At 39.0% G+C, this 57,671-nt stretch carries 47 protein-coding genes, 1 tRNA gene and 2 pseudogenes (1 of these 50 running past the window's edge); 27 read left to right on the forward strand and 23 right to left on the reverse strand.

The features are described from left to right. Positions 1-212: pseudogene (locus tag EZ437_RS21720) on the forward strand (hypothetical protein); the annotation flags it as partial. A gap of 532 nt (positions 213-744) precedes the next feature. Further along, positions 745-1,977: a TCR/Tet family MFS transporter gene (locus EZ437_RS08375; protein ID WP_131595250.1), complete on the forward strand. Its 1,233-nt coding sequence runs from the start codon at positions 745-747 to the stop codon at positions 1,975-1,977. On the opposite strand, the gene obgE is transcribed toward EZ437_RS08375, so the two are convergent. The 4 genes from obgE to EZ437_RS08395 all read right to left on the reverse strand — a co-directional run bounded on the left by obgE (position 1,974) and on the right by EZ437_RS08395 (position 7,668). Continuing rightward, on the reverse strand, positions 1,974-2,978 hold the full coding sequence (obgE, locus tag EZ437_RS08380; protein WP_131595252.1) for a GTPase ObgE: 1,005 nt from the start codon (positions 2,976-2,978) through the stop codon (positions 1,974-1,976). The genes EZ437_RS08375 and obgE overlap by 4 nt on opposite strands. 7 nt (positions 2,979-2,985) lie before the next feature. Beyond that, positions 2,986-3,555 (reverse strand): adenylate kinase, encoded by a 570-nt coding sequence (locus EZ437_RS08385; protein WP_131595254.1) that lies wholly within the window; start codon positions 3,553-3,555, stop codon positions 2,986-2,988. 109 nt (positions 3,556-3,664) lie between these two features. Then, a complete protein-coding gene (locus EZ437_RS08390) occupies positions 3,665-4,861 on the reverse strand; it encodes an SGNH/GDSL hydrolase family protein (RefSeq protein ID WP_205942671.1) in 1,197 nt (398 codons plus the stop codon). 20 nt (positions 4,862-4,881) lie between these two features. Beyond that, positions 4,882-7,668 carry a glycoside hydrolase family 78 protein gene (locus tag EZ437_RS08395; RefSeq protein WP_131595256.1) on the reverse strand — a complete coding sequence of 929 codons (2,787 nt, stop codon included), beginning with the start codon at positions 7,666-7,668 and terminating at the stop codon, positions 4,882-4,884. Between the two features lie 356 nt (positions 7,669-8,024). Between EZ437_RS08395 and EZ437_RS08400 the strand changes: the two genes are divergently transcribed. Further along, the gene (locus tag EZ437_RS08400; RefSeq protein ID WP_131595258.1) at positions 8,025-10,010 is read left to right on the forward strand and encodes a glycoside hydrolase family 97 protein; all 1,986 of its coding nucleotides are present in this window, start codon (positions 8,025-8,027) and stop codon (positions 10,008-10,010) included. A gap of 62 nt (positions 10,011-10,072) precedes the next feature. Further along, complete coding sequence (locus tag EZ437_RS08405; protein ID WP_131595260.1) at positions 10,073-12,766, forward strand: family 78 glycoside hydrolase catalytic domain; 2,694 nt, start codon at positions 10,073-10,075, stop codon at positions 12,764-12,766. Between the two features lie 110 nt (positions 12,767-12,876). Here the strand turns inward: EZ437_RS08405 and EZ437_RS08410 are convergent. From EZ437_RS08410 to EZ437_RS08420, 3 genes are all read right to left on the reverse strand, one after another. Then, positions 12,877-12,950: transfer RNA gene (locus tag EZ437_RS08410), tRNA-Arg, on the reverse strand. 89 nt (positions 12,951-13,039) lie between these two features. Next, complete coding sequence (locus EZ437_RS08415) at positions 13,040-13,471, reverse strand: SRPBCC family protein (protein ID WP_131595262.1); 432 nt, start codon at positions 13,469-13,471, stop codon at positions 13,040-13,042. 32 nt (positions 13,472-13,503) lie between these two features. Beyond that, on the reverse strand, positions 13,504-13,821 hold the full coding sequence (locus tag EZ437_RS08420) for an ArsR/SmtB family transcription factor (protein WP_131595264.1): 318 nt from the start codon (positions 13,819-13,821) through the stop codon (positions 13,504-13,506). Between the two features lie 266 nt (positions 13,822-14,087). Between EZ437_RS08420 and EZ437_RS08425 the strand changes: the two genes are divergently transcribed. Then, positions 14,088-14,945 (forward strand): sigma-70 family RNA polymerase sigma factor, encoded by an 858-nt coding sequence (locus EZ437_RS08425; protein ID WP_131595266.1) that lies wholly within the window; start codon positions 14,088-14,090, stop codon positions 14,943-14,945. On the opposite strand, the gene EZ437_RS08430 is transcribed toward EZ437_RS08425, so the two are convergent. The 10 genes and pseudogenes from EZ437_RS08430 to EZ437_RS22055 all read right to left on the reverse strand — a co-directional run. Further along, a complete protein-coding gene (locus EZ437_RS08430; RefSeq protein ID WP_131595268.1) occupies positions 14,940-15,494 on the reverse strand; it encodes a WcaF family extracellular polysaccharide biosynthesis acetyltransferase in 555 nt (184 codons plus the stop codon). The two genes, EZ437_RS08425 and EZ437_RS08430, sit on opposite strands and share 6 nt — an antisense overlap. Next, positions 15,495-16,883, reverse strand: coding sequence for an exosortase Y (gene xrtY / locus EZ437_RS08435; RefSeq protein ID WP_131595270.1), 1,389 nt, complete (start codon positions 16,881-16,883; stop codon positions 15,495-15,497). Beyond that, the gene (locus tag EZ437_RS08440) at positions 16,880-18,028 is read right to left on the reverse strand and encodes an XrtY-associated glycosyltransferase XYAG1 (RefSeq protein WP_131595272.1); all 1,149 of its coding nucleotides are present in this window, start codon (positions 18,026-18,028) and stop codon (positions 16,880-16,882) included. Before EZ437_RS08440 ends, xrtY begins: the two co-directional genes overlap by 4 nt. Next, positions 17,997-19,436 carry an exosortase Y-associated Wzy-like protein gene (locus tag EZ437_RS22050; RefSeq protein ID WP_394343165.1) on the reverse strand — a complete coding sequence of 480 codons (1,440 nt, stop codon included), beginning with the start codon at positions 19,434-19,436 and terminating at the stop codon, positions 17,997-17,999. Before EZ437_RS22050 ends, EZ437_RS08440 begins: the two co-directional genes overlap by 32 nt. Before the next feature lie 12 nt (positions 19,437-19,448). Next, positions 19,449-20,531, reverse strand: a complete 1,083-nt coding sequence (locus EZ437_RS08450; protein ID WP_131595276.1) for a glycosyltransferase family 4 protein — start codon at positions 20,529-20,531, stop codon at positions 19,449-19,451. A gap of 3 nt (positions 20,532-20,534) precedes the next feature. Next, positions 20,535-21,272 (reverse strand): ABC transporter ATP-binding protein, encoded by a 738-nt coding sequence (locus tag EZ437_RS08455; RefSeq protein ID WP_131595278.1) that lies wholly within the window; start codon positions 21,270-21,272, stop codon positions 20,535-20,537. Between the two features lie 16 nt (positions 21,273-21,288). Continuing rightward, a complete protein-coding gene (locus EZ437_RS08460; RefSeq protein ID WP_131595279.1) occupies positions 21,289-22,128 on the reverse strand; it encodes an ABC transporter permease in 840 nt (279 codons plus the stop codon). Beyond that, the gene (locus tag EZ437_RS08465) at positions 22,121-23,167 is read right to left on the reverse strand and encodes a glycosyltransferase family 4 protein (protein WP_131595280.1); all 1,047 of its coding nucleotides are present in this window, start codon (positions 23,165-23,167) and stop codon (positions 22,121-22,123) included. Before EZ437_RS08465 ends, EZ437_RS08460 begins: the two co-directional genes overlap by 8 nt. 64 nt (positions 23,168-23,231) lie before the next feature. Continuing rightward, positions 23,232-24,764, reverse strand: coding sequence for a polysaccharide biosynthesis tyrosine autokinase (locus EZ437_RS21835; RefSeq protein WP_225869583.1), 1,533 nt, complete (start codon positions 24,762-24,764; stop codon positions 23,232-23,234). Between the two features lie 519 nt (positions 24,765-25,283). Then, positions 25,284-25,595 (reverse strand): annotated as a pseudogene (locus EZ437_RS22055) (Wzz/FepE/Etk N-terminal domain-containing protein); the annotation flags it as partial. Positions 25,596-25,735: 140 nt separating this feature from the next. Between EZ437_RS22055 and EZ437_RS08475 the strand changes: the two are divergent. The 18 genes from EZ437_RS08475 to EZ437_RS08560 all read left to right on the forward strand — a co-directional run bounded on the left by EZ437_RS08475 (position 25,736) and on the right by EZ437_RS08560 (position 46,777). Further along, a complete protein-coding gene (locus EZ437_RS08475; RefSeq protein ID WP_131595282.1) occupies positions 25,736-26,482 on the forward strand; it encodes a glycosyltransferase family 2 protein in 747 nt (248 codons plus the stop codon). A gap of 107 nt (positions 26,483-26,589) precedes the next feature. Then, positions 26,590-27,585 carry a type I glyceraldehyde-3-phosphate dehydrogenase gene (gene gap / locus EZ437_RS08480; RefSeq protein WP_131595284.1) on the forward strand — a complete coding sequence of 332 codons (996 nt, stop codon included), beginning with the start codon at positions 26,590-26,592 and terminating at the stop codon, positions 27,583-27,585. Between the two features lie 253 nt (positions 27,586-27,838). Then, positions 27,839-29,032 (forward strand): phosphoglycerate kinase, encoded by a 1,194-nt coding sequence (locus tag EZ437_RS08485; protein ID WP_131595286.1) that lies wholly within the window; start codon positions 27,839-27,841, stop codon positions 29,030-29,032. Positions 29,033-29,243: 211 nt separating this feature from the next. Continuing rightward, complete coding sequence (gene mraZ, locus EZ437_RS08490) at positions 29,244-29,717, forward strand: division/cell wall cluster transcriptional repressor MraZ (RefSeq protein WP_131595288.1); 474 nt, start codon at positions 29,244-29,246, stop codon at positions 29,715-29,717. Then, positions 29,707-30,612, forward strand: coding sequence for a 16S rRNA (cytosine(1402)-N(4))-methyltransferase RsmH (rsmH, locus tag EZ437_RS08495; RefSeq protein WP_131596593.1), 906 nt, complete (start codon positions 29,707-29,709; stop codon positions 30,610-30,612). The genes mraZ and rsmH overlap by 11 nt, the downstream gene beginning before the upstream one ends. After that, on the forward strand, positions 30,609-31,022 hold the full coding sequence (locus tag EZ437_RS08500) for an FtsL-like putative cell division protein (protein ID WP_131595290.1): 414 nt from the start codon (positions 30,609-30,611) through the stop codon (positions 31,020-31,022). The genes rsmH and EZ437_RS08500 overlap by 4 nt, the downstream gene beginning before the upstream one ends. Further along, positions 31,012-33,114, forward strand: coding sequence for a penicillin-binding protein (locus EZ437_RS08505; RefSeq protein WP_131595292.1), 2,103 nt, complete (start codon positions 31,012-31,014; stop codon positions 33,112-33,114). The genes EZ437_RS08500 and EZ437_RS08505 overlap by 11 nt, the downstream gene beginning before the upstream one ends. Position 33,115: 1 nt before the next feature. Further along, entirely contained in the window at positions 33,116-34,573 is a 1,458-nt protein-coding gene (locus EZ437_RS08510; protein ID WP_131595294.1) for a UDP-N-acetylmuramoyl-L-alanyl-D-glutamate--2,6-diaminopimelate ligase, read from the forward strand. Continuing rightward, positions 34,573-35,826, forward strand: coding sequence for a phospho-N-acetylmuramoyl-pentapeptide-transferase (mraY, locus tag EZ437_RS08515; RefSeq protein ID WP_131595296.1), 1,254 nt, complete (start codon positions 34,573-34,575; stop codon positions 35,824-35,826). The genes EZ437_RS08510 and mraY overlap by 1 nt, the downstream gene beginning before the upstream one ends. Continuing rightward, positions 35,826-37,169 (forward strand): UDP-N-acetylmuramoyl-L-alanine--D-glutamate ligase, encoded by a 1,344-nt coding sequence (murD, locus tag EZ437_RS08520; protein ID WP_131595298.1) that lies wholly within the window; start codon positions 35,826-35,828, stop codon positions 37,167-37,169. Before mraY ends, murD begins: the two co-directional genes overlap by 1 nt. 1 nt (position 37,170) lies before the next feature. Beyond that, on the forward strand, positions 37,171-38,340 hold the full coding sequence (locus EZ437_RS08525; protein ID WP_205942672.1) for an FtsW/RodA/SpoVE family cell cycle protein: 1,170 nt from the start codon (positions 37,171-37,173) through the stop codon (positions 38,338-38,340). A 10-nt stretch (positions 38,341-38,350) separates the two neighbouring features. Further along, positions 38,351-39,472 (forward strand): undecaprenyldiphospho-muramoylpentapeptide beta-N-acetylglucosaminyltransferase, encoded by a 1,122-nt coding sequence (murG, locus tag EZ437_RS08530; RefSeq protein WP_131595301.1) that lies wholly within the window; start codon positions 38,351-38,353, stop codon positions 39,470-39,472. Next, positions 39,463-40,815: a UDP-N-acetylmuramate--L-alanine ligase gene (gene murC / locus EZ437_RS08535; RefSeq protein WP_131595303.1), complete on the forward strand. Its 1,353-nt coding sequence runs from the start codon at positions 39,463-39,465 to the stop codon at positions 40,813-40,815. Before murG ends, murC begins: the two co-directional genes overlap by 10 nt. After that, the gene (locus EZ437_RS08540) at positions 40,808-41,794 is read left to right on the forward strand and encodes a cell division protein FtsQ/DivIB (RefSeq protein ID WP_225869532.1); all 987 of its coding nucleotides are present in this window, start codon (positions 40,808-40,810) and stop codon (positions 41,792-41,794) included. The genes murC and EZ437_RS08540 overlap by 8 nt, the downstream gene beginning before the upstream one ends. Before the next feature lie 26 nt (positions 41,795-41,820). After that, positions 41,821-43,179, forward strand: a complete 1,359-nt coding sequence (ftsA, locus tag EZ437_RS08545) for a cell division protein FtsA (RefSeq protein WP_131595305.1) — start codon at positions 41,821-41,823, stop codon at positions 43,177-43,179. A 128-nt stretch (positions 43,180-43,307) separates the two neighbouring features. Then, positions 43,308-44,939 (forward strand): cell division protein FtsZ, encoded by a 1,632-nt coding sequence (ftsZ, locus tag EZ437_RS08550; RefSeq protein ID WP_131595307.1) that lies wholly within the window; start codon positions 43,308-43,310, stop codon positions 44,937-44,939. Between the two features lie 165 nt (positions 44,940-45,104). Further along, complete coding sequence (locus EZ437_RS08555; protein WP_131595309.1) at positions 45,105-46,346, forward strand: aminotransferase class I/II-fold pyridoxal phosphate-dependent enzyme; 1,242 nt, start codon at positions 45,105-45,107, stop codon at positions 46,344-46,346. 254 nt (positions 46,347-46,600) lie between these two features. Further along, a complete protein-coding gene (locus tag EZ437_RS08560) occupies positions 46,601-46,777 on the forward strand; it encodes a histone H1 (RefSeq protein ID WP_131595311.1) in 177 nt (58 codons plus the stop codon). 54 nt (positions 46,778-46,831) lie between these two features. On the opposite strand, the gene dapA is transcribed toward EZ437_RS08560, so the two are convergent. From dapA to EZ437_RS08575, 3 genes are all read right to left on the reverse strand, one after another. After that, entirely contained in the window at positions 46,832-47,710 is an 879-nt protein-coding gene (dapA, locus tag EZ437_RS08565; protein ID WP_131595313.1) for a 4-hydroxy-tetrahydrodipicolinate synthase, read from the reverse strand. A gap of 93 nt (positions 47,711-47,803) precedes the next feature. Further along, on the reverse strand, positions 47,804-49,816 hold the full coding sequence (ligA, locus tag EZ437_RS08570) for an NAD-dependent DNA ligase LigA (protein ID WP_131595315.1): 2,013 nt from the start codon (positions 49,814-49,816) through the stop codon (positions 47,804-47,806). A gap of 22 nt (positions 49,817-49,838) precedes the next feature. Continuing rightward, a complete protein-coding gene (locus EZ437_RS08575) occupies positions 49,839-50,543 on the reverse strand; it encodes an ACP phosphodiesterase (RefSeq protein WP_225869533.1) in 705 nt (234 codons plus the stop codon). A gap of 309 nt (positions 50,544-50,852) precedes the next feature. Here EZ437_RS08575 and tyrS point away from each other — a divergent pair, with 309 nt between their 5' ends. The 3 genes from tyrS (at position 50,853) to EZ437_RS08590 (ending at position 53,162) form a co-directional block, all read left to right on the forward strand. Beyond that, positions 50,853-52,139: a tyrosine--tRNA ligase gene (tyrS, locus tag EZ437_RS08580; RefSeq protein ID WP_131595317.1), complete on the forward strand. Its 1,287-nt coding sequence runs from the start codon at positions 50,853-50,855 to the stop codon at positions 52,137-52,139. Between the two features lie 91 nt (positions 52,140-52,230). Then, complete coding sequence (parS, locus tag EZ437_RS08585; protein WP_225869534.1) at positions 52,231-52,710, forward strand: type II RES/Xre toxin-antitoxin system antitoxin; 480 nt, start codon at positions 52,231-52,233, stop codon at positions 52,708-52,710. After that, entirely contained in the window at positions 52,710-53,162 is a 453-nt protein-coding gene (locus EZ437_RS08590; protein ID WP_131595321.1) for an RES family NAD+ phosphorylase, read from the forward strand. Before parS ends, EZ437_RS08590 begins: the two co-directional genes overlap by 1 nt. A 24-nt stretch (positions 53,163-53,186) precedes the next feature. Here EZ437_RS08590 and EZ437_RS08595 read toward each other — a convergent pair whose 3' ends face one another. Genes EZ437_RS08595 through EZ437_RS08605 form a run of 3 tightly spaced genes read right to left on the reverse strand, consistent with a single transcriptional unit; the run spans position 53,187 to position 56,993 of the window. Next, the gene (locus tag EZ437_RS08595; protein WP_131595323.1) at positions 53,187-54,170 is read right to left on the reverse strand and encodes a LuxE/PaaK family acyltransferase; all 984 of its coding nucleotides are present in this window, start codon (positions 54,168-54,170) and stop codon (positions 53,187-53,189) included. Between the two features lie 28 nt (positions 54,171-54,198). Next, complete coding sequence (locus EZ437_RS08600; RefSeq protein ID WP_131595325.1) at positions 54,199-54,549, reverse strand: hypothetical protein; 351 nt, start codon at positions 54,547-54,549, stop codon at positions 54,199-54,201. Positions 54,550-54,554: 5 nt separating this feature from the next. Further along, entirely contained in the window at positions 54,555-56,993 is a 2,439-nt protein-coding gene (locus tag EZ437_RS08605) for a penicillin acylase family protein (RefSeq protein WP_131595327.1), read from the reverse strand. Between the two features lie 190 nt (positions 56,994-57,183). Here EZ437_RS08605 and EZ437_RS08610 point away from each other — a divergent pair, with 190 nt between their 5' ends. Continuing rightward, on the forward strand, positions 57,184-57,671 hold the beginning of the coding sequence (locus EZ437_RS08610; protein WP_131595329.1) for a TonB-dependent receptor. It continues 2,437 nt past the right edge of the window; 488 of the gene's 2,925 nt are visible here — the first part of the coding sequence; the start codon lies at positions 57,184-57,186; the stop codon falls past the right edge of the window.

Consider the following 57,671-nt stretch of genomic DNA (forward strand, 5'->3'; position numbering starts at 1 on the left):
GCATCTTAAAAACAGAATTTGGCCTGTATCAGACATTCCAATCTTATTCCAAGGCGGTGGGACCGGTCTGCAAGGCAATAGAAAAATATAACAACGTAAGACCCCACATGAGCTGTGAAATGATGACACCCGACAAAAGACACAACCAGGAATTTAGCCAATACCAAAAAAACAGTGTAAGGGCATATCTGTATGATGAAAATTTGATGTAAGGATATATCAGTATATCTTTTTATAATTGTAAGGATTTAACCGTTTAACTATCCGATTTTTGTAAGGACAATTCAGTATAAGACAGTCTATTCCTAATTTGTCTGAGACTGATCTGATACCCTTTCAGCTTCGGACCAGCTTCGGGCCAGCTTCGGCTCAGGTTCGGACCAGGTTCGGAAAAACCCGATTGGGGGCCGTCGCTGGCCCGATGCCAGTCGGTCGCCCGTCCGCAGGCAGGACGTACTCAGATAAAAGACAAATGGAAAGCTGCTTCAGTACAAGGTCAGCCTTTGGTATCCTTGCAGGAGTGTTGTAGTACTAGTAAGGAAGGAAAGCTGTTAAATAGGTAGGTGACAGGTAGGTCTTTTGCCGGAGTTACACCTTACAAGACCGAAGAGACAGCTGCCCAATATGGCGCATGGTGGAAGTTGTATAAACCAGTACTACAAGGTGTATAGTTCTGATGTTCCGCAAATAGTACGAAATTAATCCAAATTCCCTACCTTGCGGCCCTTAAAAATCAAACTATTTATGGCTAAGTCCTCTAAAGCTGCGATAATTTTTATATTCATCACTCTTTTGCTTGATGTGATTGGCCTGGGGCTGATTATCCCTGTATTCCCAAAGTTGATTGAGCAGCTTATCGAAGGTAATCTGAGTGACGCTTCGAAATGGAGCGGCTGGCTTACCTTTGTGTATGCCATTATGCAATTCGTTTGCGCACCTATTATTGGTAATCTAAGTGATAAATATGGCCGAAGGCCAGTATTATTGCTGTCTTTATTAGGCTTTGGAATAGACTATATTTTTCTTGCACTGGCACCTACTATTTGGTGGCTTTTTATTGGAAGAATCATTGCCGGGGTTTTTGGTGCGAGTTTCACTACGGCCACGGCTTATATTGCGGATATCAGTACCAATGAAAACCGTGCGCAAAACTTTGGGATGATCGGAGCAGCCTTCGGGTTGGGCTTTGTAGTAGGCCCATTCTTGGGTGGTGTGCTGGGTGAGTTGGGGCCGAGAGTGCCGTTTATTGCAGCTGCTGGACTCACCCTCTTGAATGTTGCCTATGGCTACTTTGTTTTGCCGGAGTCTTTAGATAAAGAACACAGGCGTCCTTTTGAATGGAAAAGGGCAAATCCGCTTGGATCTTTATTGCAGCTTAAAAAGTACAAGGGACTTGGCGGACTGATCGTTGCACTTGTGCTGGTATATATAGCCGGACATGCTGTACAAAGCACCTGGACATTTGTCAATATTGAAAAATTCAATTGGAGCAGCACTACCATAGGGATTTCTCTTACTGTTGTCGGAATCCTTGTGGCTCTGGTGCAGGGTGTGCTGATCCGTTTTATCAATCCAAAGATTGGCAATGAAAAGAGTATTTATATTGGCCTGATTTTATATGCCATTGGACTTTTCTTATTTGCTTTTGCTACAGAGAGCTGGATGATGTTTGCTTTCCTGATCCCTTATTGTCTGGGGGGTATTGCCGGGCCAGCTTTGCAGTCCATCATGTCTGAAAATGTACCACAAAATGAACAGGGTGAGCTGCAAGGTGCACTGACAAGCCTGATGAGTGCTACTACTATCATTGGGCCATTGTTGATGACTTACCTTTTTGCATGGTTTACAAAGCCGACTGCTGCCGTTAAATTTGCCGGTGCACCATTTCTGGCAGGAGGCGTATTCATGCTGTTAAGTGCTTTGGTGGCTTATAAGGCCATGAAGAAGGATGCTTTTTTAGCCAGAGATAAGGGTTAGGCTTCGGCATTAATGGCCGACCAGAGCATATCTTTAAGCTCTACCATACCTTTTTGCGCTACAGAAGAAATAAAGATCGATGGGATATTGGCGGGAAGTTCTTTCTTCATTTCTGCTACCAGCTCCTCATCCAGCATGTCTGACTTGGTGATGGCCAGCAGATGCGGTTTTTGCATGAGCTCTTCGTTATAATCTTTTAATTCAGCCTTTAAGATATCGTATTCTTCTTTTATGGTTCTTTGGGTATCAGCAGGAATCATAAACAGCAATACAGAATTTCTTTCTATATGGCGTAAGAATCTAAATCCCAGCCCTTTTCCTTTAGAGGCACCCTCAATGATACCGGGAATGTCTGCCATGACAAAAGATTTACTGTCGCGGTAAGATACAATGCCTAGATTGGGAACGATGGTAGTAAATGGGTAATCGGCTATTTCTGGTTTGGCAGCGGAAAGTACGGAGAGTAAGGTAGACTTGCCTGCATTAGGGAAACCTACCAGACCTACATCTGCAAGTACTTTAAGTTCCAGTACCATCCATTCCTCTTTGCCAGCCTCTCCGGGTTGTGCAAATCTTGGGGTCTGAAGGGTAGGTGTCTTAAAATGCCAGTTGCCCAGCCCGCCACGGCCACCCGCGGTTAGGATCTTGGTTTCACCATCCTGGGTTATTTCAAACAAAACCTTTCCAGTTTCGGCATCTCTGGCGATGGTACCTAATGGTACATCCAAAATTTCATCTTTACCGGATTTACCGGTAGAGGTGCCGCTTGAGCCTGGTAATCCATCAGGAGCGATAATATGCTTGCGGTATTTCAGGTGCAGGAGTGTCCAGAATTGTGTATTTCCCCTGAGTATGATATGGCCTCCGCGGCCACCATCACCACCGTCAGGTCCACCCGTAGAGGTACGAATGTCGCGGTGCAAGTGTGCAGAGCCTGCCCCCCCTTTGCCGGAGCGGCAGCATATTTTTACATAATCTACAAAATTGGAACCCTGCGACATATATTATTTAGTATTTATCAATTACGGCACTCAGTTCAGCAAAAATGTCGTCGATTTTGCCGATTCCATTCACTTTACTTAGTTTGCCCTGAGCCTCGTAGTAAGGCAAAACGTGGATTGTTTTGTCAAAGTATTCCGCAATGCGTTTTTGCAGCTTATCTGCCTGGTCATCCACACGTCCGGTTTCCAGCTGGCGCTGTGCGATCCGTTTGGTAAGTTCATCCTGATCTACATCCAGTGCTATGACACCTGCAATATTTCCGTTTTTACTTTCTAAAAAAGCATCTAAAGCCTGTGCCTGAGGTACGGTACGCGGAAATCCGTCAAATATAAAGCCTTTGGCCTGTGGGTTTTTGTCCACTTCTTCTTCCAGCATGGCTATCGTGATCTCATCAGGAACCAGTTGTCCTTCAGCAATTAGTTCGCTTACTCGCTGACCTAAAGGAGATTGATTTTTGATGTGCGCCCTAAACAAGTCGCCGGTAGATATGTGGATCAATTGATACTTCTCAATTAATTTTTCAGATTGGGTGCCTTTTCCAGCACCCGGAGGGCCAAAGATAACAAAATTCAGCATTCGGGTTGTCTTTAAAGTTAAAGGATTTATTAATCTCAACGGGCTGCAAATATATCATTTTAAATTTAATCTTAGGGGCACTAACCATGGATTTGTAATAGAACCAGCATTACTTGTAGATTTCTGGTACATCGATCAGGGTTTGGCTATACATCTGGTGCGAGCCTTTTACATTGGGATGGTGATAAATCTTGCCCCAATCGTAATCTTCAAAATACATGGTAGTATTGTCTACTTTTTTACCGCCTTGATCGACTGATGTAGCTACGTCAAACCGGGTTCCTTTTATGTTGTATTTTTGACGGATTTTCTCAATTACGTCGTTAACAGCTACCTGGCTGCCACTCTCATTGCTTGGGATATTGTTTAATACCGGGATTGAGCCTTGCGCCTTAATGTATTCAACAAGTTCACTAAGGTTCTCTTCGGTATTGCCTCCATTGGTACCTATAGTTACCATCACGTATTTTGCCTTTACAAAGGGAAGCTCATTTTTGATGCGGTCCAGCACCTGTACGATGGTGGTCCCACCGCGTCCGCTTGCCATGCTTTTGCCCTTGATATTTTTCATGATCAACTGGGTCCAGGATTTGGGAAAGTCAGCTGTAGGAAAGTAACCTTCAGGCTCAGTAATAGAATCACCATACAGTAACAGGGTTAAATTTGTTTCTTTTGCCATCACACAGATTTGCTTGACGCGGATAGATGATCCGCTGTTTAGGCCGAAGCAATAGTAATCATGCTGAAGACCGACAAAAAATCCCGGGCCAACAGAACCTGCGCCAACACCGCCACCTCCATCCATTGTGCCCGCTATTTCGGACGATTTACCAGTTTTCAGATCGGTAATGCGAAGTTTTGATTGCTGATAATTACGGTGTATTTCTACCGCGTATTCATGGGTAGCATCGAGAAACTCAACCTTTTTTTCTGTAACCGGGTTCGTGCCCAGGTATATTTTTTTGTTCGGAATATCTACATATGCTTTGAGATCGCCCTGATCTGTCTGAAATACTCCTACAGCGTCGCCGGAGAACCTGACATGGTACCGGATCAGACGTTCTGCTAGTGAGTAATACTTGTTCAGCCTTACTAAACTGTTTGGTGCGGTGATGGATAATCCAAAATCTGTATATTGATTGCCCGCAGCGGTTATCAATTCCGGGTTAGCAGTTTTATTATTTAATACCTTATTGTACAATACTCCTTTAGGCAAAGCCTTTTTATTCTGCGCAGAAATAACAAATGTATTGCTGCAGAGCAGTAACAACAGCATTGTTCTTTTGATATTCTTAAAATTGGCCATATTAATGTTTTCTTAGATACTTATTGATTTATTATAAAATTATAAACTCCGGAACCTATTTCCACAACGGTTCGGTCTTCTACTGATTCTTTTATTACAAAGCCACTTTTCCCTGCCAGTGGCGTATTACCTTCCTGAATAGCACCTATATCGCTGGTGGGAAGGTATACTTTAGCAGTGCTGTTGGCAGGAACCACAATATTCCATGACAATTTTCCATTTCCTTTTACCCAGTGACTCTTTATGGTTCCATATTTTGACTCGTAACTGGCTTGGACATAGTTTAGTCCCTCTGGAAATATAGGGTTCATAATGATCTTTTTAAAGGCTGTAGCCTGGGTGTCAGATTTTATTCCGGCCAGGTATTCATAATACCAAATCAACAGATCGCCCAGAAGCATCTGATGGTTCCAGGAACTCATCAGGGGATCTGCAGTATTGCCATTCCATAGTTCCCATATGGTGGTGGCTCCGTTTGCGGCCATATAGCCCCAGCTTGGATAAGTGGTATTGGTGGCCAGTGTGTAGGCCAGGTCGGGGCGGCCATGATCTGACAATCCCCTCATAATCCACATCATGCCCATAATACCTGAATTGACGTGGTTACCGTATTCCGCTGTGCGGTCTACTATTTTCTGGACGATGGCATTTTTTTTATCCTCTGGGACAAGGCCAAAGGTTAAAGGCAGCAGATTTGCCGTTGTGGTATTATTGGCGTAATGACCGCTTTGGTGATTGAAGAATTTTTTGTTGAATGCAGTGAATACCCGTTTTTTTAGTTGAACGAAAGTACTGACATCAGCATCCAGTCCCTGCAGCCTGGCGAAATTTTCCATCAGTGAAAGACAGTAGTAGTAATAAGATGAGGCAAGCAATCCGCCATCGGTGGTTCTTTTTGGATCGCTGGTCCATATTGTATTGGTGCCTTCCTCGGGAGCTACGCACCAGTCGCCATAGCTATCTTTCAATACCAGGTCATTCTGGTTGTAGGTATTCCACATATATAGCACCCATTTTTTCATGTCGGGGTAGTAGCTGCGATAGGTCTTTTCATCGCCAAACTGCTTCCTTAACATCTCGGGAATAATGATAAATGCACTTGGGTAAGTAACGTTGTCTGTATCGTTGATCCAATAGGCAGGTATGATGTTTGGCAGGCTGCCGTTTTGTTTTTGAGCAGATTTGGCATCAGCCATCCATTTACTATATAGCCTGGAATTATCAAAAATGAAGCTCTCCCCATAAGAGCTCATTAATCTGTCGCCCAGCCAGGCCACACGTTCATCGCGCTGCGGACAGTCGGTAGGAATGCCCCGGTAATTGCCCCTGATGCTCCAGTAAGCATTGTTGTAGATTTGGTTTATTGTGGAGTTTGAAGTGTGAAACTGACCGATAGTTGGGACATCATCATATACGACCTGGCCTTCGAAATCTGCGACTGATGGCGCATAAGATAATCCGCTGACTTCTACATACTGAAAGCCATGATAGGTAAACGTTGGTTCCCAGGTTTCATTCCCTGTGCCCTTAATTACATAGGTGTCCGTGACCCTTGCATCGCGTAAATTAGCAATGTACAAGCTGTCTGTATTTTTCATGCGCTCTGCAAATACCATACGGACGGTATCCCCGGCATTCCCTTTTATGCGAATGCGAAGCCAGCCTACCATATTCTGGCCCATGTCCAGGATGTAGGTACCCTTTGTAGTTTTGTGTATTTTTTTAGGACTGACAGTTTCTTTAATTCTTATGTTTTCATTGGTCTGGGAAAATAGCTTGCCGCCTGGGGCTGCAACAAGGTCTGCGCTACCCCATTTAGCATCGTCGTAGCCAGGTTTATTCCAGTTATTGAGTTCTTTACGTGCATCATATTCTTCCCCGTCGTATTCGTTGTTTGCCCGTATGGGTCCGTCATCTGTTACCTTCCAGGATTTATCAGATGTTATGTATCCAATACTCCCATCTGTATATTCCAGGCGGATTTGTAAAATCATACGCGGGAAACCATAATTGATATGAGACATTTGTGTGATGGGGTCAGGCTTGCCACGAAAATCGCGCATATTGAAAAAGCGGCCGTTACCTAAGATGACCCCAATTCCATTGTTACCCTTTTTCAGATTTTGAGTTATATCATAGGTATTGTAAGGAACGTCGTGGTTGTAATCGGTCGGGGTAGGAGTTAAGACGTCATTGCCGATTTTCTGGCCATTAATGTACAACTGATAAAGCCCTAATCCGCTGATGAATGCGCTAGCATTGCGGATTTTTTTACTTACTGCTACCTCTTTACGCAGGTACCTTGCGGCAAGCCTGGTCTGCTGGCGATGAGGCGCATCGCCTTTGCTAAAAGTGTCGAGGCCAATCCATTCTGCCTTCCATTCCTTGGTCTGCAGCATCGCCATCCTCCATTGGTTGACTGTGCTGATTGCAGAGTCGCCCTGGTTGGTCCATACCTTTACTTTCCAGTATAAGTGCCTGTAACTTTCTAAGGTCTTACCGGCAAACCTGATGCTTATGCTGGAATCTGAATATACTTTGCCACTATTCCACAGATCAGCATCGCCGCTTTCGGCTTTTTTTTCAGATGAGGATACATATACCCGATAGGCTGTTTGTTTGGTGTTTCTTCCTTTGGAGGTCGTGATTTTCCAGCTTAGCCTGGGCGACTGGCTTTGCAATCCGATGAAATTCTCCCTTCCTTCTACCGTAAGCTGGTCAATATGAAAAGACTGCTTGTGCAACTGGCAGGATAGCAATAGCAGGAATGCAGATAATCCTATTGTATATTTTAAATTTAACGTCATTTGTGATTCTGGTTTTTTATTTGAGACCTACAGAACGAAAATCACCGGTATGGACCTGGAATACAGCAGGTAGCCCGTTGACAGTAATGACTTCATCATTATAAGTACGCAGCTCATTCCTAATGTATGCGCAGTTCTCATTCAATCAAATGTAGTTGGAACTTGTAGGTTTAAACAAATACACCCTTGCCAACAATCAATACTAAATTGACACTGCTGAATTTTATCGAGGCTTCTTCGGTGTGGCGCAACGTTATAAGTGCAATCAACTTTCTTTGAACATAGGCCTTTTTGCGGAAAGTTTTGATAAATTAGTAGAGGGTCCCGTATACTAACCAGATTTTTAACCCCATGCCATGAATTATTTAAAAGTTACTATCCTGATCGTTTTTCTATGTGTCCGGGCTGTTGGCGTACACGCTCAGCAGATGGCTTCGGTAAAATCACCGGATGGGCAGATCGTGTTTTCTTTCGTGCTGACTAAGGAAATGCCTTCCTATCAGGTTTCTTATAACCGGCAGACGATTGTGAAGAATTCGGAGCTTTCATTGGTATTCAAAGAGAATGGCAGGTTTTCTGCAAATCTCAGTATGTTGAAAACAAGACTAGAAAGCGTTGATGATCGGTATGAACTAGTGATAGGAAAGACTAAAAATGTTCACCATCCTTATAGGCAGCTTACGATTCCTTTGTATGAAAAAAGTGGAGCCGGGAGAAGGATAAATATTGTAGTCAGGGCTTTTAATGACGGTGTAGCTTTCCGGTATGAATTTCCAAAGCAGGAGAACTGGCCGACCTATGCTTTAACAGAGGAACGCAGTTGTTTCAATTTGGATGAGGGAGCACGGATGAGGGCTTTGCTGTTTGGAAATGATTATAACAACAATCACGAAGGTCTGTACGAGAAAATGGAACTAAGAGCGCTAAAAGAAAACGTGCTGATGGACGTTCCTGCGCTGTTTGAACTGCCGGGCAAAAAATATCTGGCCATAACAGAAGCCAGCTTGAGGAATTATGCGGGAATGTACCTGGTCAAAGAAAATGGTGTATTGAGAAGTCAGCTTTCTCCTCAGCAGGGGCAATCTGAAATTAAGGTTAAGGCCATCTTACCCCACAAAACACCTTGGCGGGTAATGATGGTCAGCGACCGTCCGGGCACATTTCTGGAATCGAATATCCTCACCAGTTTGAATGAACCTTCAAAGATTAAGGACCCATCCTGGTTGAAACCGGGTAAAACGTCATTTCATTGGTGGAACGGAGATGTGGTGCCGGATTCGACTTTTGCACCTGGTGTAAACTTTGAGACAAATAAGTATTATATTGATTTTTGTGCGCGGAACAACATCGAATATCATTCCGTGATAGGTTATGGTGGCTTTGCCTGGTACAGTAATGACTGGCCCAGCTACGCCGAAAAAGGCAGCTACGCTGATGTGACCAGGTCTGTAGGCTCGTTAGATATGCAAAGGATCTGCGATTACGCAAAATCAAAGGGCGTGTCGATTCATGTTTGGGTGAACTGGAAAGCGCTATATCCCCAATTGGAAGCCGCATTTGCGCAATTTGAAAAATGGGGGATAAAAGGGATGATGGTAGACTTCCTGGACAGAAGTGATCAGGAAATGGTGAATATCCAGGAGGAGATTTTAGAACGTGCTGCCGCACACCATCTTTTTATACAATTTCACGGGGCGTACAAGCCTACAGGGATGAACAGGACCTATCCCAATGAATTTACTAGGGAAGGAACCTACAACTATGAGCAAAATAAATGGCTGATCAAGGCACTAACCCCTGAGCACGATCTGGACATCGCCTTTACGAGGATGATCGCTGGTGCCAGTGACTATCACCTTGGTGGTTTTAGAGCGGTAAAACCAGAAGATTTTAAGCCTAAATATATTCGCCCGTTAATGGTTGGGACAAGAAGCCATATGCTGGCGATGTATGTGGTGCTGGAAAGTTATCTGAACATGGTTGCCGATTATCCTGCGGCATATGAGGGACAGCCCGGATTTGAGTTTTTACAAAAAGTGCCAACGGTATGGGATGAAACAAAAGTAATCAATGGAGTGCTGGATGAATACCTAACCATAGCGCGTAGGCATGGAAATGAGTGGTATATTGGCACAATAAACAACAGTAAAGCAAGGACACTGGATATTCCGCTTGATTTCCTCCCTGCAGGAGATTTTAAAGTGGAGATTTATAGCGATGCGCCGGATTCGGAAGCTTATCCTGATAAACTGAGCAAAACCGTTGGAGTTTATAAGAAGGGAGATGTAATCACCATTAAACTGGTGCCGGGTGGGGGTAATGTGATTCGCCTTTTTAAATAGGTAACTATTGTGGTATTTACTTACTTTAGTGATATATTAGGCAATAAACACTTCTGACTTAAATGAAATTAATCCCTGCATACCTACTTTTCCTCCTGCTCGTTCCATATATCAGTTTTTCTAAACCATTGGAAGTAAAAGTAGCGCGGCTCGAATGCGAACATCTTTCTAATCCAATTGCTATCGAAAATAAACAACCAACCCTTAGCTGGCAATTGGTTTCTGAAGAAAAGGCCAAAAGTCAAACTGCCTACCGGATAATAGTAGCCAGCAGTATTTCTTTGTTGCAGCAAAATAAAGGAGCGTACTGGGATAGCGGTAAGGTAAATTCCGGTAACTCCAAACAGGTAGTTTACAAAGGTAAACCGCTCGGGTCCAGAAAGAAGCTTTATTGGAAAGTGATGATTTGGGATGAGAAGAATGCGCCATCTGGATGGAGCCAACACGCTTCATGGTCTATGGGCTTACTGGAGGCGTCAGACTGGAAAGGTAAATGGATTGGAGCTTTCGAGAATCCATATCCTGATTCGGCAATAACGTACCCGTCACCATTTTTCCGCAGAGAATTCATCGTTGAAAAAAAGATCAAACAAGCCATTGTTTATATCAGTGGTCTGGGTTTTTATGAACTATTCTTGAATGGTAAAAAGATTGGAGACCACGTGCTTGCCCCTGCAGTTACCAATTATGATAAAAGACCGCTTAAGAAACTACTTTATCCTTATGATGATCAATCTACCCAGCGTGTGCTATACAATACTTTTGATGTCACCAATAACATTAGTCAAAAAAATAACGCGATAGGGATACAACTTGGTAATGGGTGGTACAATCAGCGCGACCGAAGGGTAGAAGGCGATATGTGGTATGATGCCCCAAAGTTGATATTTCAACTTGAAATACAGTATACGGATGGAACAAATGGTATTATCAGCTCTGATAATAGCTGGAAGTCAATCGACGGCCCGTTATTAAAGGATGGGATATTTACCGGTGAAAAATACGATGCGCGATTAGAACTGGGAGCGTGGAATAGTGCTGGTTATTCTGATTTTAAATGGAAAAATGCAATTTCTGTTCGCCCGCCTACGGGGAGTTTACATCCGCAAACTGCGCCATTCGATAAAATTATGCGGACACTGGTTCCTGTTTTTGATGGTAAAACGAAAGACTCGGTGTATTCCTACCATCTGGATGAAACTGTGGCAGGTTGGGCATCGATAAGTGTGAGAGGAAAAGCAGGAAGCCTTATTAAAATAAGGTATATCAATGAGGAGGGTGAGGATTATGGTCAGTTTGATAGCTATATTTTGAAAGGCTCGGGAGTGGAAAATTGGGAGCCAAAGTTTACCTGGCATGCTTTCCGGCGGATTGAAGTGATTTCTCAGGATGTAAGTCTTGATAAGGAGAGTTTAAAAATAAAGGAAGTACATACAGCTGTTGCATCAAATGGATATTTTGAATGTTCAAATCCATTTCTGAATAAAATAAACTCGGCCTATATAAAAACGCAGAATGCAAACTTTCATGGAAGTGTGAGCAGCGATTGTCCGCATCGAGAAAGGCTGGGTTATACCGGAGATGGGCAGGTGATTGTGGAAAGTTCGATTTTTAGCTATGATATGCGTCAGTTTTATCGAAAATGGCTGGACGATATGGACGATGCCAGGAATAAAAAGACGGGTTTTGTTACACATACTGCACCTTTTGGTGGTGGTGGTGGTGGTCCGGCATGGGGATCGGCTTATGTGATTATGCCATGGGCGTATTTTTCATACTATGCTGACACAGCGGTGTTAACAAGGCATTATGCAGGTATGAAGCAATGGGTTGAATATCTGGAAACAAGGACTGATAAGGATGGGTTGGTGACCAGAGAAGAGCCTAATGGATGGTGTTTAGGAGATTGGTGTACGCCGACTAACGTTGAGGTGCCAGCACCTTTGGTAAACACGGCTTACTTTTATTATTCTGCTGATATTATGTCAAAGGTAGCAAAGACACTGGGTCGCAACGATGATTATTTAAGGTTTTCAGACCTTGCAAAAGGAATTAAAGTAAATTTTAACAATGCTTATTATAATGCTTCAAAGCAAAGCTATTGGGAGGGAAGGCAAGGTGCTGATGTATTTGCCCTGGCTTTTGGCTTAGTACCGGAGGAAAATTTCAATGCTGTTTTCGGCTCATTATTGGCTCATCTGAAAAAAATTAATTATCATTTTGATACAGGTATTTTAGGGACGCCTCTGTTGTTAAAAGTACTTTCTCAAAATGACAGGGATGACATTGGTTATCAAATTATGAATCAAAAGGATTTCCCTGGTTTTGGATATCTTTTGGATAATAAAAACAGCACATTGTGGGAATCATGGAATGGGGATGGTTCGAGGTGTCACCCTATGTTTGGAAGTGTGGTGGAATGGTTTTATTCCGGTATTGCCGGGATAAAAGTTGATCCGGCAAATGCAGGAATGAAACATTTTGCAATTGAACCAAAATTCATTTCTGATTTAAGTTATTGCAAATCATCCTATAACAGCTTATTCGGTAAAATACGTTCAGAATGGAAAAGGAACAGCGATGGAAAGCTACAGATATTGATAGAAGTACCGGAAAATACATCGGCAAGCTTTGTTTTGCCTCATAACAAGCAGAAGATTAGGAATGATTCTGGTGAGGATATTCTGGGTAAAAAGATAAATGATAAATATGAGATTGAATTTCAATCCGGAGTATACAGTTTTGAGGTGTTGTAAGGTTTGCAAGGGCTAAAAGTAATGGGATTGATACTTTGAAGGTGTCCCGGTATGAGGTATACAGTAAAAATAAAAAGGGATAAAGTTTGAAACCTTATCCCTTTTTATTGTGCACTTGTAGGGATTCGAACCCCAAACCTTCTCATCCGTAGTGAGATGCTCTATCCAATTGAGCTACAAATGCAATTCCCGTTTCGTTAACGGACTGCAAAAGTAACGCTTGAAATTGAATTAAGCAATTTTTTTGGCAATTAATTCAACCTTTTTTAGACATCAGACAGAAAGGTATTCTTTTAAGTTCGTGCCGATGATCGCTGTCCAGCCTTTTACAAAGCTTTCTTTTGCAAAATTAGGATCATTTATTGCAGCAAAGCTTTCGAGACCTTCATGTGTGAGCTTTAACCGGGTTTTATTCCCTTCCTCAAATAACTCAAATCTAACCAAAGATTCTCCCGGGTTATTTTCATATTTCCAGGTATATGCTATTTTTTTGCCATCTACCAATTCGGTTACTTTAACAAAGTGGAGGTATTGTACATGTTTATCGCCACCATAAAATTGCGACTCTGAGCCAAGTTCCGGTTTGAAATCTTTGATGTCAAAATACCATTCTTTCATTTTGTCTTTGTCTGTTATTGCTTGCCAAACGATTTTAATAGGAGCATTGAATGTTTTTTCGATGATAAAAGGTTCTGTCGTTTCCATAAGCTTTTAAATTTTAGTTTAAGATGAATGTGTTATTTTTCTTTAGATTGTTTGTCCAGAAATTTTTCAAGAGCGTCAAGTTTTTTATTCCAGAATGCTTCATATTGCTCTGCCCATATTGCAATCTCTTTAATTTTATGAAATTGAGGTTGGCAATATCGCGCTCTACCTTCTTGTGAAATATTCAACAGACCACATTCAGATAGGATCTTAACATGTTTTGAGACTGCCGGCCTGCTAATATCAAAATGATCTGCAAGCTCGTTCAGATTTAATGAACGGTAAGCAATTAGATTTATAATTTCTCTTCTGGTGGGGTCGGCAATGGCCTGAAAAACATCTCTTCTCATAGTTCGTTAAATTAAATAAAGTAGTACCCTTAGTGTATTTGAAACCTTTCGGTTACTAATATAAAAGAAACCTTTCGGTTACGCAAATTATGGTTGATTTTTGAAACATAATTCGGTATTTTCTTTTCATTGTATTCGCCTTTAGAATTTAATTTTGAATAGGCTGTTCTGTATGGAATAATTTTCCGATTGGTCAAAAATTTAAGGTTTTGTCGATCTAAATAATAATCTTTGACCATGTTTTAACCAAAGACAACTTATTAAGAATGAGAGAACTGAAGATTTTAAAATCTATTACTAAACGGGGTGATGATTCCTTAAAAAGATACCTGCAAGACATTTCAAAGTATGCATTGATAAGTGCTGATGAGGAGGTTTCTTTGACACGCAAAATTCGGAACGGAGATGAAGCGGCAAAGACAAAACTCATCAATTCAAATCTTCGGTTCGTGGTTTCAGTAGCTAAAAAATATGAGGGGCAGGGTGTACCTCTAGGTGACTTGATCTCTGAAGGTAATAAAGGTCTCATAAAAGCTACAGTACGCTTTGATGATACCCGCGGCATAAAATTTATTTCTTTTGCAGTATGGTGGATCAGACAGGCTATGATGTTTTCTATTAATGAACATAAGCGTTTGATTCGTTTACCGATGAACCAGGTTAATGATATTCTTCAGGTGTGGAAAGCAGAATCAGATCTTGAACAAGTTCTTGAACGTCCAGCTACAACCGAGGAGCTGGCTGAGCATTGTGGTTTAAGTCTGGATAAAGTAAGGGGGTACATCACCAACCCCGGTCATACTGTGACACTCGATGCGGGTGACGACGATGAGAGACCGGGAATGTTAAGTGTGCTGGAAAATGAGATGTTTGACCGGCCCGATTCTACTATGGATAATGAAGGCTTGCGATACGATCTGCAGATAATTCTAACCAAACTTACTCCCAGACAGTATAAAATTATACAACTGTATTTTGGATTAAATGATCACCGGCCAATGTTGATTGAAGAAATAGCAGCTCACTTTGGCCTAAGTGAACAATGTATTCAAATGAACAAAACCAAGGCAATGGTTATACTCAGGAATTCTAAGAATATACAGATGATGAAACAGTACTTATAAAAAAATACGTTTTCGGATTTTTGTAGCTGGATTACCCTGATAAATCATGTAAGCCTCCATATTTCTGTTGGCTATGGAACCAACAGACAGGATAGCATGTGAAGCTACTATGACTCCTGGACATACAACTGCTTTGGCGCCGATCCAGGCTCCGTCCTGAAGTATTATTGGAAGAGTTATCAGATCAAAAGTTGTAGTTTTGTAATTGTGATTTCCTGTAAGTAACATTGCTTCCTGCGATACGCATACATGCTTTCCGATGATGACTTGGTCTAAATTTTCAATATGACAAGCAGCCAGCCAGGAATAATCATCCACAGATAATTTCCAGGGGTACTTGATCCTGATGCCAGGTTTTATACGGACATTTTTGCCAATACTGGCCCCAAATAGCTTCAGGATCAATACCAACATACTGCTAAAAGGGATCAACCCTGTGTGAAAAAATAATGTGCTGATTATATACCAGCAGTATACTTTGACAAAAGAGGCACCTGCCTTAAATCCTTTTTTGTCGAAATCTTTTTTTAGCTGAGTAAAATGGGTCATTTAGTGGTTGTTGTTTTTAGAGAATTTACCTGTCCAGAAATACATTGAGGTTCCGAGTATTACATATAATATATAGTTAAACATGTCATGATGATCCATAAGTAGTACTGATGCATGGGGTTGGTAATATATTGAGATTAAAATAAATCTTAAAGTGTTTAGCAACTGAATAGCTGTTAGTCCTGCAACCAAAAAGATCATTTTTGACCATGTGGACTTAGGGAAAGCAATAACAAATGCCGCAAAACAGCTCATAATTCCATAACCAAGACAAGAATATACCAGCCTGAATCCTGAAAAACCATGATTGATAAGGTGATTTTCACTTGTGGAGATCCGGTATCCAAGTATTTTAAGTACATAGGCTGCGGAAGAAATACAGAAATTTCTCCAACTACTGATATAATTGAAATACTTGTCCAAGAAGGAAATGTAATAGTTACCAGGAGTGGTTATGCCTATATTGATGAGGTTGAAGCCGTAGAATAGCAAGAACAAAAAGAGGAAAGAAAAGATAAAATTTGCAGATTTTCGATTGGCCTTGCCTATTTTTTCATCAATTTTAATATCTACAATCAATCTAAACCAAAACCCCTGAAGAAAGTGAAACATAATTCCTGTTCTTCCATCTAAAAAGCCTAACTGAAAGATCATGCGGTAGGTAAAATATAAAAAAGGACGAAGGTATATGGGTAGCTGCCACCATAAGCTTTTAAGCCATGCATTGTGCTCATTTGGACTGCCCCAAAAGTTTGGTTTTGTTACTTGAAAGCGCTTTGTCGTAAGACGTTGTATCTCCTCTTCAGCAACCAAGTCGCTGTATCGGTTATGTTTGTCCAGCCAGAAGCTAATTTTATTTTCTTTTAGATTTTCTTCTATCAGAAATCCTTTCTTCCAAATAATGGTTTTGGATGGGACCTGAAATCTATGGTCCATATTTTCCTGAAGATCAGAATAGCCTACCTGATATCTGAACATCTTAAGAAGATATTTGGGATAGTATCCGCCGAAGCGGATCCATTTTCCTTTGAAATAGTTTTTTCTGTTGAAGTAAATTCCATTAATGTTGGTGTACTCTTCGGCTTTGAAATTTTTAAGCATTTCACAAAGTTCAGGGCCAACTATGTGATCGGCGTCAAGACCAATAACCCAAGGACTTTGGATGTTGAAAGATCTTAATGCCGTGTCCCATTGTTTAGGGTGGTTGTGGAAGGGATGATACCTGACCTGCAGATTATATTTGTAACATATATTTAAAGTTTGATCTGTGCTTCCTGAATCTAACACATAGGTCCTGGCTTTCAGTGTTCTAATTGATTCAAGCAGTCTGGGAAGGTGCTGTTCCTCATTGAATGTTAGGATAATAAAAGAAAAATGCGGGTTGTTCAATTTAAATTTTTATAGAGTTTTAAATATTGTCTTAATATGGTTGCCTCGTTAAAATGTGAGCTTATGACTGAAGGGGCGTTATTACGGATATGTGTAATTATTTGCGGACTTTGATAGGCATTCGTTAGCATCGCAGTAATTGAGTGAGGATCCAGATCAGCCACCCAGCCTAGTTTTTGTTCTTTTATAAAAGGGGCAAGTCCTACTTTATCTGAAATTGCTACGGCTGTGCCGACAGAAAGACTCTCCAATACGATATTTGCAAAATTTTCATTGTGAGAGCATAGAACGAGTAGCTGATGACTTGCCAGAACTTCGTATTTTTTTTCTTTTTTTATATAGCCGATCCAATTTATAGATTGAGAGATGTCAAGGTTCATAGTGAGCTGTTTTAATTTGTCCTGATAGGTGTGATCACCTGTTCCGGCGATTGTTAAACTCCAAGGAAACTGACAATCTGCGAGGGCACGAAATAGAAGCTCCAATCCTTTTTTCTCATCAACCCTTGAAAGAAATAGTAATTTGAAAGATTTATCGGATTCATAGTTTGGATGCACGTTTTTTTTGATGTCTTCATCCGGGAAGTATATAAAGTTTGGTATTACTTTGATGCTTTTAGGCTGTATAATTTTTAAAATGTCTTCTTTTTCCATTTCTGTTGTGGCGTGTAAAGCAGAATATGCAACTAAATACTTTCCAATCAGCTGGTGTATCAATCGCTTAGATAATGAATTGTTATTTTTTAAAGTATATTCAGTCAGCATTCCTCTTGGTGACAGGACTACAGGTATTTTTTTAATTTTTGCCAGTAAACAGGAGAAGATTGCAACAAAATTCCACCATGAATGAATGTGAATGACTGTACCTGGTGTCGTTTTGATAATCATTTTGTATAAATTCCATAACAATGATGGAGAAAAATGGGTATGGTCTTTTGTGATGCGATTGAAATATTGAATTTTTACACCATCAATTGCTGTAGTATCAGGGGTTTTTAGTTCAGTTTTTCCATTCGCCCGTGTAGTCAGAACTTCTATGTCCAACGGTTGAGAGGCCAGTTTTTCGCAAAGTTTTGCAACTGATATGACAGGCCCACCATAAATATATGCAGGTTTATAAGAAGGAGTGATGTGTATGATTTTCATAGAGCCGTTGCAGTGATTTGGTTTGTTTTAATACAAAATGGATGACCAGCATTAATATATATCCGTAAAAAATGTTGTTGAGCATAAATTCAAGGGTATTGCCACGCCACAACTGCTGAAAGATGCTGTTGAATATTACAATGCATCCCAATTGGTAACCACCGAAGAGCTTTTCTGATAGGTTGCAGAGTGCTTGTGCTAGCATTCCGTAGATAAGCATGTAAACAAACACACCTGTAACGCCTGCGCTGAGATAACCATCAGTAACTGGTCTGGTTTTGGCAGAAACGGGTGAAGATCTCTGTGCTACCCCAGATCTATATACCCTTTCCATTGCTAATCTCTCTGTATCGGGTTTTTCCTCCCAGAATATTCTTGGAATTATCATATAACATGAATTGATAAGGATATCAAGTGCATAATAAGGATATTGCTGGGGTACAGTTTTTAGATAAGTAGTGAACATGCTTGTTTCACTAAAGCGATTGGTTAGGAATTCCCAATTGTTATCTATAATCTTCTGGTCATTTTCCTCATTTAATAAAGTCTGGTAGGCTTGTTCCCGTGCCGTTTCATTTGACTTCCCCTGTATCCACGACTGTGCCCTGATTATGGTGGTGAAGGTAGGCAGGATGTATAACAATAAGTAAATGCAGGGTATGAAAAGCACTAGTATTGTTTTTTTGTAATAGGGGAAAGCCAGGAAGCCTAGTAATATTACATTGATGATGATGCTCTCTTTAAAGCCGGAAAGAGTAGCATTCATAAAATTGAGAACAAAAATACACCCTCCAAAAAAAAGGTAGACTATGTGGTTTTTTACCAGGCCTTTTACAAGAATATAAGCTGAGATGCTTATTGAAATACATATGAGCATATATCTGAACTGGATTAGACCTGGTATATAACCTATAAGTACTGCTGATGTGTAAGCTATAATGCAAAATTTAAACAGAAATGACCGGTTCGTTATGGTGATTTTATATTGTGAAACAGGGTATAGCTTTGTTTGCAAAATAATGCCGGCAACTAAGGTTGAGTGGGCTAAAAGACTTATACGCTGACACCTCGCGATTAGTTGCGTTTGCTCCCCTGGTTGAAAATCCCTGAGATCTACATTTGTAAAGTATTCATATCCCATATGATCCATAAAATAAAATATAGAAGTGCAGCACATAAAGCCAGCAAATATTAATTGTATAAGTACAATAGGACGTAATATCTGATGCTTTATGGGCCGATCGAGGCTATGATATTTAAAGGAGGATATTAAGCTGAAATAGAATACGATAAAAGATCCTAGCCAGGAAGTGAAGTAGGAGACTACCGGATTAAATTGTAGACATTCAGCTAAGATCCATGGGAGGTAAATGACAAATAATATTCTGCTTTTGGAAGGTATTTGCATCACGTATTTCGATTAATTGCTAATTGCATTTAAGATGTTATCAACTTGTGCCTCAAAATTCCATTCTTTGATTATTTTAAGGGAAGATTTTCCTTTTTGCTGAAGATCTGATCGATTTGTTGCCATGTCTTGCAGGTTCTTTTTAAGGTCTTCCAGGTCTTTGTGTTTGAATATCCTTCCATTTTCATCTTTCACAAGATCCGCTGCTGCACCTACTTTATCAGAAACCAGTATTGCTTTGCCTGCAGCCATGGCTTCGTTGATTGCTAGTCCCCAGGAATCACTATTTGAAGGCAGGCAAAATAAGTCGCATGACTGATAGATACCCGGCATTTTACTTTGGTTTTGGAATGATATAAAGTGAACTTTTTTACAATACTGACTTTGAACTTGGAGTTTGTTCTTAAGTATACCATCGCCCGTAAACAAGAGATGTGCATGAGGTAGCCCGAGTTCAAGGAATGCACGTAGTAATAGCTTGGGATTTTTTACCGGTTCAAATTTACCTGCATATAGTATCAGTATGTCATCAGACCTAAGTTTAAGGATACTTCTTAATTCAGATTTAGTAGTTGTGGCAAATCTGCTATTATCGATGGCATGTGGTGCAAAGAATAATTGCGCTTCTTTGAGACCATATTGTTTGAAATAAGCCCTGTTGTTTATGCCGACATATAAAGCCTTGTCTATGTTCCTGTAAAGGAACTGCAGTGCAAGTTTCTTGAAGAATTTTTTTAAAACTGATTGTTGTTTCAGCAAGGTTGAATCTCCTCTAAATATTATAGGGATCTTGCCTTTAAAATATCGCATAATGCGAAAATGTAGAAAATGGGCCCACCCATATATAAGTATACAATCTGGTTGGAAGCTCTTGATCTTTTTTAGTGAAGACTTTCCTGTAAAAGTGTATTTATATCCTTCAAGTAAAGGAATGTCCCATAGTATTCTTTGCTGAAAGCCCTTGTCAAATGTTGTATGTTTGGTGTAAAATACCATTAAGTCGGTTTTTCGTGCCAGCAATTTAAAAACGGGTGCATAGTATTGGATAGGATGAGTGCTAATGATTGCAAGTCTCGTATTTTTGTTTACTGACATGTATTATTTGATTTGACCTTTTACTAAAGCTATTTCTCTGCAACAAAGAGATTTGATGTTTTTAGCGCTATGACTTACAAGAAGTATGGTTTTAGCATTTTCCTTACTAAGCTGTTTTATTTTGTCTATGCATTTTTGTTGGAATGATGAATCACCAACTGCCATTATTTCGTCAATGATCATGATTTCTGATTCCAGGTGTGCTGCTACAGAGAATGCCAGGCGCATATACATGCCTGATGAATATCTTTTTACTGGTGTTTCGAGATGTTCTTTTATATTGGCAAAACGAGTTATTTCATCAAAATGATCTTTTATTTGTGATTTGGGCATACCAAGCATTGCGCCGTTAAGAAAGATGTTCTCACGTCCTGTCAATTCGGGATGAAAACCAGCTCCAATTTCTAACAAACTGGTGATACGGCCTTTGCCGGTTATTTTCCCGGATGTTGGTAGTGTCACCCTGCTCAATATTTTTAACAGGGTACTCTTTCCTGCACCGTTATCTCCGGTAATAGCTATGATTTCTCCTTTTGTTATCTCAAAATTGATGTTTTTTAAGACCCATATTTTATCGTTTCCAGGTGTGTTTCTAACTTTGTCTATTTGCTGATAGGGGTCTGCCTTTTTCCTGAATCTGGCTAACCAGCTTTCAAAATCACGGATGAGTGTTCCGTGTGAGATTTGTCCTTTCAGGTATACTTTGGACAGGTTTTCTGCTTTAATTACAATAGCGCTCATTAAGATTTTGAATTATTTAAATAGTGTCAATGAAGGTTTTTTCCGCTTTGCTAAAGACGATAATCCCAATACTTATTATTATTGTTGTAATTGCTGTAGAATAACACAATGCCTGCCAGCTAAAACTTCCTCTTCCTAAAAAAGCATAACGAAATGTCTCTATAATGGCGGTCATAGGGTTGATCTGGATTATCCATTTTAAGTTTAGGGGTGCTGTAGATAAGGGGTAGATTACTGTGGTAGTATACATTAACAACTGGAGGCCAAAAGATATAAGAAATATCAGATCGCGGTATTTAACTGTTAATGCAGCTATGATCATGCCCATTCCCAGGCCTTGAAGGGCCATTAACAAAACCAATAGAGGAAATAGACCAATGGCCCAGTTGATGCTGAGTTCGTGTCCTATACAATTGTAAATGATTAAACATGTCAAAAATAAAATGAACTGTATGCCAAACCTTATGAAAACAGAAATGACAATACCAAGGGGTACAATTATTCTGGGGAAATATACTTTGCCGAATATATTGACGTTTTCTCTGAAAACTAACGACGTTTTATTTATACATTCTGAAAAATAATTCCAAGTAATAATTCCGGCAAGATAGAATAATGGCTGAGGCAATCCATCAGTTGAGACTTTGGCAAAAGTCCCAAAGATCAAAGTGTAGATTGTAGTACTAAATAGTGGCTGTATGAAGAACCATAAGGGGCCAAGAACAGTTTGCTTATAAAAAGCAACCACATCCCGGTGGATCAATTGGCAGAGCAGGTAACGATAGTGCCAAATAACCTTAAAGTCAAAATCAGATAGTCTGTAGTGTGGAGTTATCGTCCATTCCTTTTTATTCATGTTGAAATAATAGTTTTTTTACCCGTTTAGTGTATTGGTCATGGCTAAAATGATCGAGGCAGATTCTTTGAATATTTCTGGCTTCCTGATAATTAAAGGGTTTTCTCAGGTGCTTTGCCACGGCTTCTTTTATGTGGTCAGGGTTGTTTGGATCTATCATGATACCTAGTTTTCCATTTTGCATGGCGTCAGTACTTCCATCTGTATTTCCTGACACTATCCTGCATCCACACGCGGCAGCCTCAATGAACACGAGCCCAAAGCCTTCTTTTTCACTAGGTAAAATAAATACATCAGCAAGCCGATAATACTCTTCTAATTCATCTTCAGGAATGAAGTTTACTAAATCAACGGTTTTTTGAAGATGATGCTTATTGATCAATTGCTCAAGTCTGGTTTTTTCTTGATTATCATATTTCCCGCATATGAGATAACGTAAATCAGGAAATTCACCTAACAATTTGGGGATGATTTCCAGTGTTCGGTCATAGCCTTTGGCTTTATCGAATTTAGTAAGACGTGCTATGCTTAATATTACGGGTTGCTCATGTACTAGTTTATATCTGTTAAGAAGTTTGATAGGTTTGGAGAATTCAGATGGTATCTTAAAAAACGGATCAATGCAGTTGTGTAATGTGACGATTTGAGTAGGATTGACCTTGTGGATTTTTCTCAATTGCTCGCTGGTAAAATTACTTACTGCCCAGATGGTAACATATTTTTTAACAAAGACCTTTTTCCAGGTGGGTATTCCACGCCAGACCTCTGTGCCATGGGCTATCATGATTATCCTCACGTTTTTGTTAAGCATTTTTATAAGAAGGGCTATGGAAAGAAGGTTGATATGACTAATTATAATTGTATTGCTTTTTGCTCCTTTAGCGGCAGATTTAAGTGCAAATAGTATCTTATTGCCTTCATATCCCTTGAATTCTGTTTTGCTGAGGTAACTTGTGTCTGCAATGTCATCATTAAGCGCATGCATCTTAAAGCTTACATCTGGGTCACCACTTGAGATGCGATTTAATGCATGAGACATTGATCTGGAAACTTTTTGAATACCTCCCGTGCTACTGAATGTGCTTAGGGTGAGAAATAGTATATTATAGTTCAAAATAGTCTGGGTTTTTATAATGATGTTGATCTGAATGGTAATATAACCTGTCGGCCATATTTAGTGGTTTACCGGAGTAATAGTAGTTATGGAAGTTACTATCTACATAATCATTCAGAATAATAGCTATATTTAATAATCCCAGTTCTATTTTTAATTGATCTGGAGTTGTTGCGAAATGACGTTTAGAAATGCCGGAACGTATAATGAATAATGTGATGTCTGCCATTTTTAGTAAGGGTTTTCCATCAGTTACTAATCCTATTGGGGCAGAATCTATGAGGATAAAGTCGTATTTCCCCTTAAAACCGTCTAGTAAATCCTGCATTTTTTGACTGTGAAGTAATTCTGAAGGATTGGGTGGCACCGGACCGGAGGTGATCAGGTCAAGATTTTTTATTTCAGTCTGAATTATTATTTCTTTAGCAGCCACTTGTCCTGATAGAAACTTACTTAACCCGGTTAGATTGCTGATGTTGAAACTGTCGTGGAGTCTGGATTTTCTTAGGTCAGCTGCAATAAGCAATACTTTTTTTTCAGTTAAGGTTAGTGAGATTGCCAGATTTGTGGATATAAAAGATTTGCCTTCACCAGAAATTTCTGAGGTTATACAGATGATTTTACTATTCTTTTCGGAGGCGAAAAAGCTTAGGTTACTTCTTACAGACCGGACGGATTCGGAGAATAAAGAGCGGGGGTCTGTTGTAAAAGCTGAGTGCTTACTGAGATTACCATAATATTTTCTGATTATGCCAATGATCGGGGTTTTGCTATAATCCTCAATAGTATTTTTGTTATAAATGTAGGGGTTTAAGAAACGAGCAGCATATATTATTACAAGGCTTGAAATAAAACTTAGTACTGCCGAAAGGAAATAAACTTTTTTGGGAACTGGCGATATAGCTTTTCCGGGGTATATAGCTTTGTCAATAATGACGGCCCCGGGTGTTACTGCAGCCCGGGAGATTTCCGCTTCAAGTTTTTTTTCTGCCAGATAACTATAAACTTTTTGGTCTATATCAAATCTGGTCTGGAGATTTATATATTCCCTTTCTGTTTTAGGAAGATTTGTCAGGCTTAGATTGATACTGTCTGTCTGCATTAATAGAAAGGCAGATTTTTTATTGTTGTGTTCGCGCTGGGATTTGATGTTGTCATTGATAGCAATTCTGAGATCGGCTATTTGCTGGTCAAACTGTTTAACCTTTGCTGAATTTTCAGTATAGGTATATAATGACTGCTTTCTGCCAATTATCAGTTCATTGTATTTTGAGAGTAAATTATTAAGTAGGATGTCTGTAATGCCCGGATGATTGTATGTTAATTGATCAGAACTTTTGGTGTTCAATGCTTTTTCTATGGAGGAGATCAAAAGGTGTTCAATCTCTAACATATGCTTTTCTGTTTGCAGATCGACTAAGCGAGTGGTAAGAAGATTTAGATTATCTGTAAAGGTTAAGGACCCGTTGCCCTGTTTAAACTGTTGTATAGCCAATCCGGAATTTTTAACTTTATCTGCCATTGTTAGAAGTAGAGAGCTGATAAAGCTGGCAGTTTGAGAGGCCGTGACTGAACGTTGCATTCTGTCAAAATCAAGGTACTCTTTTAAAATTGCATTGAGTATGTCTGTGGCTAAAAATGGATTATTATCTGTTATTTTAAGATATACTAAACTGCTGTTTTGTGTTTCATCAAATTTTAATGATTTATTGATTTTATCAAATAGCTCTGTTTGATCATTAAACCTGAAAACATACGATGTACTTTTCTTTATTCTTTTTCCTAAAGTGATGATGCTAAATTTTAGGCCAGGTAAAGAAATATTTTGTTTGTATTTGTATTCTTTGCAGAACCTTTTATCTTGATAAGTATAACATAACTGATAGCTAGCATCTCCGAGGGCATTGAATTCAAAATTTTTATATAGGTAAGTGTTACTTTTATCTATAATATTAATTTTAAAAGGCTTGTAAGGGTAGAGTTCGGTTGAATAGAGCCCTTTGCTAGAATAAAATGACACATCATAATTTAAAGACTGGATAGCTTTTTGGATGACTGTTCTCGATCTTATTACTGACTTTTCGGATTCAACCTTGTTAGTCCTGTCGTAAATATTTCTAACGTTAATTAATTCAGATATTTCTGATTTTTTTTCTTCAAACTTTAATAATGCACTGATTTCATATAACGGGGGAATGTAAGCTAAGTAAGCGTATGCTGCTAGAAACCCAAAGATCAAAGCAGACAATATCCAATACCATCTGCTTAAAATAACTTTAACTACACTTATGTAATTAATTCGTTTTTGTAGCAAGGGGTATATTTCCTGATAGTGTTGCGGAGTTGCGTGCATTTTCAAAATATTGGTACAGAAATAAGAGTTTTGGATCTTTTCATTAAATGTTGATTTTTAATACAAAATATTGATTTTTTATTAATTAATGTAATTTTATAATTTTTTATTATTTTTGTGGTCAAATATATTAATTACAAATGAAAGTTAGCATAGTGACTGTGGTTTTTAATTGTTTTAGATTTATAGGGCCTTGTATAGAGTCAGTAGTGTCCCAGGATTATCTTGATATTGAGTATATTATGGTGGACGGTGGGTCGGTTGACGGTACTATTTCGGTGATAAAAAAATATATGGACAACATTGATCATTTTATCAGTGATCAGGATTTGGGTATGTATGATGCATTAAACAAAGGAATAGGGATGGCAACGGGTGATTTGGTTGGAATTTTAAATGCAGATGATCGTTTAGCTAGTGTTGATGTGATCTCCTCTGTTGTGGATTGCTTTAGGAATATGGGCTGTGAGGCAGTTTATGGAAATCTTAAATTTATAAAGCGCGGTAAAGATTGTTCAATTACCAGGAACTGGAAGTCGAAGCCCTATACCCCCAATGATTTTTTATACGGGTGGATGCCACCACATCCTACTTTATATATTGAAAGAAGTGTGCTGTATACTGCCGGGCGGTATTCATTGAAATTTGGTACATGTGCCGATTATGACATGATTTTGCGGCTTTTGTATAAGAATAGAGTCAACGCAGTATTTTTGGATAAACTAATGGTTATTATGAGAAAGGGTGGGATGAGTAATGGGTCCGTAAAAAAAATAGTCTCAGCAATTATTAATGATTATCGTGTTTTGGTTCATAATGAAATACCTAATCCTTTGATTGCTTTAATGCTTAAAAAAGTCAGAAAATTGAATCAGTTTTTTAATTAATAGAGGTACATGGGTACTTTATTGAGGAGATAAGCCGATTTTCTCTTCTAAAAATAAGACTGCTATTGAGAATATAGGTACTTTTGCTCATATAATAAATGAGCAGAATGAATATTGCAATCAATGGTTTCGGTAGAATTGGACGTGTTTTTTTGCGCAAGGCTATCGAGAGAGGTATAGATATTATTGCTATCAATGATCTTGGCGATACAGCAACTTTGGCCCATCTTTTTAAATATGATACTGTCCACGGGGGATTTAATGGCAGAATTGAATTCGATAAAGATCATTTGATCATAAATGGAAAAAGAATCATTGTATGTACAAAGGCTAATCCTGAACAATTACCCTGGAGAGAACTTGATATTGATTTGGTATTGGAGGCTACGGGTAAGTTTACCACCAGGGCGGGGGCGGAACTTCACCTTAATGCGGGAGCAAAGCAAGTACTCATTTCGGCGCCTTCACCTGACAAAGATGTTCCGATGCTGGTCATGGGGGTTAATGATGATGAAGTGAACTTACATTCTTCAGTTCTTTCTAATGCTTCTTGTACTACTAATAATGTAGCGCCAATGATCAAAATACTAAATGATAAGTGGGGAATTTTGGAAGGCTACATCACTACTATACATTCCATGACCGGAGATCAAAATTTACATGATGCGCCACACAAGGATTTGCGAAGAGCACGGGCTGCTTCTGCATCCATTATTCCTACGAGTACAGGTGCTGCCAAAGCAATTACCAATATCTTTCCTCATCTGGAAAATAAATTGGGTGGAGCAGGAATCAGAGTACCTGTATTAAATGGTTCGTTAACGGATTTTACATGTATTTTGAAATCCCATACAACCATTGAAAAAATTAATGCGGCGTTTAAAAAAGCATCAGAGAACGAATTAAGTGCCATCCTGGAATATACGGAAGATCCGATAGTATCTGTAGATATATTGGACAATCCTCATTCCTGCATATTTGATGCGCAACTTACATCTATAGTGGGGGATCTTGTTAAGGTTGTTGGATGGTACGACAATGAATCAGGTTATTCTGCAAGGTTAGTTGATGTTGTTCAAAAAATTATAAACCTTAATGAATAGCTGTATATCTGAAAAAAAATACACCGTCACCAAGAAGCAAATTTAGTGAGGTAGCTACGACGTTGCTTTTTTGGGTAAGAAACAGCATGCAGAAATTATAAATTTTGCAGTTGAAGTACTTACATCCGCGAATGCTGCTTATATTTGGTGCAGCGCAAGAAGTCCTGCTAGCTGATTTTGATTAACCCTTATCAGTCCGCATTACAATATGGTTAGGCATTTAATCTAAAAACTATTACAACAATAATTAAATATGAGAACAATAGACCAATTCAATTTCGCAGATAAAAAAGCTCTAATCAGAGTAGACTTTAATGTTCCTCTGGATAAGGACTTTAACATAACCGATGATAAGAGGATGCGGGCAGCATTGCCAACTATTAATAAAATATTAAATGACGGAGGCAGTGTAATCTTGATGTCGCATTTGGGCAGACCCAAAGGCGGACCAGAAGATAAGTATTCATTAAGGCATATCCTTGGAGATCTGTCGAGAATGTTAGATATCGAGGTTCAGTTTGCAGAAGATTGTATAAGTAAAGAAGCGATCGACAAAGGAAGAAATCTAGTTCCGGGGCAAGTGTTGCTGTTGGAAAATCTACGGTTTTATAAAGAAGAAGAAAAAGGAGACAGGGAGTTTGCGGAGAAACTATCTCAGTTTGGCGATGTTTATGTAAATGATGCGTTTGGTACCGCACACCGTGCACATGCATCTACCGCTATTGTTGCAGAATTTTTTCCTACCGATAAGTACTTTGGTTATTTGATGGCTGAAGAACTGAAAAATGCAGAAAAGGTAAATCATGGAGCTGTTAAGCCTTTTACAGCAATTATGGGTGGTGCTAAAGTTTCAGATAAGATATTGCTGATAGAAAGTTTATTGGATAAAGTTGATAATCTGATCATTGGAGGTGGAATGGCCTATACTTTTGCGAAGGCTCTTGGTGGTGAGATTGGTACTTCTTTGCTGGAGGAAGATAGAATGGCACTATGTTTAGAACTGTTAGATAAGGCTAAAACAAAGGGTGTGAATCTGATCCTGCCACTTGATACAGTTATTGCCGATAAATTTGACAATGAAGCGAATAAGGACACTGTTGATACCGGTCAAATTCCAGCAGACTGGATGGGTCTTGATATTGGGCCGAAAACAATTGATCTGTTTTCTAAAACGATCAAAGAATCTAAAACCTTGTTGTGGAACGGGCCAATGGGTGTTTTTGAGATGGCTAATTTTGAACAAGGTACCCGCGCAATTGCTGAAGCAGTGGTTGATGCCACCCAAAGCAATGGTGCCTTTTCTTTAATTGGTGGCGGCGATTCGGCGGCAGCAATAGCAAAATTTAATCTGGAAGACCAGGTGAGTTATGTTTCAACAGGAGGAGGAGCATTATTGGAGTATATGGAAGGTAAAGAATTGCCTGGAGTAAAAGCAATAAATGAATAACGAATTTGACTAATTTTAAGGGCAGGCGTTTCGTTTTTAACGAAACGCCTGTTTTTTTTGCCACTTTCTACCACCACAATTTTATGTGTTTTTGAGGTAAAACGGAAGAAAATGGTAGTCTTTTAATATGTGGAAAACTTTTTGTGGTGTAATGTGGTAAAAAGTGGTAGAAGTACCTATTTTTACATTACATAAAATTGCACGTATTAAAATGGTTCAACTGTTAGGAGAGTTTGATTGTAAATTAGATGCGAAGGGTCGCCTGATGGTGCCGTCGAGTCTAAAAAAGCAACTGCCAAACGTTGAGCAAGAGGGACTTGTGATTAATCGTGGTTTTGAGAAGCATCTGGTGATCTATCCTAAAAAAGTATGGGAGAAAATTGTTCAGGACCTGAGTAAGTTAAATCCTTACGAACCAAAAACGCGTGAATTCGTACGATTGTTTACCCGTGGGGCCACTGAGCTGACCTTGGATGCCACGGGTAGGGTTAATTTGCCAAAAACTTTGATGGAATCTGCCGGGATTGAAATTAATGCTGAGTTGGTGCTTGCCTGTCAGATTGATAAGATTGAGGTATGGTCTAAAAAAGTTTATGAAGCTTTATTTGATAAGGACCCCGCAGATTTTGCAATGCTCGCTGCTGAAGTGATGGGTAATAAGAACAGGAGGGATGATGGAGAATAATTACCATGTTCCTGTATTGTTAAAGGAATGTATTGGAGGATTGAATATTAAACCTGATGGGGTTTATGTTGATGTTACTTTTGGTGGAGGTGGTCATTCCAGGGAAATTTTAAAGCATTTAGGTGAAAATGGGGTTTTAGTGGCCTTCGATCAGGATCCTGATGCACAAAGAAACAAGATAGCGGATTCCCGTTTTCATTTTGTTGATCAAAATTTTGCTTTTCTTAAAAATAATCTTCGTTTACTGGGTATTAAAGAAGTAGATGGAATTCTTGCAGACCTGGGTGTTTCTTCTCATCAATTTAATGAGCCTGAACGGGGATTTTCTACAAGATTTGAATCTAATCTGGATATGAGGATGGATAAAGCTGGTAAATTAACAGCGGCTGAAGTGCTGAATACCTACTCAGAAGATCAATTGCATAAGCTGTTTGGCATATATGGCGAAGTTAAAAACGCAAAATCACTGGCAAAAGCAGTGGTTACTGGTCGCATAGATCAACCTATCCGGACTTTAGCTGATTTTAAACGAGCTGCAGGAACTCATATACCCAAAGGCAAAGAAAATAAGTATATGGCCCAGGTATTTCAGGCGCTTCGAATTGAAGTGAATGCAGAAATTGATGTTCTTGAAGATTTTTTAGTTCAAACCGCCGAAGTAATGAAAAGTGGTGGCAGACTGGTGGTTATGTCGTACCACTCGCTGGAGGACAGACCTGTGAAAAATTTTTTGGCAAAAGGTAAGTTTAGAGGAGAGGTGGATAAAGATTTTTATGGGAATGAGCAGAAGCCTTTTACGGTAATTACGAGAAAAGCCGTAATAGCAGATGTAAATGAATTAGAACGGAACAGCCGAGCCAGAAGCGCTAAGTTGAGGATAGGGGAGAAGATATGAATAACCACTTTAGAGAACATATAGATGAAGAACCTGAGTTGGACGAAGAAATGGATATTAAGGTTAAAGCTAAGAAAGAGCCTGGACCTGAGAATCAATTCTTTAAAAAATTATTTACCGAAGGAGCTGTAAGTAAAGAATCTGCAACTGAGATGTTGCCTTTTTTGATATTTCTGTCTGTGCTATGTATGCTGTATATAGCAAATAGTCATATGGCGGTGAAGAATATAAGGAATATAGACAAATTAAATAAGGAAGTAAAAGAACTCAGCTGGGAATATAAGTCTCTTAAAGCTGATTTGATGTTTAAAAGTAAACTTACTGAAGTTGCTAAAAAAGTAGATACCCTTGGTATTAAAGAATTAACAGAGCCACCAAAAAAAATTATAATAAACAGTAATGAATATTAGGGCAAACATTTTACTGCGTGTTTATTTGGCTTTTGGGCTGATAGTGTTGCTTGCCGTGGCGGTATTTGTCAGGCTTTGCGATGTACAGTTTGTGGAGGGACATAAATGGCGTGCCATGGCCGATAGTCTCTCTACAAAGTATATCAACGTAGAAGCAGCAAGGGGAAACATATATTCTGTTGATGGCAGCTTATTGGCTACGTCTATCCCTGAATATGAGCTACGTATGGATACATATGCTGGAGGAATAGCAGATAATGACCTGTTCAACGCTAAAGTTGATTCCCTTGCAATGAGGCTGTCACAATTTTTTAAGGATAAAACTCCAAAAGAATATTCACGTTATCTGAGGTCTGCAAGGCGGGATAGCGTACGGTATTTGCTGATCAAACGTAAGGTAGGCTATCAGGACTTAAAAATTATCAGAACCTTTCCTTTGTATAATGTTGGCAAATATACAGGTGGTTTAATCGCCGTTCAGCAAAACAAAAGGATCAGGCCATTTAAGTACCTGGCAGCAAGAACAATTGGTTATAAAAATGAGAATGTAAGTAATGGCGTTGGATTGGAGGGTGCTTATGGAGAATATATTAATGGTGAAAGTGGCAAAAGGCTAGTTCAACGTATATCAGGAGGCGTTTGGATGCCGATTAATGATGAGGCTGAAGTTGCCCCAAAAGAAGGAGCAGATATTATATCTACAATTGATATCAATATGCAGGATCTGGCGCAAACTGCATTGGAAAGACAGCTGAAATTAAGTGATGCTGACCATGGTACAGTAATATTGATGGAAGTTAATACAGGTGAAGTCAGGGCCGTTGCAAATTATACACGTGTAAGCGAGGGTGTTTATACTGAACAATTTAATTATGCCATAGGTGGGAGCCAGGATCCTGGTTCTACTTTTAAACTGGCATCCTATATGGCTTTACTTGAAGATAATAAGGTCGATACCAATACCCTTGTCGCAACGGGTGATGGGTTTTACAGAATTCCAGGCCATACCATTAAAGACTCACATGGTGGAATAGGAACAGTTACTGTTAAAAAGGCTTTTGAAGAATCTGCCAATACTGCTGTTGCCAAACTGGTAAACATGCACTACCAAAATAATCCTTCAGAATTTACTGATCATTTATATAAAATCCATATGAATGAAAGACTTGATTTGCAAATTCCAGGAGAAGCAAGCCCAGTTATAAAGAATCCCAGCTTCAAGAGCTGGAATAAAAACATGACGCTGCCGCAAATGGCGTATGGTTATGAAATGCTGATAACACCCTTGCAGATGCTGAGCTTTTATAATGCTGTTGCCAATGACGGAAGATATATCGCACCAATATTTGTAAAAGAAATCAGAAGACTAGGTAATCCAATAAAACAGTTTAAAGCCAGGGTTATTGATGATCAGATTTGCTCGCCCAAGACCATTAAAAAATTACAGGCAATGCTGGAAGGTGTGGTTACAGAAGGTACTGGTAAATTGATGGGTTCGCCTCTATATAGAGTTGCAGGGAAGACTGGGACAGCACAGGTGGCTGATGGTAATAAGGGCTATAAGGCCAAGAAAAGTTATCAAGCCTCATTTTGTGGTTACTTCCCTGCTGACAAGCCTAAATATTCTATCATGGTGGCTATCAATGGTCCTAAAAATGGATATTATGGGGCTACGGTAGCTGGCCCGGTATTTAAAGAGATTGCTGACCGGATCTATGCCAGTGACATGCAAATGTACGGGAACCTTGCTGACCACCTGGTAGGGAATACAAAGAATCCTGAGGCTAAAGCCGGTCAGAGTAAAGCTGTTAAACAAGTTTATAATGCACTTGGAATTAAGGCGCTCTATGCCTCAAGATCTGATTATTCCAATACTGTGGACACCAACAACGGAGTAGCTTACGAAGATTTAAATGCAGTAAAGGGAATTATGCCAAATGTGAAAGGGATGGGGCTGAAAGATGCTTTATATATTTTAGGGAATGTTGGTCTTAAGACCAGGGTTAAAGGCAGTGGAATAGTAATTGGCCAGTCTATTTTAGCTGGGAATAGAATAGGAAAAGGATTGCTTGTACAAATAGAATTACAATAAGATGCAGTTGCAGGAAGTATTATATGGTGTAACAATAGAAACTTTGGTTGGTAATACCAACCGGGAGATTAATGCATTGGTATTTGATTCACGTTTGGTGGGAGAGCATGATGTTTTTTTTGCCATCAGAGGGACGCTGTCAGACGGGCATAATTATATTGCCACTACTATTGATGCCGGTGCTTCTGTAATTGTCTGTCAAAGTATTCCCGAAAAGGTCAATGCGTTAGTAACCTATATTAAGGTGGCCGAAAGTTCTGTTGCGCTTGGTAAAATGGCAGCTAATTTCTATAACAATCCTTCTGATAAGTTACAGTTGATAGGTATTACCGGAACAAATGGCAAGACAACAATTGCAACTTTACTGTTCAAATTATTCAGCAAATTAGGTTACAAGACAGGGTTGATTTCCACGGTTCAGAACCAAATAAATGAGCGTATTGTTCCTGCTACTCATACTACACCTAATCCATTAGTCTTAAATAGTTTGCTCCGTGACATGGTATTGGCTGATTGCAGCTACTGTTTTATGGAGGTAAGTTCACATGCTGTTGTTCAGCACAGGATTGAAGGATTGACCTTTGCAGGAGGTGTGTTTTCTAACATAACTCATGATCATCTGGACTTTCATGTAACCTTTGATAACTACATCCGGGCCAAGAAATGTTTTTTTGACAGGCTTCCTAAATCCGCATTTGCGCTGACAAATCTGGATGATAAAAACGGTCAGGTAATGTTGCAAAATACCAAAGCTTCCAAGAAGAGTTATGCCCTTAAACAACTGGCAGACTTTAAAGCCAAGGTTATTGAAAACAGCTTTAGTGGTCTGCATTTAGACATTGATGATGCTGATGTCTTCTTTAAATTGGTAGGTTCTTTTAATGCCTATAATTTATTGGCAGTCTATGGTACGGCGATGTTACTCGAGCAGGATCAGCTAAGTGTATTGACAGCTTTAAGTAACCTTACGGGTGCAGAAGGAAGATTTGAATACATTACTTCCTCAAAAAATGTAATCGGTATAATAGATTATGCCCATACTCCCGACGCAGTTCAAAATGTGTTAAGTACTATTCAGGATATTAGAAAAGGTACAGAACAGGTAATCACTGTGATAGGTTGTGGTGGAGATAGAGATAAAACTAAGCGACCAGTAATGGCGCAGGTAGCTTGCGACTGGAGTGATAAGGTGATTTTGACTTCCGATAATCCCCGTACAGAAAATCCTTTGACCATAATAGAAGAGATGGAAAAGGGGGTCTCTCCAACGAATATGCGCAAGGCGCTGAGTATTTCTGACAGAAAAGAGGCAATTAAAACTGCCTGTCATTTAGCAAAACCAGGTGATATTATCTTGCTTGCAGGGAAAGGTCATGAGAAATACCAGGAAGTAAACGGTGTGAGACATCATTTTGATGATAAAGAAATTTTATTGGAACAATTTAAGTTAATCGGCTAATGTTATATTATTTATTTGAGTATTTAAACCAGCATTACGATTTCCCGGGATTGAGGCTATTTCAATACATCACCTTCCGTACTTCTTTGGCTGTAATCATTTCATTAATCATTACGACGGTTTATGGAAGAAGCTTGATTAATTATCTGCAAAAAATGCAGGTAGGTGAAACTGTGCGTAATTTAGGATTAGAAGGCCAGATGCAAAAGCAGGGCACGCCAACAATGGGTGGTATCATTATTTTACTTGGTATCCTTGTGCCTACGTTATTGTTTGCAAATCTGTCAAATATCTATGTAATCCTGATGATCGTTACGACAATATGGATGGGTGTGATAGGCTTTGTTGATGACTATATCAAAGTTTTTAAGAAGAACAAAGAGGGACTTGCCGGAAGGTTCAAGATTGTAGGCCAGGTAGGACTTGCACTGATTATTGGGTGGACGATGTATTTTAACCCAAATATTGTTGTACGGCAGACTGTGGATGAAACTGTTGTTTCAAAATCAACTGCACCGATGATTTTAAGGGAGAATAAAGCTGATAAAAGTCATTATTATACACAGGATGTAAAATCGACACTTACTAATGTTCCTTTTTACAAAAACAATGAATTTGATTATGCAAAAGTGCTCAAATTTATGGGCGAAGGCTATGAAAAATATGCCGTATTCGTCTTCTTACTGTTCGTTATAATTATAGTAACTGCTGTATCCAACGGCGCAAATATTACTGATGGAATAGATGGTCTAGCAACTGGAACCTCTGCCATTATAGGGATAACACTGGGCTTGCTGGCCTATGTATCAGGTAATACCGTAATAGCAGATTATTTGAATATTATGTATATCCCAAATTCTGGTGAGTTGATGATCTTTGCCGGAGCTTTTGTTGGTGCATGCGTTGGGTTTTTATGGTATAATTCATACCCTGCACAAGTATTTATGGGTGACACAGGAAGCTTGGCAATTGGTGGGATCATCGCTGCTTTTGCAATTATGATAAGAAAGGAACTGTTAATCCCAATTCTTTGCGGAATATTTCTATTGGAAAATTTATCTGTAATAATTCAGATGAGTTATTTCAAATATACAAGAAAGCGTTTCGGAGAAGGCAGAAGAGTTTTTCTGATGGCTCCCTTACATCACCACTATCAAAAGAAAGGATACCATGAAGCGAAAATTGTGATCCGCTTCTGGATCATTGGGATATTGCTGGCCATCATCACTATTATCACATTAAAGTTAAGGTAATGGGAAAGGAAAGAATAGTGATCCTGGGGGCTGGAGAAAGCGGTGTTGGTGCAGCGATACTTGCACAAAAGCACGGTTTTGATGTCTTTGTGTCTGATTTTGGAGGAATAGATGATCATTACAAAAAGCAATTAATTGAATTAAATATAACATTTGAGGAAGACAGGCATTCTGCTTCAGACATTCTAAACGCTTCAGAAATTATTAAAAGTCCTGGGATACCAAATAACGCTCCTATAATTAAGGAGATTAAAGAAATAGGCATACCAATAATTTCAGAGATCGAATTTGCTAAAAGATATACATCAGCTAAGACAATTTGTATTACCGGTTCAAACGGTAAGACAACCACAACGTTGCTTACCTACCACATACTGAAAAATGCAGGATTTAATGTTGGACTGGCCGGCAATGTAGGAAACAGCTTTGCAGCTCAGGTAGCTAACGCTGATTTTGAATGGTATGTCCTTGAGTTATCGAGTTTCATGCTTGATGATATGTATTCCTTTAAAGCGGATATTGCTGTCTTATTAAATATTACACCAGATCATTTAGACAGGTACGATTATAAGCTGGATAATTATGCAGCTTCAAAAATGAGAATTATCCAAAACCAGACAAATAGTGATGTCTTTATCTATTGTTCCGATGACGAAGAGATCATAAAGGTGTTAAAGAAAAGTCAGGTCCACTCAAAAAAAATGCCCTTCTCCATTGAAACAAAGATTGAAGAAGGTGCATACTTCTTAAATGACAACATACACATAAATATAAACCTAAACGACCCATTAACCATGTCTATTACAGAGTTAGCCTTACAAGGAAAGCATAATATTTATAACTCTATGGCCTCGGGCATAGTAGCGAAAGTATTGGATATTCGAAATACTACCATCAGGGAAAGTATGGGTGATTTTAAAAATATAGCGCACAGATTGGAACATGTGGCTAAAATATCCGGTGTTAATTATATTAATGATTCCAAAGCTACAAATGTCAATTCCACCTGGTACGCTTTGGAGAGTGTAAGTACAGGTGTTGTGCTGATTATGGGCGGTGTAGATAAGGGCAATGACTATAATATGCTAAAGGATATGGTTCGCCAGAAAGTTAAGGCAATTATATGCTTAGGTAAGGACAATAAACGTATACATGAGGCATTTGAAGATGACGTAGACATTATTGTAAATACGTTTTCTGCACATGAGGCTGTGCAGGTAGCCTACCATCTGGCAAAAAAGGGTGATACAGTATTACTGTCTCCGGCATGCGCGAGCTTTGACCTGTTCAAAAATTACGAGGATAGAGGTAATCAGTTTAAAATTGCAGTAAAGGAGTTATAAGATGGTAGCAATTAATAGAATTCTGGATAAAACAAAAGGAGATCGCTGGATATGGCTGATCATTATCCTTTTGTCTTTAATATCCATACTTACGGTTTACAGTGCCACTGGTACTATCGCCTATAATAAGGGCATTGCTGTAGAGAGATATCTATTATACAAACATGTTATATTTGTGATTCTTGGAATCGGAATGATCTATATTTCCCATTTACTTGATTATAAGTATTATGCGGGTATTTCCAAAGTGTTGATGCTGGTTACAATTCCCTTGTTGATCTATACCGCAATTTTCGGTACTAATATTAATGATGCCGCCCGTTGGGTAAAGATTCCTGGTATAGGATTAACATTTCAAACCTCTGATTTAGCAAAATTGGCGTTGATTACATTTCTAGCCAGAATGTTGACCCGAAAACAAGATAATATAAAGGATGTCAAAAAAGCATTTATTCCTATAATGGGGTCGGTGTGTGTTGTTTTTGCATTAATAGCCTGGGCAAATTTATCAACTGCACTTATGCTATTCGGTGTAAGTATATTGTTGCTCATTATAGGAAGGATTAGCATTAAGCAAATTTTACTGGTATGCACTGGAGGTGGTATATTATTGCTGTTTATTGTATTCTTAGGGCCCAGGTCTGAAACATATAAATCGAGGGTAAATTCTTTTCTTCACCCTGAGTTACAGAACTCCGATAAAACGTACCAGGCTGATCAGTCCAAAATAGCATTGGCTACTGGTGGAGCATTTGGCAAAGGGCCAGGAAACAGTACACAGAAAAACTTCCTTCCGCATCCATATTCAGATTTTATTTTTGCAATTATCGTGGAAGAATATGGTCTGTTAGGAGCAATAACAATGATTGTTCTGTATCTGGCGTTGCTCTACCGATGTGTTAGAATAGTAACCCAAAGTCCAAAAGCTTTCGGTGCTTTGCTGGCAGCAGGCTTAAGTTTTAGCTTGACGATACAGGCATTTGCAAATATGGCTGTAGCGGTTGGCCTTGGGCCTGTGACAGGAGTTCCACTGCCCCTTGTTAGTATGGGTGGTACATCAATCTTATTTACCAGTATAGCATTTGGAATCATCTTAAGTGTAAGTAAGGACATTGAAGAAAACGGCGTCAATAAAAAGGTCATTGTAGGAGAGATACCTGCAATGGCATAATGATATAATAATGAAAGCAACAAAAATAATTATTTCGGGCGGAGGCACTGGCGGACACATATTTCCGGCAATAGCTATTGCAAAGGCATTGAGGAGCATTGAGCCTGCATGCGAGATATTGTTTGTTGGAGCTATAGGGAGGATGGAGATGGAAAAGGTTCCGGCAGCTGGTTATAAAATTGTTGGACTAAATATCAGCGGGATCCAAAGAGGGTCTATAGCTAAAAACCTCAGCCTTCCTTTTAAGCTATTTGGAAGTATGAGAAAGTCGATGCAGGTGTTAAGTGAATTTAAGCCTGATGTAGTTGTGGGAGTTGGCGGATATGCCTCTGGACCAATCTTGTTTGCAGCCTCATTAAAAGGCATCCCTTATTTAATACAGGAGCAAAATTCATATGCAGGTGTCACTAATAAATGGCTGGGGAAAAAAGCGCATAAGATTTGTGTGGCCTTTGATGATATGGAACAGTTTTTCCCGGCTGACAGGATACTGAAAACAGGCAACCCAGTAAGAAAGGAAGTTGTAGATATTTTAAACAAGCATCACGCAGGTGCTGAATTACTGAGACTGGATCCGTTAAAAAAGACAATTCTGGTAACCGGTGGTAGTTTGGGCGCAGGAACACTTAATAAAAGTATTGAAAAGCACTTGCCGGAATTGTTAAAGCAAGACGTACAGATAATATGGCAAACAGGCAAATTTTATTATAAAGATATCATAGACCGTTTAGGGCTGGATTTTCATCCCAATGTTCGAATTTTGGAGTTTTTAAATAAAATGGATATGGCTTATGCAGCAGCCGACTTAATTATATCAAGAGCTGGTGCTGGAACAATTGCGGAATTGTGTATAATTAAAAAACCTGTGATTTTAGTTCCGTCTCCAAACGTTGCCGAAGATCATCAGACTAAAAATGCTTTAGCCTTGGTAAAAAACAATGCTGCACTCCTTATAGCAGACAGATCAGCTGAAGACACACTCGTTTTTGAGGCTTTAAGTTTACTCCAGGATAAGCAGAGAAGTAAAACACTTGCTGATAATATTGGTAAGATGGCGTTATCAGATGCTGATGATATTATTGCTCAGCAAGTCCTGGATTTAGCAAAGGAAAGGGGGAAGGAATGCAACTAGATGATATTAAAAAAGTATATTTTGTCGGTGCTGGCGGGATAGGGATGAGCGCACTTGCCAGATATTTTATAAATCGTGGCTGCGTGGTTTGTGGGTATGATAAAACAACTACCAATCTTACTATTACTTTGGAGCATGAGGGGATTTTAATGTCTTACGTAGATGATCATGCTGCATTGCCTGCTTCATTTCGTGATAAGAATGATGATACCCTGATTGTCTATACCCCGGCTATTCCTAAGGATTCTCAAATATTAAATTATTTTAAGGACAATGGCTTCATTTTAAAAAAGAGGTCGGAAGTTTTGGGGATTATTAGTAAAGGGCAGTTTTGTATTGCTGTTGCGGGTACGCATGGCAAAACTACTACTTCATGTATTATTGCGCATGTATTAACACATACCGGTTACCGCTGTACAGCTTTCCTGGGTGGTATCAGTACAAATTATAATAGTAATTTTTTGATTGGTGATAATAACGTCGTCGTAGTCGAAGCGGACGAATATGATCGTTCTTTTCTGACACTTCACCCGGATATTTCGGTGATTACGTCTATGGATGCTGATCATTTGGATATTTACGGAGATGCGGCTCAGTTAAATGAATCATTTGAGTTGTTTGCGGGTCAGTTAAAAGATGGTGGTAAATTATTTGTAAAAGAAGAATTGCCTTTAAAAGGCATTACTTACAGCGCAGATTTAAATTCATCTTTAAAGGCCACTAATATCCATATTGAAAACGGCAACTTTGTTTTTGACTTTGAAGATGGTTATACTAAGATTAAAGACCTGAGCCTTTCGTTGCCCGGAAAACATAATGTAGAGAATGCAGTGGCGGCAATTGGAGTGGCATTGAGTTTAGGGATTAGGGCTAAACTTATTAAAAAAGCGATAGCTTCATTTACGGGAGTTAAAAGACGATTTGAATACATTGTAAAATCTCCTGAACATATATATATAGATGACTATGCCCATCATCCTGAAGAGTTGCGAGCATGTTTTGATGCAGTGAGGCACTTATATCCGGATAAGAAGCTGACGGTAATATTTCAACCTCATTTATTTACCCGTACAAGGGACTTTGCAGACGATTTTGCAAAAGTACTGAGTACTGCGGACGATTTATTGTTATTGGATATTTATCCTGCAAGAGAGTTACCACTGGAAGGGATAAATTCTCGAATGCTATTGGACAAGGTCTCCCTGACGGATAAGGAAATATGTAGTAAGGATTTGGTACTTGAATGTATAAAGATAAAAAAGCCTGAATTATTATTAACGGTGGGGGCAGGAGATATTGATACGTTGATCGAGCCACTTAAAAAATTATTGACAAATGCTTAGCAGGATTAACTGGAGATTTGTGTTTAAGATTTTCACCTGGACAATTTGTTTGGGGGGGCTGATTGTGCTCATGAGTTTTATCGGTGTCAAGAAAAAAAGTATAAGCTGCAAGGATGTCGTGATTTTAATTCCCGGTGCAGATAATTTTATTGAAAGAGAAGAAATTGATGCGATTTTAAAACAAAGTCAGGGTGTATTAATCGGACGGGATCTTGAGCAAGTTAATCTGGAGGAGATAGAAAAGAAGATTAAAGCTAACCCTTATATAGCTTATGCAACGGTGTACGCTGATATGGATGGAATTATTCATATCAGAATAGATCAGAGGCAACCCATCTTGAGGGTGATCAACGCCGGCGATCAGGATTTTTATATTGACAAAAATGGTCTGAAAATGCCTGTATCGCCCAACTTTACGGCCAATGTATTGGTTGCGAATGGAAAAATTCTTGAACATTTTAGCGGTAAAGTAGATACATTGATTACCAAGCTAGCGGCCGATTTATATAAAACAGCACTTTATATCAGCCAGGATACTTTATGGAACTCCCAAATTGAACAAGCATTTGTAAATGAAAAAACTGATATAGAACTGATACCCAGGGTAGGTAACCAGCGTATTATATTGGGAAATGCAGATTCCTTAGAAATAAAAATGAGGAATTTACGTGCATTCTATAAAAAGGCAATGCCAAAAGTAGGTTGGGATGCTTATAAAACGATCAACATTAAGTATATCAATCAGGTTGTTTGTGAAAAGAATAAAATAGACTCTCTCTCGGGAAAGGTTATTAATACTTCTAAATCTGACAGTGCTGTTAAAACAAGCACTGTTATTGACCCCCTTGTAAAAGAACCAATGATGGAAGAAATCGCAAAGGAATCAACCGTTGGTATTGTGGAAAAGAAGGCAGATGTTAGTCAGAAAGATAATAAGGATAAAAAAAATAGTCAATCAAATACCAGGAAAAACAATTAATAAAATCTCAACAAATCGATATAGTTATGGGCAAAGAAAAATTAACGATTCAGTCTCCAATAGTAGTAGGATTGGACATTGGTACAACTAAAATTTGTGTAATCGTTGGCAGGAGAACACAGCATGGCAAAATAGAAGTACTGGGCATAGGGAAAGCCGAATCTGCTGGAGTTACCAGGGGGGTCGTATCCAATATCCAAAAAACTGTGCAGGGCATATCTCAGGCTGTGGAACTTGCAGGCGGACAATCAAATGTTGAAATCCGCGTTGTTAATGTTGGTATTGCAGGACAGCATATCAAAAGTTTGCAACATAGAGGTATCCTGACAAGGAGGGAATTGAATAATGAAATTGGAAAGAAAGATATAGATAAATTAATTGATGATATGTTCAAACTGGTGATGCCCCCAGGTGAAGAAATTATTCATGTTTTACCTCAGGAATTTACTATTGACAATGAACCTGGAATAAAGGACCCTATAGGTATGGCGGGAGTGCGGTTAGAAGCAAATTTTCATATTATCTCCGGTCAGGTAACTGCGGTGAAAAATATCATGAGATGTGTAACCAATGCCGGCCTGCAAACGCAGGAATTAATATTAGAGCCCCTGGCTTCCTCAGAATCGGTGTTGAGCGATGAAGAAAAGGAAGCTGGAGTAGCACTTGTGGATATAGGTGGAGGTACTACCGATATTGCAATTTTTCATGAAGGGATAATCAGACATACTGCTGTTATACCTTTTGGCGGTAACAGTGTTACCGAAGATATACGTGAAGGTTGTTCCGTGATGAGAAATCAGGCAGAACTGCTAAAAACAAGATTTGGTTCGGCATTAGCTGAAGAGAATAAAGAAAATGAAATCATCTGTGTGCCAGGATTAAGGGGCAGGGAACCAAAGGAGATTTCCGTTAAAAATCTTGCTTATGTAATTCAGGCCCGAATGGAAGAAATCATAGAGCACGTATATTATGAAATTAAATCTTCAGGTTATGAGAAGAAGTTAATTGGTGGAGTCGTGATCACTGGCGGTGGTGCATTGTTAAAACATTTGTCACAGTTGGTCGAATATGTTACCGGTTTGGATTGCAGAGTTGGCTATCCTAATGAGCACCTTTCGAAATATGAGGATATGCCCAAAACAGTTTACGACGATCTAAAGAGCCCTATGTATGCAACAAGTGTTGGTCTGCTTATAAAAGGTATCCAGAAAGCAGAAGAACTACTTGAAGAAATGAAGCAGCCCGGAGTTTTTGTGGAGCGCCCTAAGGATAAAGAAAAAGCAAAACGATCGGGAGGCGGACTATTTGATAAACTTTTGGCTAAAACCAAAGATTTTATTAAAGATGATATGAATGTTAGTGATGAAGATTATATAAAACCGTAATATTTTTCAACAAAAGGTGATTTTTCCACATTTTAACACATGTGGAAAACGCCTGTTAAAAAAGTGTTAATATTACATAGAGAGATGAACAGGCAAACCCTATTATTAAAACACTGATTCATAAAGATATGCAGTTCGAAATGTTAAAAGATAAGTCATCAATCATCAAGGTAATTGGTGTTGGTGGCGGTGGAGGTAATGCGGTAAACCATATGTACCGTCAGGGAATTACAGGTGTAGACTTTATTATTTGTAATACTGACGCGCAGGCACTGGAATTTAGCCCTATACCTAATAAAGTTCAATTAGGTGCTAGCTTAACTGAAGGTATGGGTGCTGGATCTATTCCAGAAGTAGGAAAAAATTCTGCTATAGAGAATATTGATGATATCAAACAAATGTTGGGGAGTACCACCAAAATGCTATTTATTACAGCAGGAATGGGAGGTGGTACCGGAACAGGTGCGAGTCCGATTATAGCAAAGGCTGCTAAGGAATTAGATATTCTCACTGTGGCAATCATCACCACGCCCTTTGCTTTTGAAGGAAAACGGCGGAAGATGCAGGCCAATGACGGACTGGATGAGCTGAAAAAATATGTAGACTCTTATCTGGTTATTTCTAACGACAGACTTCGGGAGATTTTTGGGAATTTAACTTTGGGCTCTGCATTCGCACAGGCTGACGATATTTTAACAACTGCTGCTAAAGGGATTGCCGAGATTATAACAGTGCCCGGTTATATAAACGTGGATTTTAAAGATGTACGTACTGTAATGAAAGACAGTGGCGTGTCTATAATGGGAAGCTTTGCATGTGAAGGTGAACAACGAGCACTCAACGCTGTCGAAGGTGCATTAGCTTCTCCTTTATTAAAGGACAATGAAATAGAAGGAGCAAGATATATTTTGCTTAACATTAGTTCAGGATTGCGTGAAGTGACAATGGATGAGGTTACCATCATAACAGATTATATTCAGGAGAAAGCAGGACTTTCTGCTGATTTGATATGGGGTAATTGTATAGATGAAAATCTGGGTGATAAATTGTCTGTTACTATAATAGCTACAGGTTTCCAAACTAAAGAGCAACGTGAGGAAGATAAAAAGAATGTTAAGAAAATATCACTGTTAACTCCGGAAGAAGCACCGCTAATCAGACCGCTTGAACCCGTGAACTCATTTATCGAGCCTAAAGCCGAAATTCAGTCTTTAGAGCCTGTATTGAAGACCAAAGAAGAAGTGAAACAGTCTGATTTATTTGGCGACCTTTTTAATGTTAATAAAAGCAGGAGAAATGAAGAGCCTGAGAATATTATAGTAAAGCATGCCTTAGTTGAAGAGGAGCCTGTTCAGGATCTCCAGATAGAGCAGGGATTTGAATTTGAAATCAAAGTTGCGGAAACTGACTTTGTTTTTGAAACACCAGCTGAAGTATTTCACAATAGTGTAGAACCTCTGCAAGAGGAAATCGCAGAGGTTGGTGCTGATGATGATAAAAATGATGAATCTATAGAGGACCAGCTTAAGAAATCCAAAGAAAGAATTTTGAGGTTAAAAGACCTCAGCATGAAATTGAGAACCAGCAATGGTTTACAAGAATTGGAAAATGAACCGGCTTACAAACGTAAGCAGATGCAGCTTCAGCAGGTTCAGCATTCATCAGAGTCGCAAGTTTCAAGATTTACTTTAAGTAATGAGGAAGACGGCTCAACAGAAATAAGACCAAACAACTCATTTTTACATGATAATGTTGACTAATCTTGTGTCAATTTAAACAAAAAGAGCCATAACAATTATTTGTTACGGCTCTTTTTGCTTGATAGAAAGAATGATGTATACATTTCAATCAATCTACAAAGATTGTATATCAGACATATTAAACTTAAATTCGCAAAAAATAAGAAAACTTAAAAGCATATAAAATTGGATATTTTTGAAAAGATAGCAAAGCATATGGGCCCGATAGGGCAGCACCATAAATGGTCTCATGGATATTTTTCATTTCCTAAACTAGAAGGAGAAATTGCTCCTCATATGATGTTTAGGGGGAAAGAGCATTTGGTTTGGAGTTTAAATAATTATCTGGGTCTGGCAAATCATCCTGAGGTCAGAAAAGCCGATGAAGCAGGTGCTGCTGAATTTGGTATGGCTTATCCAATGGGCGCGCGTATGATGTCTGGTAATTCCAAATATCATGAGCAATTAGAGCAAGAGCTTGCCGCCTTTGTAGGTAAGCCTGATGCATTTCTCCTCAACTATGGGTACCAGGGCATGGTTTCCATCATAGATAGCCTTGTTGATAGAAATGATGTTATCGTATATGATGGGGAATCACATGCGTGTATCATTGATGGATTGCGTTTACATATGGGCAAACGCTTCGTTTACAAACACAATGATATCGAAAGTGCCAGGAAGCAGCTAGAAAGGGCCACTAGACTAGTTGAAGTAAGCGGAGGTGGAATTTTAGTGATCACAGAGGGAGTGTTCGGAATGTCAGGAGCGCAGGGAAAGCTTAAAGAACTTATTGCCTTAAAAAGCGAGTTTAATTTTCGTTTGCTGATAGATGATGCACATGGCTTTGGTACAATGGGCCCTACTGGCGCAGGTACGCATGAAGCGCAGAATTGTATTGATGGAGTAGATGTTTACTTCGGTACCTTCGCCAAGTCGATGGCAGGCATAGGCGCTTTTGTTGCTTCTACAGAAGAACTAACAAACTATTTTCGTTACAATATGCGTTCTCAGACCTTTGCCAAAGCATTGCCTATGCCTATGGTTATCGGCCTGTTGAAGAGATTAGAATTGGTAAAAAATAGTCCGGAATTAAGGGATAGACTATGGGATATTGCCACTGCCTTACAAAAAGGACTCAGAGAACGTGGATTTGATCTTGGTGTTACGGATACAATGGTAACTCCGGTATTTTTAAAGGGAGAGTTGCTGGAAGCCACTTCCCTAACTATGGACCTCAGAGAGAATTATGGAATATTTTGCTCGATCGTTGTATATCCGGTTATACCAAAAGGATTAATTGAACTTAGGTTGATTCCTACTGCTGCTCATACACTAGAAGATGTACAGCGTACGTTAGATGCATTTAGTGAAGTTTCTGATAAATTAAAAGCTGGGTATTACAAGGAAAACCAGATTACAATGATGTAAAACATAATTATAAAAAACCACCTCTAGTATTAATTGGAGGTGGTTTTTTAAAATTACATCTTTCTATGCATTTGATAATCAGTGTGTTGTAAAAATAAACCACTCATAAAGTGTGTGTAAGCGATTGTGTTGTGGAAAAAAACACTGTTTTGGTAGTTTATTTATCTTTCCAAAAATTTTTTTATTAAAATAAACATCTTACTTTAGTAACAGAGTATTAATCAAAACCTTAAACCTAAAGGAGCGAACTAACGATGAAAAAATTCAATGAAGTAAAAGAGCTTGTTGCAGCTTTAGAAGCTGATGCTGACAAATTCTACAACAAAGCAAACAGTGCTGCAGGAACTCGTGTGCGAAAAGGTATGCAAGACCTCAAAAATCTAGCTCAAGCTATTCGTTTGGAGATTCAAGAAACTAAAAATAAGGATTAATAAGCTTATTTTTAGTTTTGATGAAAAAGGTCCCGACTTGCTCGGGACCTTTTTTTATGATATACCTTGCAATTCAACTATTACTTGTTGCCTTAATGAATCCGAAACCTGTACCAAAGGTAAACGTACATGGTCGTCACAAATATCCAGGTTTTTTAATGCTGCTTTAATGCCGCCAGGATTTCCTTCTGCGAACATTAAGCGTGTAAATTCTATCAGACTTAAATGAATAGGAAGGGCTGCTTTGAAATCACCTTCCAGGCTTAACCTAACTAAATTTGATAACTGTTTTGGTAATGCATTCCCGATTACAGAAATCACTCCTACTGCGCCCAATGAAATCATAGGTATTGCAATAGGGTCATCTCCCGAGATCAATAGAAAGTCCTCCGGTTTATCACGCATGATCTGATTAAACTGATCAAAACTTCCTGATGCCTCTTTTGTTGCAATAACATTTTTAAGATCATGTGCCAGTCTGCATGTTGTTTCAGGGCTAACGTTGCTACCTGTCCTGCCCGGTACATTGTACAGGATGATAGGCAACAAACTACCTTCGCTTATTGCTTTATAATGCTGATATATCCCCTCCTGCGTAGGTTTATTGTAGTATGGGCTTGCAGACAGAATTGCATCGTATCCTAATGATTCAAAATCTCTTACATCTTTTACTATACTCGCTGTGTCATTGCCTCCAATACCGGCTACCAAAGGCAAGCGTCCATTATTAATCTCTGCTGTGAACTCCCAAATTTTCTTCTTCTCCTCCTTATTAAGTGTCGATGCCTCTCCGGTGGTACCTAATGATACCAGATATTCTACCTTTCCCTCAATCAAGTAATTTATCAGGCTTTTCAAGCCATTAAAATCTACTGATCCATCTGAATTAAATGGTGTAACCATTGCTACACCTGTACCGTGAAATTTTTTCATCTGTAAAAAATTGTTTTCATTTGTGATGAAGCTATCAGATTTATTTGACCACTGGGTGGTTTAAAAAATCATGATGGTTTCATTTTTTAATTATTACTTCAACATCTCTAATAAGTCACCCTCTGAAATTAGTGGGATATTCAGTTTTTTAGCTTTATCCAGTTTAGAAGGCCCCATATTATCACCCGCCAACAGGAAGTTTAGTTTAGCCGAAATGCTGCTTAGCATTTTACCTCCGTTGCTTTCTATAAGGTCTTTTAATTCCTCCCTGCTATAGGTTTCAAAAACGCCCGAAATTACAAATGTTTTTCCAGTTAATTTATCACTTTGTAATGCAATTTCATTTTCTACTACTTCAAGCTTTAATCCGTATGATTTTAACAGGGCTATTTGCTGTAAATGCTCAGGTTTTTTAAAGTATTCAATAATACTTTCTGCAATACGCTGACCAATTTCGTTAATGCTAACCAGCTCTTCCAGTGTTGCACCGACCAGTGTTTCAATGTTTTTGGTGCCATAAGCCAGTTTTTTAGCAACAGTTTCACCAACATATCGTATTCCCAGTCCAAACAATACTTTTTCAAAAGGCATTTGTTTTGAATCTTCAATCCCTTTAAGCATATTTTCAATAGATCGTTCGCCAAAGCGCTCTAAAGTTTTTAATTGATCCGCTCTCTCATGTAAGGTGTAGAGATCACTGATATGTTTCACAAGTCCTTTCTGATAAAATGTTTCAATCGTTTCATCACCCAGGCCATCTATGTTCATGGCTTTTCTCCCAATGAAATGCTGGATTTTACCAACTATCTGAGGCGGACATGCCTCGTCATTCGGACAATAGAAAGCTACCTCACCTTCATTTCTAATCAAACCGGTGTTACATTCAGGGCATATTGAAGGATAAATGATCCGGTTGGCTCCCGGTTTGCGTTTTTTTAGATTAATATTAATTATTTTCGGAATGATCTCTCCGCCTTTTTCCACAAATACACTGTCGCCTTCATGCAGGTCTAAACGCTCAATCTCGTTCGCATTGTGCAAAGTGGCCCTTTTTACTGTAGTTCCCGCCAACTGAACGGGCTTCAAATTTGCCACAGGGGTAACAGCACCCGTTCGCCCCACCTGGTAAGTTACTTTTTCAAGAATGGTCTCTACTTCCTGGGCTTTGTATTTAAAAGAAATAGCCCATCTTGGGGACTTAGCTGTAAAGCCCAGTTCTTGCTGCTGAGCATAGCTGTTAACTTTAATGACGATGCCATCTATATCATAAGATAGATTAAAGCGCTCCTCATCCCATTTTCTAACAAAAGACAAGACATCATCTACGTTGGTGTTAAGTTCTGAATGTTCAGAAACATGAAAGCCCCATGATTTTAAAGTCTGCAGGCTTTCCCAATGAGTCTTGAAATAATTTTTATCAGTATTTAACGAATATAGGAAGCAGTCGAGCGGGCGTTTGGCTACTTCTCCTGAATCCTGCATTTTAACGGTTCCTGCTGCAAAATTTCTAGGGTTTGCATACTGTACCTCACCCAGTTCTTCACGCTCCTTATTCAGTCGTTCAAAGGCCGCACGGTGCATAAGTATTTCTCCTCTTATCTCAAAAATTGGAGGTGCCGCCAAATCCTTTAATTTATGAGGAATGTTATGTATGGTTTTAATATTGGTGGTTACATCATCTCCCTTTGTTCCATCACCTCGGGTAACCGCCTTTACAAGTTTCAGGTCTTCATAAGTGAGACTGATAGACAATCCGTCAAATTTTAATTCACATACGTATTCAAAGCGCTCTCCAATGGTTTTTTTTACTCTCTCATCAAAATCACGTAGGTCCTGCTCATTATAAGTATTTCCTAATGAAAGCATTGGCCATTTGTGCTTTACGGTAGTAAAATTTTTCGTAATGTCCCCGCCCACTTTTAATGTCGGGGAATTTGGATCTGCCAGCTCAGGATGTTCCTGTTCTAACCTGGCAAGTTCGGCTAGTTTTTTATCAAACTCAAAATCAGCAATCGTAGGCATTGCCAATACATAGTAGTTGTAACTGTGCTGATTAAGTTCCTTAACCAGATCATCCATTTTGTCTTTTATAGCAAATATTGACATAAGAGCGAAGATACAAATTGTTTTAAAGGCCTTTAGTATTTAAGTTAAACTCCATATCATTAAAAATTTCCAGGTAATTGTCAGTCATACTTTCCTTGAATACAATTAGTTGCTCAGTTAGCAGTTTTAGTTGTTGATCATTAAAAGGTTTGTTCCACAAACGCATACAAATCCTGTTCAGTGCATAAGTAATGTTTTCAATTTCAGCATAACTTAACAGATATTTGCTTGAGATGAAGTTGTCAAAAAACCTAAAAAATGCGTCGGTTTCGCCAAACATGCAGTTAGTCAGGAACTCTCTGATGACACTTCTATCTGCTTTTGAAAGCTGATCATAGAATTTATCGACGTTGACGATCTTGTTTATTGTCAGTAGATGATCCAATATGAGTTCGAGGCCGATATGCGCCAGAAAAAAAGGCTTTACCGGGCTGCTAGTTAGTATAGGCAGGATTAGTTGTTTTAGTATGCCCGTTTGCACCTTGAAAAAGTCAGATGAATGAAAGATATTATCTACCGATATATGTCGTTCCCATCCGTTAAGTATCGAATTTTGGAAGGGGTCTGTCTGAAAAAGATCTTTTGATTTTAAAGGGTATAAATTTCCATCTTTCTTTGCATTTTTGATCAGATCTGGTAAAACTATTCCTAACACCAGGTAATCATCCTCGCTATCCTTATCAAAATAAAAGTGAGATAAAAAATTCATTGCTTCAAAAGTAGCCATTTTTTGTTTGGTTTGCTCCTACCTTGCATATGGGCAGCACCATATAAAGGATCTTATGCTCAATAAGTTTAGGGTGAGTCCGCATTTTTAAGGAAAAAGGCGGACTCAATGCGGACTCACTCTTAACCCATATACAGCATGTGCTGTAGGTAACATCGTTCTATTGGTTATTCAGGTTAATAAGATACCTGTCAATTTTAACCTTTTTTCTAAATATAAGCATAATAAAGTAATTAGATATGGAATATTTGGAGATGAAGCTGGAAGGGTTTGATGCTTTTCCTATATTTGCCGCAAAAGCACATGAGTATGACCAATTTTGTTGAAGAATTACGCTGGAGGGGAATGTTGCAGGATATAATGCCTGGCACTGAAGAGAAATTGAATGAAGGAATGACCTCAGGTTATATAGGCTTTGATCCGACTGCTGACTCATTACACGTCGGTCACCTTACGCAGATCATGACACTCATTCATTTTCAGCGTGCGGGCCATAAGCCAATTGCTTTGGTTGGCGGAGCTACCGGAATGGTAGGTGATCCTTCAGGTAAATCTGCAGAAAGAAACCTGCAAACAGAGAAAATGGTTGAGCATAACCTTACAGAGCTTAAAAAACAACTTGCCAGATTTCTGAAATTTGAAGAAGCTGGGAACGGAGCGGTTATGATCAATAATGCAGATTGGTTTAAAGACATGAGCTTGTTCACTTTTATCAGAGATATAGGTAAGCACATCACTGTAAACTACATGATGGCAAAAGATAGTGTTAAAAGACGATTGGAAGGAGATTCTGGATTGTCATTTACCGAATTTTGTTATCAGTTGATACAGGGATATGACTTTTATTATTTATGGAAGCATCACAATTGCCTTGTACAAATGGGTGGTTCTGATCAGTGGGGAAATATTGTAACCGGAACAGAGTTAATACGCAGAAAAGATGCTGGAACTGCATATGCCATTACTACTCATCTGATCAAAAAATCTGATGGCACTAAATTTGGGAAAACAGAAAGCGGCGCTGTCTGGTTGGATGCAGGGAAGACTTCACCGTATAAATTCTATCAGTTCTGGTTAAACGCCTCTGATGCCGATACTAAAATGTGGATACGTATTTTTACACTCAAAACTAAAGAAGAGATAGAAGGCCTGGAAGCTGAACATGATGTGGCACCACATTTAAGAATACTCCAGAAAGCACTGGCTGAAGACATTACTGTCAGAACTCATTCGGATGCAGCCCTTGAAACTGCAATCAAGACCTCGGAATTTTTATTTGGTAACGGATCGCTTGAGTTTTTTGGTACATTAAGTGACAATCAGGTATTAGAAATCTTTGAAGGTATCCCTCAGTTTAATATCTTAAAGTCAGAACTGGAAGCAGGACTTGACGCAGCTACCCTGCTTGCAGAAAAATCTACTGTATTTGCTTCTAAAGGCGAAGCTAAGAAGCTTATTCAAGGTGGCGGAGTATCTGTTAACAAAGAAAAAATAAATGATCCTCAGGGCATTTTAAGCACAGGAAACCTTTTGAATGATAAATTTATCATCGTCCAAAAAGGTAAAAAGAATTATTTTCTGTTAATTGCCGAATAGTGATTTTTTCTTTACTTATTAAGGGAAACTTTTTCTTAGTGTTGATATTTCAGACAAAATGTATTACATTTGTGTATAATGTCTGATTGGTATGAAAAGGAAAGTTGAATCTACACAAAATTTATCTGAGCCGGCAGTTGCTTATGGTGTGGTAAATCCTGCATCTTTGTTGGGTTTATTAGGTAGTAATTATGCTACTTCTACAGATTTTGATCTTTTAAACCTTGCGCGCAAAGGTGTTTCAAAAAAGGCGCTGGTTAGTCTGGCAAAGCAAATTTCTCTTACCATACAGGAAGTTGCGGGTATTATGCATATTTCAGAGCGCACGCTACAGCGTTATACCCCCGCTACGTTAATCAAAACCGAATATGCAGAAAAAGCCATTGAGCTTGCAAAGCTTTATGAGCGTGGTACTGAAGTGTTTGGGACAATAGATAATTTTAATGACTGGATGAAAACTCCAAATTATACCTTAAATGGCGAAGCTCCTCTTAATCTTTTAGATACATCTATTGGTTTTGACTTGATCATTCAAACGCTGGGCCGCATTGAATACGGTATTTTTAGCTAATGTTACTCTATAGGATTTCGCTTTGCAAAAGAGCATCAGATCTTAGCGGCACAGGAGCAAAATTGTTTGGAGGCAGATGGAATAGCATTGGGGTTCCGATGCTATATCTGGCAAGCAGCAGGGCACTCGCAGCGCTGGAAGTTTTGGCTCATTTGACACCGATACAAGACCCTGAGGATTTTTGCATTACCGTTTTCGAGTTTCCTGAATCTAGTATAGAGGAAATAGCGAAGTATCTGCTGCCCGAAAACTGGAACAGCTATCCAGCACCATCTTCGCTTAAAAAGAAAGGAGATGCTTTTGTAAAAGCAAATACTTCCCTGTTGTTAAAAGTACCTTCTGCAATTGTTGAAGATGAATACAATTACATTGTCAATATCAATCATCCGCTTTTGAGCGAAGTAAAAATATTAGGTAGCAAGCCTTTTATTTTCGATAAGCGACTTCATTAATATATTATCATGGATACGTAACGCCTAACTGACAAGTAGATTACATCCTCTTATATCACTGTTGTCAAAGCGTCCAAGCACTTCAAAAGAGCCATCAGGATAAAGCTTGCCAAGATCCTGGGTTGCTATAAAAGAGCATGAGTTGATATTTGCCAGATCTATAATATTAATACCGCCCGTTTTGTCCAGTTCCAGTAATGTCAAAGGATCATTTGTATCACGAAGATTTATTTTCATCCATCCCGGACATTTGAAAATTCCTTCCCCATCTGAATAGGCTTGCGACAGAAGTTCAGTCATTCCATATTCACTATGGATTGCATTTACGCCAAATCCATCTTTCAGTACCTGATGAAGTTCTTCTCTAACCATCTCCTTGCGTTTGCCTTTCATACCTCCAGTTTCCATAACTATTAGCTCAGGAAAATCTATCTTATATCTTTCCACAAAATCAAGCAGGGCATACGTAACGCCCATTAAGATTGTTTTTTTTCCTTTTTCCTTTTGAAGTTGCAGTTTTTTTAAAAGATCAGCGTGGTTATTAAGATAATAGCCGCTTTCTTTATTCTTACTTTGGGATATTAATGAATCAACCATATAGATCAAAGAAGAACCGTCTCTTTCAAGATAGGAGGGGAGCAATGCTAAAAAACAGATTTCCTCTATTTGGCCATAAAAATGTTCGAATGCTGCATTAAAGCTCCTTTCATAAACAGATAGATCAGTAACAGTATGTTTACTTTGAACCATTCCGCTAGTACCTGAGCTGCTGAATACAATTTCAGCATTGTCTGCTGAACTCAAGACGTCATGAGATTTAAAGAAAGCAATAGGCAAATAGGGTATTTGTTTTACGGATGTTACACCATCAATATCAACTTTAAGATTAGAAATGTAATTTTTGTATACCTCACAGTTCCTTGCCTGATATTTAAAAACTTCAATACATATTTCTTCAAATTTCTTATCGGTGAGTGTCGAAAAAATCTGATTTACTAGGTCTTTCACGAATGCAAAAATACGGAACTCTTTTTAATTAGGAATTGGTTTTCTTAGACAGAATAGCTTTTCTGAAGTGATACCCACAAAATCCGCTGATGCCTGCACAGAATGCACCCAGTACTGCACTCAATATCAGAATGAGCATCCAGGATCTGATTCCAAACATTTCCGCCACTCTGAGCGCAAGCAGGTGATTGTTTGGTATACTTTTAAAAAGGGCCATGCCTGTCCATAATGCTAATATTGCAAAAAATGGGGACCATAGCGAAATCTTGCCTGTTTTACCAATTAATCCACATGTGGCAAAAGATATGACCACAATGATCCACCAGGGCATTACCATTTGAAGCAAGAAAGAGGCGATAATAATTACAATAAAAACCATCCTTATTATTTTTTAGATATTTTCAATTTTGAAATAATTTTTGCAGAAGCGTCATCAGGAGACTTCATAAAATATAGGTCATACAGTTCCCCTTTGGCCCACACATCAATCATGTTGTCATAAAATTTGCTTCCGGGATTTCCCGACTGGCCGCCGGGAAAGACTCCATGTCCTTTTGGGTTCTTTCCAAGTTCTACCACCATTCTCCATGAAGGTCCATTTGTTTCACTCAATGCGTTGATGGTCATTTTTCCTCCACCTATCATTAATTTTTTCGACCCGAATCCCGGTATCTTCGCAAGATGTGGCACATGGGTGCCCTTTATGTTCGCCCATTCCCATGCTTTTCCAATCGCTCCATATTTTCTTTCCAGGCTATCGCAGGTATATCCAAATGCTTCGTTCACGAGATCGTTTAAAGTTTCTTTTTGTGGTGTGTGGATATTGTCAAACCACTTAGCGTTTGGTTCTTTTAGAATAAGTTGGACAGTCCGGTCTCTTGAAGGATAGCGCATAGGTATATCGGCTATTGTAAACTCATCGTCCCAAATGTTATATCGTAATCGGCTATACCACATATCGAATATGCTGGCAGCAATTTCTTTTGCATCATAATGTTTATTCCATTTCGACACTATGCGATAGGCCTCTTTCTGAGTAGCATTTAGTTTTTCCTGATCGATCATCTGCAGCAGCGGATTAAGCACATTTTGTGCATGGATACTGTAGCTGTCCGTTTGCATCAGCCGGATGCCGTCAGCAGTTGCATTGGTCATTACACTTAACCTGTTATTGATCCGCTTGGCGCGTTCATAAGGACTGAATTCCCAATTTATATAATAAGGATAGGTGGTGTCAGTAGAAGATTGATTGGCTGAGCTTACAAAATTTCTGGGTGGGTTTTTTACCGTTGGATTTTGTGAAGCAGGTATCCAGCCCTGCCAATCGTTTTTAGGATTGCTGCCGTCCAGAATATATTTTCCCTGATCTTTCCATTTTAAAGGAAATTTTCCGTTTGCAGTTATGGCGATATCATTTTCAGCAGATGCAAAAACAAAATTCTGTGCAGGTGCAGTATAATAGGTGAGTGCCATTCTGTAATCAGCGTAATTCTTTGCCCTATTTAGCACATAAAATGTTTTTAATTCATTAGATTCTTCATGGGCAATCCATTTCAAGGCATTTCCGCTAGGTATATTGCCCGACTTAGTAAAATTATCTGGTTTTTGGGTATATACCACCGGACCCTGGTGTGTATAAAAAACAGTATCAGTCACTGTTTTCCCGCCCCTTATTTTGATCTTCTCATAACGTGGTGTTGTTTTTTTCCATTCATTGTTGTACCAGTATTCATTATGTGAGCTATCCTTAAATTTAATTTGATAAAAATCCAGGACATCTGCCGCCACATTGGTTACTCCCCATGCAATATGCTGGTTAAAACCTATTATTATTCCCGGAGCACCTGGGAGTGAAACCCCATATGCATTCAGCCCTGGGGTGTGCAGCTGTATCTGGTACCAGATAGAAGGTAACGTTAGGTCCAGATGGGGGTCATTTGCCAGAATTGGGTATCCGGATGCAGTCTTAGCACCAGATATGGCCCAGTTATTACTTCCTATGCCTTCTTCTTTTTGCTTTGTCTGAATATCAGAATTACCCAGTTCTTCTTCTGTGTCCGGTTCATAGGGGGGAATCAGCGGATTAAAATCCCATTTAGTACCTGCAGGAATAATGGGGTCTTCATTAAATGGATAGTCGGGAAACAGATCTTTTACTATTTCTTTCCCAAATTTCTTTCTGATATTGGTCATGTAAAATTCGTCAGAACCCATTGCCAGCACGGCCGACATTTGCTTTAATAGCAATGCGCATTTTATCGGTGTCCATTCTTCAGGTTCAAAATCGAGTAATTTGTATTCGATTGGTAATTTTGCTTTGCTTAAAGAACGTATGTAAGCATTGATCCCGGCTGTATAGGCATTGATCATCCGCTTTGATTCGGGATCTTTCATCATGCCCTCAAGAGATTTTTCTGCTCCATAAACCATGCCCATCCTTCTCTGATATTTATCCAGTTCAATCGCCTTTTGACCAACTACCTCACATAGACGGCCTGCGGCAAACCGTGTCTGAAAATCCATCTGCCACAAACGGTGCATTGCCGTAACATATCCCTGAGCGAAATAGACGTCGTGGTCATTTTGAGCGAAAATATGCGGAATCATTCTGTCATCAAATGAAATGTCTACCTCTTTTGTCATTCCCTTCAGGGAAATTTTCTTATTTGGTTTCAAGGAAGTGCTTTCTGCATTTTGCCAAAACCCTGTGAAGGGATTGAGAAATTTAAGAAGTGGTGGTGTGTTGCCAAATTTTGTATTGAGAGAATATGCCAGCAGGATTGGTATAATTATACAAACTGCTGCTTTTGTTTTATTTATCATAACCCATTTAATGCATTAAGTCCTGTAAACTAAAATGTTTGGTTTTCGCCTTTGCAATTTAACATAAAAGTTAAGTCAAACACAATGAAAATTAGATTTTGTAAATGAAATATTAATCAAAATAGAGTTTGGATAACTGAAAAAATGTGTTAGATTTATGATGATGTTAACCAACTATAAATCTTAATATATGAGCAAAACTTTTACAAAAGCGATCTTTACACTTCTTTTGCTATGCTTCACAGGGCTGATAGTCAGAGCACAGAGTGTACTAATTAGTGGTACTGTCAGGGACAATGCAACAAATGCGCCGATACCTGGTGTTGGGATTACAGTTAAAGGCAAAACCGCAGGTACTGCTACAGACAATAGTGGTAAATATTCTTTTACAACCACTGAAAAAGCCCCGTTCACCATTGTCATCTCCTATGTTGGTTACACATCAATAGAGAAGGAAATTACTAGAAGCATTTCTAATCTTGATTTTAGATTGGAATCAGCTACAATCCTCGGAAATGAGGTAGTAATTTCAGCATCCAGAACCCCGGAACGAATCCTTGAATCGCCAGTATCTATAGAGCGGATGGGACAGGCGGCCATCAGGGAACAGGCCGCACCTTCTTTTTATGACGCGCTGATCAATATGAAAGGCGTGGAGATAAGTACCCAAAGCCTTAC

It is taken from the genome of Pedobacter psychroterrae (genome assembly GCF_004331695.1).
GTDB classification, from domain to species: Bacteria; Bacteroidota; Bacteroidia; order Sphingobacteriales; family Sphingobacteriaceae; genus Pedobacter; species Pedobacter psychroterrae.

What these genes read in the sequence shown, in the direction of transcription:
- EZ437_RS08375 (WP_131595250.1), top strand. Translation starts at nt 745, where the DNA reads ATGGCTAAGTCCTCTAAAGCTGCGATAATTTTTATATTCATCACTCTT.
- obgE (WP_131595252.1), bottom strand. Translation starts at nt 2,978, where the DNA reads ATGTCGCAGGGTTCCAATTTTGTAGATTATGTAAAAATATGCTGCCGC.
- EZ437_RS08385 (WP_131595254.1), bottom strand. Translation starts at nt 3,555, where the DNA reads ATGCTGAATTTTGTTATCTTTGGCCCTCCGGGTGCTGGAAAAGGCACC.
- EZ437_RS08390 (WP_205942671.1), bottom strand. Translation starts at nt 4,861, where the DNA reads ATGGCCAATTTTAAGAATATCAAAAGAACAATGCTGTTGTTACTGCTC.
- EZ437_RS08395 (WP_131595256.1), bottom strand. Translation starts at nt 7,668, where the DNA reads ATGACGTTAAATTTAAAATATACAATAGGATTATCTGCATTCCTGCTA.
- EZ437_RS08400 (WP_131595258.1), top strand. Translation starts at nt 8,025, where the DNA reads ATGAATTATTTAAAAGTTACTATCCTGATCGTTTTTCTATGTGTCCGG.
- EZ437_RS08405 (WP_131595260.1), top strand. Translation starts at nt 10,073, where the DNA reads ATGAAATTAATCCCTGCATACCTACTTTTCCTCCTGCTCGTTCCATAT.
- EZ437_RS08415 (WP_131595262.1), bottom strand. Translation starts at nt 13,471, where the DNA reads ATGGAAACGACAGAACCTTTTATCATCGAAAAAACATTCAATGCTCCT.
- EZ437_RS08420 (WP_131595264.1), bottom strand. Translation starts at nt 13,821, where the DNA reads ATGAGAAGAGATGTTTTTCAGGCCATTGCCGACCCCACCAGAAGAGAA.
- EZ437_RS08425 (WP_131595266.1), top strand. Translation starts at nt 14,088, where the DNA reads ATGAGAGAACTGAAGATTTTAAAATCTATTACTAAACGGGGTGATGAT.
- EZ437_RS08430 (WP_131595268.1), bottom strand. Translation starts at nt 15,494, where the DNA reads ATGACCCATTTTACTCAGCTAAAAAAAGATTTCGACAAAAAAGGATTT.
- EZ437_RS08440 (WP_131595272.1), bottom strand. Translation starts at nt 18,028, where the DNA reads ATGAAAATCATACACATCACTCCTTCTTATAAACCTGCATATATTTAT.
- EZ437_RS22050 (WP_394343165.1), bottom strand. Translation starts at nt 19,436, where the DNA reads ATGCAAATACCTTCCAAAAGCAGAATATTATTTGTCATTTACCTCCCA.
- EZ437_RS08450 (WP_131595276.1), bottom strand. Translation starts at nt 20,531, where the DNA reads ATGTCAGTAAACAAAAATACGAGACTTGCAATCATTAGCACTCATCCT.
- EZ437_RS08455 (WP_131595278.1), bottom strand. Translation starts at nt 21,272, where the DNA reads ATGAGCGCTATTGTAATTAAAGCAGAAAACCTGTCCAAAGTATACCTG.
- EZ437_RS08460 (WP_131595279.1), bottom strand. Translation starts at nt 22,128, where the DNA reads ATGAATAAAAAGGAATGGACGATAACTCCACACTACAGACTATCTGAT.
- EZ437_RS08465 (WP_131595280.1), bottom strand. Translation starts at nt 23,167, where the DNA reads ATGTCTCATGCATTAAATCGCATCTCAAGTGGTGACCCAGATGTAAGC.
- EZ437_RS21835 (WP_225869583.1), bottom strand. Translation starts at nt 24,764, where the DNA reads ATGGCAGATAAAGTTAAAAATTCCGGATTGGCTATACAACAGTTTAAA.
- EZ437_RS08475 (WP_131595282.1), top strand. Translation starts at nt 25,736, where the DNA reads ATGAAAGTTAGCATAGTGACTGTGGTTTTTAATTGTTTTAGATTTATA.
- gap (WP_131595284.1), top strand. Translation starts at nt 26,590, where the DNA reads ATGAATATTGCAATCAATGGTTTCGGTAGAATTGGACGTGTTTTTTTG.
- EZ437_RS08485 (WP_131595286.1), top strand. Translation starts at nt 27,839, where the DNA reads ATGAGAACAATAGACCAATTCAATTTCGCAGATAAAAAAGCTCTAATC.
- mraZ (WP_131595288.1), top strand. Translation starts at nt 29,244, where the DNA reads ATGGTTCAACTGTTAGGAGAGTTTGATTGTAAATTAGATGCGAAGGGT.
- rsmH (WP_131596593.1), top strand. Translation starts at nt 29,707, where the DNA reads ATGGAGAATAATTACCATGTTCCTGTATTGTTAAAGGAATGTATTGGA.
- EZ437_RS08500 (WP_131595290.1), top strand. Translation starts at nt 30,609, where the DNA reads ATGAATAACCACTTTAGAGAACATATAGATGAAGAACCTGAGTTGGAC.
- EZ437_RS08505 (WP_131595292.1), top strand. Translation starts at nt 31,012, where the DNA reads ATGAATATTAGGGCAAACATTTTACTGCGTGTTTATTTGGCTTTTGGG.
- EZ437_RS08510 (WP_131595294.1), top strand. Translation starts at nt 33,116, where the DNA reads ATGCAGTTGCAGGAAGTATTATATGGTGTAACAATAGAAACTTTGGTT.
- mraY (WP_131595296.1), top strand. Translation starts at nt 34,573, where the DNA reads ATGTTATATTATTTATTTGAGTATTTAAACCAGCATTACGATTTCCCG.
- murD (WP_131595298.1), top strand. Translation starts at nt 35,826, where the DNA reads ATGGGAAAGGAAAGAATAGTGATCCTGGGGGCTGGAGAAAGCGGTGTT.
- EZ437_RS08525 (WP_205942672.1), top strand. Translation starts at nt 37,171, where the DNA reads ATGGTAGCAATTAATAGAATTCTGGATAAAACAAAAGGAGATCGCTGG.
- murG (WP_131595301.1), top strand. Translation starts at nt 38,351, where the DNA reads ATGAAAGCAACAAAAATAATTATTTCGGGCGGAGGCACTGGCGGACAC.
- murC (WP_131595303.1), top strand. Translation starts at nt 39,463, where the DNA reads ATGCAACTAGATGATATTAAAAAAGTATATTTTGTCGGTGCTGGCGGG.
- EZ437_RS08540 (WP_225869532.1), top strand. Translation starts at nt 40,808, where the DNA reads ATGCTTAGCAGGATTAACTGGAGATTTGTGTTTAAGATTTTCACCTGG.
- ftsA (WP_131595305.1), top strand. Translation starts at nt 41,821, where the DNA reads ATGGGCAAAGAAAAATTAACGATTCAGTCTCCAATAGTAGTAGGATTG.
- ftsZ (WP_131595307.1), top strand. Translation starts at nt 43,308, where the DNA reads ATGCAGTTCGAAATGTTAAAAGATAAGTCATCAATCATCAAGGTAATT.
- EZ437_RS08560 (WP_131595311.1), top strand. Translation starts at nt 46,601, where the DNA reads ATGAAAAAATTCAATGAAGTAAAAGAGCTTGTTGCAGCTTTAGAAGCT.
- dapA (WP_131595313.1), bottom strand. Translation starts at nt 47,710, where the DNA reads ATGAAAAAATTTCACGGTACAGGTGTAGCAATGGTTACACCATTTAAT.
- ligA (WP_131595315.1), bottom strand. Translation starts at nt 49,816, where the DNA reads ATGTCAATATTTGCTATAAAAGACAAAATGGATGATCTGGTTAAGGAA.
- EZ437_RS08575 (WP_225869533.1), bottom strand. Translation starts at nt 50,543, where the DNA reads ATGGCTACTTTTGAAGCAATGAATTTTTTATCTCACTTTTATTTTGAT.
- tyrS (WP_131595317.1), top strand. Translation starts at nt 50,853, where the DNA reads ATGACCAATTTTGTTGAAGAATTACGCTGGAGGGGAATGTTGCAGGAT.
- parS (WP_225869534.1), top strand. Translation starts at nt 52,231, where the DNA reads ATGAAAAGGAAAGTTGAATCTACACAAAATTTATCTGAGCCGGCAGTT.
- EZ437_RS08590 (WP_131595321.1), top strand. Translation starts at nt 52,710, where the DNA reads ATGTTACTCTATAGGATTTCGCTTTGCAAAAGAGCATCAGATCTTAGC.
- EZ437_RS08600 (WP_131595325.1), bottom strand. Translation starts at nt 54,549, where the DNA reads ATGGTTTTTATTGTAATTATTATCGCCTCTTTCTTGCTTCAAATGGTA.
- EZ437_RS08605 (WP_131595327.1), bottom strand. Translation starts at nt 56,993, where the DNA reads ATGATAAATAAAACAAAAGCAGCAGTTTGTATAATTATACCAATCCTG.